A 56,856-nucleotide genomic window follows, 5' to 3' on the forward strand; every position below is an offset into this window, starting at 1 on the left:
AGGATCGCTTCCATCCTCATATTTTGAAACTTCCTTTTTGCAGGAATAACAAAGTGTAACAAGTAGTAGGTATAATAGCAGTTGTTTCATAAGCGCTGTTGATAATTTTCTTCATGAAAGATCCGCAAAGGTAAATTCCCAAAGTAGTTTTTTCCGAAAATTGGTAATCAATTCACCATTAGCTTTTAAATAATTGAGTTCTTTCACTGATCAACTGTATATATTTAGACTGCTTGTCCTTTTCCAGGAATGACTGTTTAATAATACGAGTAGCTGTAGGGAGCCAGTGCTGTAAACGCTTATAAACACTTCGTACCTGTTTGTTATTAAGGTCAAGCCCTAATCCAAAACGGTCAAAATACGCTTTATTAAAGTTTGATTTTTTGCCACCAAGATTGAGTCCTAAATCGTCCGGATCTTTAGGTGTGATCAACTTTACATTTAGCAGATCATAGGCAGGTGATAATTCCCAGTTCTCAAAAGGCATCCACATAGAAAAGTTTTTTAGGTGCATATCATTGTTGCCAATCACATAGTTAAATACTGCAAGCTCAAAGAAACGAAATTTATCCATCAATATATTGTCCGATATCTCCCTAATCTTCTTCCCAACTGCTCCATAGTTCCGGTATACTTATCATCAAGTTCCAGGATTTGCATAAAATCGATCATGTGAATCTTTTGTTCATCACCTTTACGGTCAATTCGTCGGGTAATATAACAAAGCTCTCCTGATTGGAGGCGGATCATACTGAAAGGGACAATACTCATACTGAAAGCTGAAGCAAGCATCATCGATAGATGCTCATTTTCGGGCATCTGGGGATACTTGGAATTTGGAGGCTTTAAAATATAAAATCCATCTAACGCATTGTAGATAGTTAGCCGGTTTTTTTCTGCGTCCTCTAGTACTTCTTTTAAAAACCCTAGTGATATCTTGGGTTGTACACCTGGTACTGATACAGACTTTTTAATAGCCTCTTTCGCAAGCCGGTCCATTTCACTCAAATCATAGGGGAGTTGAGGAGCTTCAGTTGCACCGAAGAACTCTTGAATGCACCATGGATGATAGTCTGTGCTTTCGCCATCGAGTGGCTGATAACAATGAATGCATTTATTCATTGGGGTCGACATTTAAATCATGAACACTCACTGCGCCTATACAGTTTTTCCCGACGGCCAGCAGTAGGCCCATCCGATCATTGGTTTTGATCCGCCAGGTTTCAGACGTGATATTTAGAAGCCAGCCTTCTGGTATCAGACCGTCAAAAAATGCGAACAATTTTTTACTTTGATAAGTAAACTTGTTTACGGGCATCTGGAAAGTAATAAACTGCTTCGGATACTTTCTGACGTAATCTTCATTATAGGTGAACATATAAATACCCTCGTCTGTTTCTTCAAGTATGCCTGCATCGATATCTCCATATTTTACGATCGCTCTTCTCATTTTTGAATCTTTAAAGGCCCAAGTGTATGGCCGAACATCAATAAAACACGATTTACCTTTGATAAACTAAGGTTATCTTTACCTTGCTCAATCTTCCTTATTACTGTAAGGGCAACACCAGATCTATCCGCAAACTCCTCCTGGGTAAGTGATAATTGCTTTCGGCGATTTTTTACAAATGTTGCGAGCTCATCCATTTTATATGCTTTTAAATACAAAATTAAGTAAAGTACCCATTTTATATGCTTTTGCATATCATTTTTTGATTTTTTTATAATTATATCTATTTGCATATAAATTTAAGCCAACCTTAGTATTATCAATGGTCTACCGAATCCCTTCAATTACGTGTTTCCCAGGATAGCTGCAGAACCATCATAATAGTAAGCATTTCCTGGAACATTCTCGTCCCGTATAATACTTATTACCGTCTCTCATGCAATTTTACCTCTCAATGGAAGACGGGATGTTGCGAACCTTTGTTAATAGAGATAATGAATTGGGAAGTCATTCTTTAGACGCAATTGAAAGATTTGATATGGCAACTGAGGAATGTGGAATTTATGTTCAATGGCTAAACCCTCTAAGGTATGAGCTTAAGTGGTCGGATTCAACATTCAAAGATGAGAGCGATTTTTAAACATCAGTTATATCTCTAGCCGCTACATTGCACCATTAATGCAGTTCGGCATAGATCCTACAAAGAAAAGATCGTTTCTTCTTTTGGGGCGGAATCGCCGTACCTGTTTCAGATTTGCGCTGACTTCAAGAGGTGTTTGGACGTGGGAACCATCGCTTAAAGAATTGAAGGTCGGACAAGTTGTGGAATCTACGACCGTATTAGAAAAGGATATTTCCTATAAATTTTCAATGAAACCAAGAGGATGGTACATTGGGATTCAATATGATTTCTAAGGATCGACTTTTTAAATATGATGCTTTTAATAAAGGTTAAACCTACGTAACCACTCTCAAGAGCTAAATTTTGTGAGACTAAAAGAGTGAGTGATAGCCAGCGGAAATAATTGAGCATTTACAAGATTGCATATTTGAGTTAAGTCATTCCTTTGCTCTGCTTACATGTGAAGTTTCAACACATTCGCTACATTTTTTCTTTGCTTAATTTACGTAGATTTGGTTAAGGCTTGTTTTAAATAGTTGCCTGTCTTCATTCGCATAATTGTGCACTTCCTTAGAGCCTATAGATTTAAACTCCCTGTACTGATGTGTGTTTTTGCAGAATATTGGAATGCTGACTGGGCAACCTAAGTGAAGTGCGTGAGCTAGGCGCGCGCAAGAGGCACTGGAGCGTTTACAAGACTGCTATCTGTTGTATATATCTTTCTATGTGGACAGTATGGATAGTCGCCTGATCGCGGAAGGGACAGGTACACCCATTCGGGAAGGCTTTACACCTGCAGAGGTCCTTAAGCTATTACAGGAGTTTGCTAAAGCAGAACAACTTATTTGCCTGGAGCTGGTAGAAGTAAATCCATTGCTTAATAAACAAGGCAATCAAACCGCCGAGATAGCCTTTTCCATATTGGAAGAAATTACGCCACTCCTTTGTGAGTAGAATAGGTGTAATAATAATGCAGCACAATCTTAGCAATGATGTGTAGGTGTGTAAAATATAAGACCAATAATCGGATTTTTTCCGATTATTGTATTCAAAAATTACATAAATTTGTAGTAAAGGTGCTTGAAGGTGCCCTTATGCAAAGATGAAGGACTTTTATGATCATATTGAAAAATACGCACAGGAACCGCTGACACGTCAACTGGTATTAGACTTGTTAAAGGACTATAAGCGGCCTAATGATAAAGTGAATGAGCTGGTGAAAAAGGTTTGCTACTAAACGTGATCAGGGGGTATACGTACCGGGTCCTGGTCTGAAGGTACAAGGCCCGGAAAAATTTTTAATCGCTAATCATCTTCGGGGGCCGAGCTATATATCTTTGGAGGCCGCGCTTTCTTACTGGAAGCTTGTGCCTGAAAGAGTGTATACGGTCACTTCTATGACGATGAAGAAGTCAAAAGAGTATGTCACACCGATTGGGAAATTTACCTTTGTCAACGCCCCTTTGCCTTATTATTCATTTGGTATCCAAAGGGTACAACTGACCTCCCGCCAGTTTGTATTAATGGCATCGCCGGAGAAAGCCTTATGTGATAAGATTATAGCCACCTCTGGCATCGTTTTTCGAAGCAAACAGCAAGTCATGGATTTCCTGACGGAAGACATGAGAATAGATATACAGCTACTCACGAATTTCAACAAAAATGCCATCGCCGGCTGGTTGGGGGATGCTCCGAAGAGGTCAAGCCTGGAGATGTTATTAAAGATACTTATTGGTTTATGATAAAAGAATGGTTAGATGAATATAAGCCCGGTAATAGGGAAGAGGCAGAAGCAGCATTGAGAGAGATAATGCAGGAAGTGGCCCTGGCTGGATTACAGAGAGCGGTTTCTTTGAAAAAGCTGCGTTCTATGGAGGTACTGCTCTAAGGATCTTTTACGGTTTGAACAGGTTTTCAGAAGACCTGGATTTTTCATTACTGGAAGTGGAACCGGACTTCTCTTTGGAGCCCTACTTTCAGGCGATCATTAACGAATTTAGTGGTGTCGGTATGCAGGTGGTGATCCGGGAGAAAGCTAAAGCGATAAAATCTAATATCGAATCTGCATTTTTGAAAACAGAGACAGTATGGAAGGAGTTAATTTTAGAAAGTGTTTTGCCTCAGGAAGGTATCAATATTGCTCCGGGCATTAAGGTCAAATTGGAGGTGGATCGTAGACCACCGCTGGGTTTTGAGACCGAAGAAAAGCTACTTTTAAAACCCTATTCATTTTATGTAAAGTGTTTGACGCTGCCGAGTTTATTTGCGGGTAAAATGCATGCGTTACTTTTTAGAAAATGGCAAAAGCGGGTGAAGGGCCGTGATTGGTACGACCTGGAGTGGTACATTAAAAAAGGGATACCACTGGATCTTCATCATTTTCTTCTCCGGGCAAAAGATACCGGGGATTGGCCAGGTGAGACCATCAATGCGGAGGAGGTTATTGACCTTTTGGATGCAAAGATCAATGCAGTTTCCTTTGATTCGATAAAAGAGGACATAGCCCGCTTCACCCCCGACGAGGCTGTACTTGATATTTGGAGTCCTGCTTATTTTAAGGATCTTCTGGCTCATCTGAAATTTAGCTAAAAACTTTAAGGATATCACCAAATGCAGTTTGACGAAAACAATGAAATAGTGAGACTTTGTGCTGAGGGCATGGAACTTGAAGGACAGGGCAAAAAAGAAGAAGCATCTAAACTTTTTAAAAATGCCTGGGACAAAGCTGCCAATGACTTCGAGAAATTCATTTCAGCACATTATGTTGCACGACACCAGGAAACTATTGAAGACAAGTTACATTGGGACAAAACATCTTTGACTTTAGCATTGAGAATAAATGACCATAATGTCAAAGGTGCATTACCATCACTTTATTTAAATATTGCAAAATGTTACGAAGACTTAAACGACCTTCACAGTGCAAAAGCAAATTATGAGGAGGCTCTTTTAAATTCAAATCTATTACCTGACGATGGTTATGGAAATATGATTACAGGCGGAATTATAAATGGAATACAGAGAGTGAAACTAAAATTGTAATGAAAGAAAAACAATGAACATCAAACAAGCTATTGCCAAAAGCGGGGATGATCGGCTGCGATTAAGCATTTATGAAAAGTTCAATTTGCGTTCTTCTATTGAAACTTTATGCTGGAAATCCCTGCCTTCAGCAACACAGAAAACCTCAGCTGACACTCTAAAAAACATAATGTCAACCAATGAACTATCAAACATTCCAACCAGGTAATAACTTAAACTCACTGGTTAAGTGTTACTGGACTTTGGAAATTCAAATAGTACATACATCTTTTTCTTTGAAGTGAATTGAGATACTTTAACCAACCACCCTCATAGGATCCCCTCGTGGCCAACCTTTCATGGGCTAGGCTAAGCATTAGCATTTGACCTGGGTAAAGATGGAGGCCTGATGAATGTTCTGATACACACAGAGACTTTGGGTCAGAAATCCGGAACCATTTCTGTGTTTTTAGCCGCGAGTACCTTTTTTCGGTATTCGGAAGGTGTTATTTTGTGTATGGCTTTAAAAAACTTATTGAAATTAGCAATGCTGTTATAGCCACATTCATAACATACATCGGATATAGAGTATATGTCGCTTTGAAGCAGTTTGGACGCATGGCCGATTCTTAACTCGTTTAGAAATTCGATGACCGATTTTTGTGTACGGCTTTTAAAATACCGGCAAAAAGCGTTGGAGGTCATATTACAAAGGCTGGCAACATCGTGTAAAGATATTTCACGCTGAAAATTCTGCATCATATACTGATATACCTTGTTAATACGATTAGTGTCTTTTTCATCATATAAATTTTTATAAGACACACTGGCCAGATAAGTATACTCTTTTGAATTCGATAAAAGATGTACAAGTTCCAGGAACGTAATAATTTTTTTAAGATCATTTTCCTTTGACAAACACCGGAGTTTATCTATAATATCTTTTTGGTGTTACCCCAAAATACGAGGCCTCTGTAAGACCGTTCTACCAGCTGCTCAATAGGACTTAGCAGCGTTAGCTCATCAGTAAGATTCAGTAAAAAATCGGGAGGAAAATATATGACAGTGGATTTAACCTGATGATCATTTGCCGCAATAAAAAAGTTTCGTCATTTTGCCAGATATGAGGGAGGTTGGGACCCATTAACACCAGGTCGTCATCCTCGAAGTTATCAACATTATCGCCTACGATCCGTTTACCAAAGCTTTTTTCAATCCAAACCAGTTCACATAAATGGTGAAAATGAAACGGCGTGCTCAGGTATTGTTGATCTATTGTTTTAACGCGAATGGTTTTTGTACCGGCAAGAGAAACGTCTATGAGTTGAGGTTTCATTCACGAAAGATTTATAAACTAAATTACCGGTTTTTTAGTGACAATGATTTTTTTTGTGCAAAAAAATATAATCTAAGAAAAATGTACGAAAGCATCTTTTCCGCTTAAAAGCAGCGGCATCACCCAGATGCAAAACAGATCAACTTTCTCCGGTTTTTTTAATAAGCCAAGTTTGATTATATAAAGTTTATTATTCCGAGTATACACTATTTTATCAAACCTGTTAAGATTGTATTAACAATTGCGTAAATGATTGTAGGCAGTGCCTGTAGTGACGGGCTATTTTCGGTGAAACAAAAATGTGTATGAGATATTTGCTTTTGCTTGTTACCTTCCTGGGTGTGTCACCTCTGTACGCCCAAAACAAAAAAATTATTACGGGGATAGTCCGGGACACCAGTAGGACTTTGTTAATAGGTGTTACTGTTCAATTAAAAAATTCGCCGATTGTTACCATCACCGATTCAACAGGCCACTTTTCGATCGAATCTCAAAACCCTGACAAAGATGTGCTGCAATTTAGTTCTATAGGTTATCAATCTATCGAACAAAAGGTAGATGCTAATACCGAAATGCAGGTTTTTATGTTGCAGGAAACCAAGTCGGGGGATGAAGTGGTGGTAGTAGCCTTTGGCACCCAAAAAAATCTACGATGGTGGGCTCAGTTACCAGTATCAGTGCTAAGGAAATAACCGGCCCAACCAGTAACCTTACCACCATGCTGGCCGGGCGCCTGGCCGGTGTCATTGCTTTTCAAAGAAGTGGTGAGCCGGGCGCAGATAATGCGAATTTCTTTGTTCGCGGATTGGGAAACTTTGGAACCGGAAAACGAGATCCATTGATTTACATCGATGGTATTGAAAGCTCTAATACTGACCTGGCAAGGCTTCAGGCTGATAACATAGAAAATTTTTCTTTGTTAAAAGATGCCAATGCTACCGCGTTATACGGTGCCAGGGGTGCCAATGGTGTAATACTGGTTACCACTAAACAAGGTAAGGCCGGTGTAACCAGGTTTAACTTAAGGGTCGACAATCGTTTATCAGGAAATACCCGGCTCTATAAGCTGGCAGATAATATTACCTACATGCGGTTAGCGAATGAGGCGGTATCTACACGTAGCGCCAATGACCCTACTCCATATGACCCTGGTAAAATAGACCGCACAGCGGCGGGTGATGATCCTATACTGTACCCGAATAATGACTGGATGAAACTTTTGGTTAAAGATTATACCAGGAATACTGCTGCCAACTTTGATATTAGTGGCGGATCCGAAAAAGCAAGGTATTATGTATCTATGACGTTTGATGATAACAATGGTTTGATGCGTGAACAGCAGTTAAATAATTTTAAGAGTAATATTAATTTACGCACTTACACGATATTATCAAATATCAACTTAAAACTTACTAATACTACAGATGCGCTTATTAGTGTCAGAGGACGATTTGATGATTATACGGGGCCTATAGGGGTGGCGCTGCAATCTTCCAGGCGGCCTCGCGGGCTAACCCGGTAGCTTACCCCGCCATTTATCCGCAAAGCTACCTGCCTTATGCCAAGCATCCTTTATTTGGTAATGCTTTTGTACCGGGTACCAATAACTTACTTTTATATGTAAATCCATATGCACAGGCAGTTTCGGGCTTTCAGGAAACCAACCAGTCAGTGCTAACACCGCAGGTTACGATCAATCAAAACCTAAAAGGCATAACCAAGGGCCTCACCGCAAGCGTAATGGCATTTACCACACGAGATGCTTTCTTTTCGGTATCGCGGCGTTATAACCCCTTCTACTACCAGGCGTTTACCGCAGGTGGACAAACTTCCTGAGTTTGCTCAATGATGTTCGTAACGGGGCGCAAATTGGATTAGCCCCAACAGAGTATTTAAACTATAGCCAGGGTGATAAATTAGTAAGCACGGTAATGCATGGACAGGGATCATTAAACTATGCGAGGATTTTTGGAGACAAGCATAGCGTTGGGGGTAGTTTCATTACCATGATACGATCTGCATTGTCCGGCAACGCGGGAAGTTTACAGGCGTCGCTACCTGCCCGCAATGTGACCTTTGCCGGGCGTGCAACTTATGGTTATGATAACCGGTACCTGTTTGAGTACAACTTTGGATATAATGCCTCAGAACGTTTTGCCAGAAAGAACAGATGGGGTTTCTTCCGTCTATAGGTGGAGGCTGGGTGGTTTCTAACGAAAAATTTTTCGAGCCATTGCTGAAGGTCATCGACAATCTCAAATTGAGATTTACATATGGTAAGTCTGGTAACGATGCGATAGGAAACGCCAACGAACGCTTCTTCTATCTTTCCGAAGTAAATTTTAATCAGGCAGGTTATGTATTCGGAGAAAACTTCAGTTTTTTCCGCAATGGGGTAAACACATTAAGGTATGCCAATGAAGAAATAACATGGGAAGAAAGTACACAATTAAATGGTGGCCTGGAAATCAATATACTCAATAACTTAAACATCGTAATTGATGCATATAACAGAAAGGTTGAAAATATTCTATTGTCCAGAAATGCTACTGTGCCTACCACTTTAGGTTTGCAGGCTGCGGTGGTAGCCAATACAGGCCGAACAGACGTAAGGGGTATTGAAACGGCTATTACCTATAATAGCAGGATTGGTTCCAACCTGGGCCTTACCTCCAGGGCTACATTTACCTATAATAAAAACAAAATTATCACCACGGAGGAGCCGCTTTATCCGGAAAACATCAGCTATGTACAAAGAAAGGGTAGTTCGGGAGACCAGATATTTGGTTTAATAGCAGAACGTTTATTTACTGATGACAGGGAAGTGGCTAACTCACCACAACAAAGTTTTGGCCAGTATATGGCTGGCGATATTAAATATCGTGACCTGAATGGTGATGGCAGGATAACCAATTTAGATGTAGCTCCAATAGGTTGGCCCAGGGTACCGGAAATCACTTATGGTTTCGGAGGTACTGTCGATTACAAAGGACTGGTTGATTTTAGTATTTTCTTCCAGGGGTCGGCCAGGTCTTCTTTTACAATCAACGCCGGATCCGGCTTAGACAATGGTGGAAATGTTGTAGGCATTTCTCCTTTTGTACTTACAGGTGGTGGGGTTAATGGGTTTGGACAAGCCGGCTTACTGGATATTATAGCACAGGATCACTGGTCTGAGGATAACCGGAACCCTTACGCATTTTGGCCAAGGTTAAGCCAAAACGTTATTGCCAATAACGCGCAAACCTCAACCTGGTGGTTACAAAACGGAAATTTTTTACGCATTAAGCAGGCTGAATTGGGGTTTAATCCAAGCGTTAAACTGCTCAAAAAAGTAGGGTTGGACTTTGCCAGGATTTACCTCAGCGGTCAGAACCTTTTCACCTTCACCAGCTTTAAGCTATGGGATATTGAAATGGGGGGAACGGATTGGGTTATCCACTGCAAAGAGTTTACAATTTGGGGGTAAGGATAGGATTTTAATTATACGGACAGGAGAACTTAAAAATAAAAACATATGAAATTTCAATATAGAATTACAAAGGGTGGCATCGTGGTGTTGTCGTGTGTAGCCATGTTAGGAACTATTTCCTGCAAAAAGTTTTTAGATATCGTGCCGGATAATGTAGCCACTATGGACAATGCCTTTACATTAAGACAGGAAGCTGAAAAATATTTGTTTACCTGTTACTCTTATTTGCCTAATGATGGCTCAACGGTATCTAATCCGGGTTTTTTAGCTGGTGATGAGATGAGTACGCCTTTAACCAGTCGCTACGGAGATTATGCCATTAACCTGCCAAGAGGAAATCAGAATGTAACCAATCCCTTTTTCAATTATTGGGATGGAAATGGTGCCCCGGCTTTGTTTAGAGGCATCAGGGATTGTAATGTGTTCATAGAGAATATGAAGGACATGAGCAAGGTGCCCGATATAGGACCCGATGAAAGAAGCAGGTGGATTGGCGAAGCCATGTTTTTAAAGGCATATTACCATTATTTATTGTTAAGAGCCTACGGACCCATCCCTATAACAGATATTAATATACCGGTTGAAGCGCCAGTTGAACAGTTCAGAGTAAAAAGGAGCCCGGTAGATGAAGTGGTTAACTACATTGCATCTGTTTATGATTCGGCTGCTGCCAGGCTTCCCGGTCTTATTGTAAACCGGGTGGATGAACTAGGCCGTGTAACAAAACCAGCTGCTCTTGCTATGAAAGCAAAAATGTTAGTGTTGGCTGCAAGCCCCTGTTTAACGGAAATAACGATTATGTTAATTTTAAAAATAAGGACGGACAACTGTTGGTGAATACTACTTTTGATGCCAATAAATGGAAGCGTGCGGCAGAAGCCTGCAAAGAGGCTATCGATGCCTGTGAGGCCGTAAACATTCGGCTTCATGTGTACCCAAGGCCGCCATACGCCCTGTCCGATACCACTTTAATTCAGTTAAGTCTACGCAATGCAGTTACGGATGACGACTGGAATGAAGAACTGATTTGGGGCTCTTCAGTGGCAAGTACCAATAACTTGCAAGCTGTAACCGTTGCACACTTTAACCTGCTTTATGGGGCCAGTAGCGCGGCGATTGCTGATCAGGGAGCAACCTATAAGACCACCCAATTTTTTTATACCAAGAATGGTGTACCTATCAATGAAGATAACAGCCTTGATTTTTCTAATCCAACCACGTTAAGAACAGGAACAGCCGCTGAGGGTTTAAATAATACTCAAAACTATGTTTCTGCCCGTATCAATTTCGACAGGGAAAACCGCTATTATGCATTTTTAGGGTTTGATGGCGGAATATGGTATATGCCAAGTTCACTGGGTGACCAAACTACTTTAAGGGTAGAGGGACGTGCGGGTGGCCGAAGTACCGGAACACCTATGCCGTTAACAGGTTTGTTTGCCAAGAAGCTCATCAATCTCAAATTTGCCTGGCTGGCGAGCAATGGTATAACCAATCAAAGATATCCCTGGCCAATAATGAGATTAGCCGATTTGTACCTCTTGTATGCCGAGGCGCTGAACGAGAGCGAAGGTCCGGTAGCCAATGTGTTTACTTATCTGGATCTTATCAGAACCAGGGCCGGCCTGAAAGGCATTAAAGAGTCATGGGATACCTACTCCAATAATCCATCAAAATATACCACCAAGGATGGTATGAGAACTATCATCAGGCAGGAACGCACTATTGAACTTTGTTTTGAAGGTAGCCGCTTTTGGGATGTTCGCCGTTGGAAAATTGCAGGTGCCGAACTCAATACGAATGTTCAGGGATGGGATGTCAATCAATCGGCTCCCGAATTATACTACCGGCTAACAACTTTTGCCGCACAAAGATTTGTTTCTCCCAGAGACTATTTATGGCCCATTGCCGAAAGTAATTTGCTGGTGAATGACAACCTCGTTCAAAACCCCGGCTGGTAAATTTTAAGCGCCTATTTATATTTTAAAAATATTATTACAATGAATACAAAATATTATTTAGTACTGTGCCTGCTGTGCTTATTGGGTTTTACCAGGTGCCAAAGAGAAGCATTGAATGTGCCGGTGGAAAAAGGTGGTAATAAGCCCGGGCCTATTACCAACATTTCAGTTGTTGAAAATCAAAATGGCCAGTCGGTTATTAGTTATACATTACCGGCAGATGAGGATCTGCTCTATGTGAGAGCCGAATACGAGATCCGGCCGGGAGTAAAAAGGGAAGTGATAAGCTCTTACTATACCAACAAGATGCTTTTAGATGGCTTTTCACAGGCAGGTGCTTATGAAGTGAAGCTCTTTGCAATAACACGTAGCCAGGTATCGTCCGACCCTGCAACTGTTACCGTTAATCCACTGGAGTCTCCGGTAAATCTTTCGTTTAAAAATCTGGCCATACAGGCCGCATTCGGAGGGCCAAATATCAAAACAAAAAATGAGGCAAAACAACCCATTGTTATTGTGCCGCTAATCGATACCACCGGCGATGGAAATTATTACAGCTTAAATAAAATATATACACAAACCGATAGTGTGAATGTTACGATAAGAGGACTGAAAGATAAGCTGACCCGGTTTGCATTTTATATTACGGATAAATACGGAAACAGGAGCGATACTTTGTATCAGGAATTAACACCGTTTGCTGAAATTCTTTTAGACAAGACCAGATTTTCAGCCTACCCATTGCCAGGTGATGCAGTATTGGCCTACCAGGGTGAGGGTGTTAGACATGCGCTTCTTTGGGATAACAATTATAGGTTAAATGGTATCTGGCCACGTTTTTATACAGTAACAACAGATCTGAATCCACAAACGGTAACCTGGAGTATAGGGGTTCAGCGAAAGCTGAGTCGAATCGTTTTTTTCTCACGTTCGGAAAACCAAGACAGGTATTATGAACAAGGGAATCTCCGCGATTTCGAAGTGTGGGGATCTGCCAATCCCAGCCCGGATGGAAGTTATGATGCCAGTTGGATCAAGCTGGCTACAAAATCACTAATAAGACCTTCCGGTCTGGCGCCGGGAAGCGCTTCTACCGCTGAAGATGCAGCCTACGCTACAGCCGGGTGGGAAGTAGAATTCGAGCCAAGCGCACCTCCTGTTCAATATTTACGTATCAGGAGCCTGAGAAACTGGCAAAATACAACATGGATAACGATCAGCCAGCTGGATGTATACGGGAGCAATAAATAATGCAAAGCATTTCTTTATAGAAAAAACACGATGAAACGAGCCATAATAATGTTGCCTGGTAAATGCAATGATTGTTACGGCGAATCGGAGTTCGATGAGGCTAAAATAACATAACAATGAAACGGAGCATAAGAAGGCGATTTTCTTGCACAGGGGCATCGGGAATACTTTCCGGATCCGGAGTTTCCTGTTGGCCAAACAGGCCGGCATCCGGCAAAAATTTAAAAACAAAAAATATACGGATGAAAAATATTTGGATTGCAGGTGTGGTATTGGCCGGTATTATTATTGGCTCATGTCAAAAAATGGATGCCTATAAGGACAGGTTTCAAAAAGGAAAAGAAATCTCCTACCCGGGTATCTTAGATTCGGTGAAGGTAATGCCGGGCGATGGCCGGGTTCAGATAACAGGTCTCTTTATATCTGATCCGAAAATAGTTAAATATCGCATTTACTGGAATGGAGGCCTGGATTCTTTGGAAAAATCTGTTACCCGCAGCTCGGGAGTAGATACCTTGCGCGAGATCATCAGTAATTTGCCCGAAGGCAACAGCAGCTTTACCATACGAACATTTGATGCCCGGGGTAACCAATCAGTACCGGTAAGCGTGAGTGGCAATGTATACGGCAGCAATTACAAAAGCGGCATCATCAACCGTGGAATGAGGTCCAAAGAATTTCCTGTTCCATCCCGGTTAATTATAGACTGGCTGGAAGCGGCTTCCAACTTGGTTTCTACTTCTGTTGTTTACGATGCACTGAACGGGACTAAGAAAACATTTTTAACCAGTAACAATGGTGCACATAAGGACACTATTTCAGATATTAAACCAGGAACCAATGCACTGGTACTTTCAAGATATCTACCCGAACCTACATCAATAGACACATTCCAGGTTTTGAAGGCAGATACAATTAAAGGCGATCCTTTTCCACCCTTTGACCGAACAGGCTGGACGATAATGGCCTTCTCCGATCAGGAAGCAACAGGGGAGGGCGCCAATAACGGACGTGTGGTGTTTGCCTTCGACAACACTACCGGTACGTTCTGGCATTCGCGATGGAGCGCACCGGAAACGCCTTATCCGCATTGGGTATCCATTGATATGGGCACCCCGAATGTGATACGCGGTGTTTATCTTTTACCCAGAACGGGCAATGCCACGGGTATTCCTAAAGATGGTAAAATAGAAATCAGCACAGATGGAACAACCTGGACGGCAGCCGGTACTTTCACTGTGCAAAATAGTAATACAGCGTATCAAAAAATTCCTTTACAGTCACCTACAGCTGCAACCCGCTACGTGAGGGTTACTTTTTAAACAGTTATACAGGGCAAAACTATTTAGGTATTGCTGAGTTGAATATGTATTAAAATAACAGCGGCAAATAGATGCATTATATAAGAGAGTGACAAGGAACTTATTCAATGAAATCATACCAGTGACATATAATCTTAGCAATACAATGGTGCACTTTTTTCCTGGTCGGATTTCCGGGAAAACCTCTTTTCTCTTTCCTGAAGGTTACTAATTTTCCTTATCCTGCCAGTTACCCGGATGCCGTAAGGCATTGCGGGTTGCTGGCGATAGGATAGGGATTCAGCTAGCTTTTTCGGGATTTAACATGCGGTCACTTTTCGAACATAAGAAATAATGATAGAAGGAACATATTTGCATACTGTCATTAAACAAAAAATAGATCAATCGCTTGTACTGGCATCTTTGGATTACAGGAACATATTGAGCGAAGTGGAAAAGGCATTCGATGCAGCAGCAGCAGGTACATCTTATTTATTGGATTATGACCTGATGAAAAAATCGGGCAAGATCATTCTCGCATGATTTGTATTAGCAGTAATGCCTGGTTTCCCAGAACAAAAATTAAAAATTATGTATTGGTTTTTAACAAAGCCAGGTCTGAAATATCGGGAGAAACCATTCCATATCTGAAGCTGCTCGATGCGTTGTTAATATTTGCAAGAATAAAAAATGATGATTGGCCGCTTTTTATAATCAGGTACCGGGATATAATCCGGGAGCTGGCATGGATTGAAAAAAGAAAGCTGGTTAAATTGTGCAGGAAATACCCACCTGGTGTAAGAGTAACACTGGCACTGATTTTAAAATCACTTTCAGAAATGAATTTACATTTTGAGATAACGAAAACAGTAGCACCCCGGGTTGTAGACCTATATAAAGAAGCCTTGAACTTTCTTCCAGCTGGCTAACCTGTGAGCATTTACATACAGCATAAGTAAACCTCGGCCGGGAAATAATATATTAAAGCTTTCCCTGAGCCGATGCTTAATTATCAACTCGAGAAAAGCACCTCAGCAGGTGTTTAAAAAATAGAGAGGGTAGGCTATGCATCATCATGATATCTTAATCCTGGTGGTATACTTCCTCCATTTCCGTCCAGATTTGTTTTTTTGCCAGGGCCTCGGGTAAGGGTATCTGTGTGGGGTCTGTTTCGCGCCACCATCTTTGCGTGGTGGTATCTGCCGCCATTTTTTTCATATCGGCATCGAAGTTTTTTCCGGTATATTCAAAATAGCTAAAGAGGTAATAACTGCTTCCTATCTGTTTTAAATAAATGGAATAATTCCGGATATTGCACTCGGTGATCATTTTTGTAACACCCGGCCAGCCATGGGCATGCAATTCTTTATAGTAAGCAATTTTTTCAGGTTTGATACCGGTAACCATACCGTAACGCTTTACCCGTTGGCTGGTGCTGTCTTTTTGCAGACTGTTATCATTGATGGCAGCATTGCCCGCTGCTTCTTGCTTTAGGGGCTGGTGGCAGGCAATAAACAGAACAGATGCCAGGGTGTATACAATATAAGTGACTTTAATGTTTTTCATTTTTATTGTTGTTGAACTTGTTGATGAGCCGCTTCCCTGTTATTTTTTACAGTTACCATTCCATAAAAAATTACATCCTGATCTAGCCTCTGATCAATAGATTTTTTGATGATGGATTCGCGGCGGTTTACTTTTTTGTTGAAAATTATTTTTTCGCCAACCCTGATTTTTACCCGCCTATTCAGGTCCAGCATTTCATCGTTTAAGTATATCAATAATTGGGTAAAAGTATTTTCAACTATAGTAATTTCGTTACCAGCTTTATTGATAACCAAAACGGCTTTATTGCCCGCTGCAGTGGTAGCATTTTCTGTACCCAGCCAGTAAAAATTTTCGTGTAGCCTGTCATCCTGTATCCACACCACTTTTTCGGGTAAAGGGTTACGTGTAAATTTTGCCATCCAGTTAATAGCAACCGTATCCTTCCTGTTCATCCAATGCCCTAAACCTTCGTACACATGCACGTTGTGTATATAAGCGCCTTTGTCGGCGTCTTGGAGACTGTCCAACATCTTGGCCCAGGTTATCGCATGTTTATTACGGTCGTAAGCGGCATCATTGGCGCCCATAAAAATAGCAAAAGGCAGGTTTCGCAGCGGCAGTGCGTTTGCATCGCCGGGATGTCCTACCATCATAGAAGCTGCGGCCCAGTGGCTTGCCATACGCGGTGCCAGTTGAAATAAGCCATCACCGCCGGCAGAATACCCCAGTAAATATATTTTATTAGGATTGACTCCTTCAAATACTATTGCGCTTTTTATAATACGGCCCAACATCTCGTCAATATGCCCTTCGTGCCAAAGATTCCAGGTATTTGTAGGCGCACGCGGTGCTACATAAAGCCCTTCGGTTGGCTTATATAGTTTTTTCTGGTTTTCCCATTGCTGGTCGTTTACTTTGACGGGAGCGTTGCCGCCGCCGTGCAATGAAATGTACAGGCTTTTCTCTCCTGATGGTGCATTTCCAAAATGGGTATAATCCAATCGCATGAGCAAACTGTCATAACGAAGCAGTTTATTGTTCCAGTCAGCCATGGCGTTTTTTTTGTATTGCTGCCGGGCAGTATTTAAATAATCGGCTGCAAATACCAATGCTTTCTGCCTGCTTATATTTTGATTGTAAGCATCTGAAAAAACAATCAGCAGGAAAAAAAGAATAAAGATTTTACTCATGTAGGTATTACTCATGTTTGTATTTATAGTACGCCGGTACATTATTTGATTACCGGTACCGCTTCAGCGCTGCCATTTAGTTCCAGCACAATAACGTAGGGTAATTGGGTATCGCGGTTTTTGGGCAGGGCAAGGGTAAGCATATCGTTGCTGTTTTTAATAATTATATTTTCACCGCTCATGGTATGCGCTTTTAGTATTTTTTACCCGGTATGTTTTTTATTGCAATGGCCGCGGTGTCTGTATTGATTACATGCAGGTAAATATTGTTGCCTTTGCGGGTAGCTGCATAGTTACTGGTGGGCATATAAGGCCCGCCCAATGTGCCATAGATGGCTGAGCCATTTTTTTGCAGCCAATCGCCTATTTCTTTTAAACGTGCCACCTGCCTTGCTTCAATGCGGCCATCGGGCATAGGTCCTACGTTCAGCAACAGGTTTCCATTTCCGCCGGCACTTTTTATCAGTATGGATAAACATTCTTTCAGGCTCTTCATTTTATCATTAGGTTTCCAGGCCCATTGGTCACAAATGGTGAAACAACTCTCCCAGGGAGTGGTCATGTTCATTTTTCCGACTGTTTGCTCAGGGGTATCATAATCACCAATCATCTTCGACGGGTCAATAGCTTTGTTTTCCATCGCGGCAAATTCTTTTCCTAAACGGTTATTGGAAATGATCGACGGTTTTAGTTGTTTGATGTAGCGGTAAATATCCGGCCCATTTCATCCGTCCAGGGTTTTTCCCATTGGCCGTCAAACCAAAGCATATAAGGATCGTAATGAGTAATTAATTCTTTCAACTGGTTTTTCATATAAGCTATATAACGGTTCATGTCCGATCGGGGATCGGGTTGAGGGTTTTTGTGGGGCGAGTGTAAGGGGTAGTCTGGGTGCCACCAATCCAAAATGCTATAGTAGATGCAGAATTTAATATTATATTTTTTGCAGGCTTTGCTTAAAGCGCCAACGACATCTTTTTTGAATGGCGTGTTCATAATATTGTAGCTGGTGTATTGAGTAGGCCAAAGACAAAAACCATCGTGGTGCCGGGCGGTAATGGTGAGGTATTTCATGCCCGCATCTTTTGCGGCTTTTACCCATGCTTCTGCATTAAATAGAACAGGGTTGAATTCCTTATACAGGCTGTCATAGTCTTCTTTAGCCACCTGGTTATCGCGGCTCCAGCCTATTTCGGTGCCACGCAGGCTTACAGGCCCCCAATGAATAAACATCCCGAAACGGTCGTGCATAAAGGACTGTAGGGAATTGATTTTTTGGGCATCGACTTTAATGAAACTAAACAGCATCAAACTGATGCAAAGGATTGTTGTTTTCATTGCTTACAATATTACAAGTGTTTAAAGCTAATTTCTTTTAAAGTAATTTGCTGAGTGAAAGGTTCTGACCCGGGGCCAGATTGATGTTCAATTTTTTGCCGAGATACCTGACTTCGCAAACACCGCTTTCGAATAAATGGAAGCTGTGCTCAGCTGGCCATTGTTCCAGCTCATATTAATAACAAAAGCACCTCTGGCTACTAAACCCTTAACCCGGCCATTCGCCCATAGTGCAGGCAGAGCCGGTAGTAATTCTATAAAACCTTCGTGGCTCTGAACCAGCATTTCGGCCATACCCGCTATTACGCCGAAGTTACCATCTATTTGAAAGGGAGGACAGGCATCGAACAAGTTGTAGTAAGTGCCTCCGCCGTCGTTGTACTTAGTGTCAATAGCAGTAGTAGGTCGTAACTGATTGTTTAAAATACGAAGAGCCCTGTTTCCATCGTGTAGGCGGGCCCATAATGCAATTTTCCAGGCATAGGTCCAGCCGACACCACCATCGCCTCTTGCCTCCAGCGATTTTTTTACGGCGGCGGCTAAATCCGGTGTTTTGTTTAAGGTGATCTCATTGCCGGGGTAGAATGCAAATAAATGCGAGAGATGCCGGTGTAGGGGTTCTGCCTCTTCAAAAGGTTCTGCCCATTCCAGTAGGCGTCCATCTGCACCTGCTTTCGGACCTGCCAGGTTGGCTTTTGCCTGTTCTACAAGTTTTATAAATGAGACATCTTTTGGGTTCAATATTGCAGCAGCTTGCAATGTGTTTTCAAAAAGATTAAATATTACCTGTTGATCATGTGAGGGGCCCATGCTGATTTGTGCTGTTGATCCGTCAGGCGCTTTAAATGTATTTTCAGGGGATGGTGAAGGGCCGGAAACCAGTTTGCCGGTTTTAGGGTCTTTTACAAGCCAGTCTAAATAAAAAGGCAGGCCTCTTTTAACTGTGGATATGCTTTAGACAGGAAAGTTTGGTCGCGGGTAAATGCATAATGTTCCCACAGGTGTTGCATAAGCCAGGCGCCGCCGCCAATATGCATGCCCCAGCTAGCACTTTCGCCAGGGGAAGTGTAACCCCAAACATTGGTAATGGGGTGCAATGCCCATCCCTTCATATTGTATTGTATACTTGCCGTTTTTTTGCCGGGTTGGGAGAGTGATGCTATTAAATCCATTAAGGGCAAATGACTTTCTGATAAATTGGCCACTTCTGCGGGCCAGTAGTTCATTTGTACATTGATGTCGGTATGGTAATCGCCATTCCAGGGCGTTTGGATTTTGTTGGCCCAAATACCCTGCAGATTGGCAGGCAGGCCACCGGCACGGGAAGAAGACAGTAAAAGATAACGGCCAAATTGAAAATATAGCGGGTATAATGCCTGCTCATTTTTCGTTTCAAAATTTTTGTTTGCCAGTTCATCAGTAGGGATATTATTGTGGGTATTGCCAAGCTGAAAATCTATTCGTTTCATAAAACTGCTGAAATCGTTGACGTGGGTTTGTTTCAATGCTGAATAAGTTTTTGCTGTTGCTTTTCGTGTGATACTTTCCAGATCGTTTTCAAAATTATTATTGATAAAATCGGGGTAATGTTGGCGATAATTTGTTTTTGCAGTAATAACAAGTGTTACAGCGCTGGCATTCTTTATTTGTAGGCTATTAGTCGTTGCACGTAACGAACCGTCTGTCAGCAACGGGGTGACATAGGTTTTATACTTCATACCATTACCTCCACGACCATTATCCAATATGCCCTGCATCATCAAACGGTTATTGCTTGTTGAGGTAGTAAATTTTTCAGGGCGATTGATGGTTACATCAAAATTTATAGCGTTAGGTTTATTAGCCGTTAATCTAATGATCAATGCTTTATCTGGATGACTTGCAAAAACTTCCCTGGTATACGTTACGCCATTTTGTGTAAACCGGCTTATTAAAATGCCGTTGATAAGATCCAGCTCCCTGTAATATTTACTGTAGGGCTTATTACTATTAAAGTTGAGCCACAGATCTCCCAAAGTTTGAAAGCAGCCAAAAGGTACGGTGGCCCCATTTCCATGGCCCGAACCCTTTCCTTTTGTGATCTGGGTTTTATTGGTAAGCTCCGTCGCTTCTTTATACTTGCCCTAAAAGCAGTGACCTGATCTGCGATAAAGATTTTGCAGCTTCAGGATTATCTCCTTCGTCCATGCTGCCGCTCCATAAAGTCATTTCATTTAACTGGATGCGCTCCTTATTCACATCGCCGAAAACCATCGCTCCTATATGCCCGTTTCCCACCGGTAAAGCTTTTAGCCATTCCGGATCATTCATCCAACCATTAGGATCGTCTTTTACCGAAGCATTGGCCGGACTAGTGTACCAGATTTTACCGGTTTTGTTGCTTTGTGCATTTACAAAGGATATCTGCACACAAATGGCAAACAGGCAGCAGGTACATATTTTTTTAATAACACTATTTTGACCGTTTTATTTGAAAATAAAATAAAGCACACCCATTACAAGCAATAACAATACGGATAGGGCTTTATAATTCCCAACCCCTTTCCAACCCTTTGCCTGCAGGGGCTCCCAAATGGATTTCCAGTACAGTTTACTGCTTTCTTCCGTGTGCTGAACAGGGTAGATGTAAGATAATGCAACCTGTATTAAAACGCAGGCACAAAAAAGGTAAAACGCCATCATCATAAAGGGAATTTGGCCCATCAATGTTTCTTTCCCCATTATCTTGTTTATCATAAAAACAAGCACTCCCAACACCGATCCCAGCCAAAGTGTAAGCTGGGCCGATTTTGCAGAGGCTTTTTTCCAGAATACACCTAGCAAAAATACACAGGTGATAGGCGGCGCAATATGCGCTATAATATCATTAAGACCTTCAAATAAACTTTGATATTGATTGAGAAGTGGCAATAATCCGATAGAAAGTACCAGGGCGATACCGGCTGTCCACCTGCCCACCGATACTAATTTTTTATCGGAGGTATCAGGCTTAAAGCGCTTGTATAAATCATAACTGGCTAAAGTGCCAATTGAATTGAGCGCTCCTGCTATCTGGCTCATTAATCCCGACAGCAAGGCTGCCACCAAAATGCCTACAACACCTTTGGGAACCAATTGTGTGATCATTAAGGTATAGATACCTTTGGAATCGGGAATGGTTTCACCATTTTGTACCAGTGTAGGAAGGCTGCTTAAATCCATAGCTCCCGTTTTATACAAAACATAGGTGAATAAACCAGGCATAACAAATATGAATACCGGTAAAATTTTAATAAACCCACAAAACAATACGCCGGCCTTGGCATGGTTCTCGTCTTTGGCGCCTAAAGCACGCTGCACGATGGTTTGATCGGCGCACCAATACCAGATTCCCAGTACCGGGTAACCCAGGAATACAGCAACCCAGCTCATGCCGCTGGCATCGCCTGCCGGGCGAATCATGCTGAGCTTGTCCATAGCATTTTCCTCCGTAAGCACATGAGTTACATTTTCCCATCCACCTACCTTGTTCCACGCAAAAATGGTAATAAGAATCGCGCCTCCAATCAGCACAATGCTTTGAATAGATTCGGTTACCACTACTGCCTTTAGCCCGCCGATAATGGTATATAAGCCGGTCAGTCCCGCAATTACAATAATGCTGTAGTACATGTTAATACCGAACAGGGTTTCGAGCACAATACCGCCCGCTAAAAAGGAAAAAGCAATATGTATGATAATTGCAGAAATGATAGAGATAAATGCCAGCCAGTCGCGACAGGCTTTGTTATACCTTTTCTCCAGGAAGTCGGGTAGGGTGGAGATACCTGAGCGGATGTAAAAGGGAATAAATAAAAGTGCCAGCAGAATAAGGGTAAAAGCAGCCATCCATTCAAAATTGCCATTCAGCAAACCGGTGTCAAAGCCACTTTGGGCAAGACTTACCAGGTGCAGGCAGGAGATATTGGTAGCAAACAATGCCAGGCCTATCATGGGCCAGCGCAACGTTTTTCCTGCCAGGAAATATTCTTTCGAAGAGGTATTGTCAGGTTTATTTTTTTGCTCCTGCTGGTCCAAAGGCCAATAGTGACAATAAGAAGGATGTAGGCAATTGCAATGATCGTATCCGGTGTAGAAACCATATGGATGCTGTTAGGGGTGAGGTATAATAAAACTAACAAGTAGTCAGGCAGTGTATATAAACAAATGTTCTGTTAATCCTCCACCAGGTCGCAGCTGCTTCCGGCTTCCTGTGGTGTTATGTATACGCCGTTGTCTATCCTGACGGGATGTATAAAGTTTTTTTGCAGATGTGGAATATGCTCTAAGAACAACGCCTCATGTCCCATGGCGATATGATTAAATAATACCAGGTGCTGATGGAGCTGGCCCATATCACCTACATGAGGAACCACCGGCACGCCAAACTTCTTACATAATAAACTTATTGTAATAAATTCACTCACACCTCCAACACGTAAAGCATCTACCTGTATAAAGCCGGCGCATCCTGTTTGCAGGTAGTTTTTAAATAAGATGCGGTTAGGCACATGCTCACCCAAAGCAATTTTAACCGGGGCTATTTCCCGGGCAAGTGCCTGATGGGCTAATACATCGTCTGGATGGGTAGGTTCTTCTATCCAATAAGGATTCATTTTTTCAGTTCCCTGCATATAGCAATAGCCTCGGGTAATGTCCATTGCTGGTTGGCATCCAGCATCACTTTTATGTTGTCACCGGCTTCTTCCCGCACTATATGCGATCGGCGTATATCCGCCGGGGATCGGCGGAGCCTACTTTTAATTTCATGGCAGTGAAGCCACGGTCAACGGCTTTTTTACAATTTTCCCTGACTTTTTCATCTTCGTAATTAAACCAACCTACCGAAGTGTCATAGCCCGGGTAGCCTTTTTGCAAAATAGGTTCTCTCTCTTTTTCGTGGAAACCTGTTCCGTAAGTATTTCAATAGCTTCCTGTTGGGTTAATACATCTTCAAGATAAGAAAGGTCAAGCGTGTTCACAATTTCCTCTGGAGACAGATCAATCAATAGCTTCCAAAGCGGTACACCACGTTGCTTTGCCCAAAGGTCGTAACAGGCATTGGTTACAGAGGCAAGGCCCAGATGTACTACACCTTTATGTGGCCCCAGCCAACGAAATTGCTGCTCGTTGGATAAGGTTTTAAAAGTGTTGCCAAAATCACTCATCAATTCTTCAATATCAAAGCACTTTAATTTTTCCGCATAAAATTTTGCTGCGCTACACACCAGATCGTTCCCGGCTCCCACGGTAAATGCCAGGCCGGTACCTATATGCCCTTTTTCATCTTTTAATTGTGTTACTGCATAAGAGTATTGCGGGTCTTTATGAATAGCATCGCTGCCGGCCCCGGCTGAAAGTTTAAATCGCTTATCACTGATCCCGATGTCTTGTATCATTTATTAATTTATTTTAATGTTCGGTATCCCAATTCGGCACCACCGCTTACCGGTAAAATATGGCCGGTTATGAACCTGGCTAAATCGCTCAACAAAAAAACACAGGCATCGGCAATCACATCTCCTTCCGGCATCTTTCCCAAAGGCTGAAGATTGTTTAGGTAGCTAATGATACTTTCAGGGTTAGGTTGCTGCTGGCTCCAGGCCTGGAGCATCGGGGTGTTGACAGCCGCCGGAGAAATGGCATTGACACGAATGCCGTAAGGTGCGTAGTCCAGCGCCATCGCTTTAGTTAAAGCGTTTACAGCTCCTTTGGTGGCAACATATGCTGCATGGTTATCCTGGCCTATTTCACCTACTAAAGAGCTGGTGTTGAGCATGCTTCCCCGTGAAGCTTTTAAATGATCGATGCCATACCTCGTGGTTAAATAAATACTCTTGAGATTTACATTCATTAATGTGTCCCACTCTGTATTGGAGGTAAGGTGCAGGGGCTTCGAAGGATGACCGGTACCGGCATTATTGTGAATCGCATCCAGCCGCCCGTATTTTTTAAGCATAGCTGAAAAAGCGCCTTCGACTTCTTCTTCCTGCGTAACATCGCAGTGCAAAAAGGAGTGTTCCTTGCCTAATGCTGATAACTTTTGGGCTCCTTCTTTATTCATATCTGCTACACATACCCATGCGCCTGCTTTCGCATAGGCTTTTACGCATTCCCAGCCAATGCCATCTGAACCTCCGGTAATCAGGATGATTTTATTTTGAAGCATGGTCAAACCAATTGTTACTAACAAAATTAGGTATCAGCCTTGCCCATAACTACTGCCTGAATGACCAAAACATAGCTTATTTTAGCAAAAATATTTTCAAAAAGTACTTTTAGTGCTAATATGAAGCCTATTCACGCAACAATATTAGAAGGAGCAGACAACGGTATTTTTTCAATAAGGATCCTGGAGCGCCCCTATTTCTCTACTGAATTTCATTTTCATACCGAATGCCAGATTACGTATATATTGGAAAGTGAGGGAAGGCGTATCGTTGGCGACAGTGTTGACTTTTTTAATAGTGGCGAACTAACTTTTCTGGGATCTGATATTCCGCATGTCTGGCATAATGATATACAGTCCCTCCCAAAAAAGCCCGTAATACGGGTGCAAAATCGCTTGCATTATTTTTCCATCCTGACAAATTAGTTCACCTGCTTTCCGAATTGGTTGATGTTCAAAAGCTAACCCTGCTTTTTAAAATTGCCCAAAGGGGTATGGTGTTTTTGGTGAAACAAAAGAAAGTTTAAAAAAGTTACTGGTAAAAATGACTGCGCAAAAAAGCCTGGCACAGTTAATTACCATGCTGGAAATATTTGAATTGCTGACGACTACCAAAGAGTATAACTTACTCGCAAGCACGGGGTATAAAAATACCTACCAGGCTAAAGATAGCGATCGAATGGATAACGTATTTAAGCATATATTCTGCAATTTTAAGAGCGATATAAAATTGGAAGAGATGGCGTCAATAGCCAACATGAATCAACAGGCTTTTTGCAGGTATTTTAAAAGTCGTACGCAAAAAACACTGGTTGAATTTGTAAATAATATACGTATCAGTCATGCATGCAAATTGATATCAGACGGCGATTATTCCATTACAGCCCTTGCCTACGAATGTGGCTTTCAGAGCTTATCGAATTTTAACCGTTTTTTTAAGGAAGTGAAAGGTTTAACTCCGAGGGAGTACAGAAAGCAGGTAACTGTATTATGATTTTACAGAGGGTGTTAGAGTACTCCCGCAAAGAAATTAAAGTGGCCCATCTGATCATTAGCGATCGTCCAAAGGCTAAGGGCGCTTGTTTAAGAACTACGGATGCGTGTTAGAGAATATTATGTCTTATGCTGGGGTTTTACATAATAAGTCTGCACGAACGAGAGAATAATTTATTTTTTAACACGACCACTCATTGCGGAGTCAACCCACTTCCTGCCAAAGCTTTCCCTGAACAAAACTTTACCACTACCTGCTGTTTCGGTGCATGAAAAGGCCGTAGGTGTTCATAAAGCCTGTTGAAAAAAGGATTACAATAAACAGATTATCTTTTGTTCCTGGAAACCGCAAGCATGACTATCCCGAAGCATATAAACAAAATTCCACAGTATGTATTAATCCCGATACCTTTTAATAAACCGTACACAAAAAGCATCAGGCCTATCAATGAAAAAAACACCCCGATCACAAAACGAAGATCAAAAAGCTTGTTCATGTTTTTTATTTAGAAGAAGATAATGTTTAATACAATGGTTGCTAAAAAAACGATAACGCCCAGCCATAGCGGGTTTTTATACCATACTTTGGCTGTATCTTTTTCTTTGGGTGTAAGACTGTAGACCAGCCCCCTCAAATCTTCCTCGGGTTTGGGATCGGTGAACAGGCTTACCAGTACAGTAACTGCCAGGCAGGCGACAAATGAGATCCAGGCGATGGTAAAAGCCTGGCTGGAACCCGAATAAAAATTGTGCACGGTGCTGATCCAGCCCCTTTGCCCTCAGCAGTGGTAATCCCATGTGTTATAGCAGCGGCGGTGGTTCCGGCAAGCAATCCCCAGAATGCACCATGCCCGGTCGTGCGTTTCCAGAACATACCCAAAGCGAAGGTTGCGAACAGGGGAGCGTTTACGAAACTGAAAACAAGCTGTAGCAGGTCCATAATGCTGTTATAACCTTTTGCCACATAGGCAGTGGCCACCGACAGCAGGATACCCGCAACAGTAGTGACTTTGCCAACGTAGAGATAGTGCGTTTCTGAGGCATCTTTTTTTATATGTGCCTGGTAAATATCAAATGTCCACACGGTATTAAAGGCGGTTACATTACCGGCCATGCCGCTCATAAAAGAAGCTATAAGGGCGGTAATCCCAACTCCCAGGATGCCGTTGGGATATAGCTGTTTTAAAAGGGTAGGGAGCACCATATTATAGTTGGTTTCGCCTGCTTCGTTAACGGGGAGCTCGAATCCGGGGAACTGCTGTTGCAATGCAAGTATCACCAGCCCGGGCAGGATCACGATCACCGGCATCAGGATTTTTGGGATGGCGGCGATGATCGGTGTGCGCTGGGCATCGTTGAGGTTACGGCTGATCATGGCTCTTTGCACTACCAGGAAGTCGGTACACCAATACCCGAATGCCAGTACAAATCCTAACCCGAATACCATGCTGATAAAATCAACGCCCATCGGGTTGTGGGAAGGATGATCCAGGCCTTTCCATACATGCAGCTTTGCATCTTCTACGTGTTGTACAACACCTTCCCATCCGCCTGCTTTATCCAATCCAATAAAAACCAGGGGCGCAATACCCAAAACAATGAGGAAGAACTGCAGCACTTCATTATAAACTGCGCTGGTTAAACCGCCCAAAAAAGTATAGACCAGTACTATTCCGGCTGCCATCCAGATAGACAGATTAAAATTCCATCCAAGTATCACCTCCATCAGCATGGCCAGGGCATACAAAGAAACACCCGAAGAAAATACAGTCATTGCGGCGAAGGTAAGCGCGTTGAAAGTGCGCGTTTTTTCATCGAAGCGTAATTTTAAATATTCGGGTACACTGCGGGCTTTGCTGCCATAATAAAAAGGCATCATATAAATTCCCAGGAAAATCATGGCCAGGGCAGCGCCCAGCCAGTAAAAATGCGCGGTATATAAACCATACTTGGCGCCGTTGGCGGCCATGCCTAATACCTCCTGTGCACCCAGGTTGGCTGATATAAAAGCCAGGCTGGTGATCCAGAGTGGGATGCTCCGGTTACTCATTAAAAAGTCATTGCCGCTTTTTATTTTTTCTTTAATAAAAAGCCAATACCAACTACAAATAAAAAATAGATGGCAATGATAAGATAATCGATTAATTCAAGCTTCATTATGGTAATACATGTTTAATGGATATTACGTGGCTGCTGTACCCGTAAAATAAAAAGGATTTGAACCGGCTATATCAACATCGGCTATAAATAAGCTGCCGCTTAATGGGAATTGGTGGAGCTCTTCAGGTGTAAGTCCCGTGCGTGCGGTAGTAATAAAAAGTTGCTGCATGCCGGTACCTCCCAGCGCACAGTTGGTTACATGCGGTACCGGTACCTGTACCACCCCAATCAATGCACCCGTATCGGGGTTATACCTGTGCACGGCACTGCCGTCCCAAATGGCTACCCAAAGCATGCCCGCTGCATCAACACACATACCATCTGCCACGCAACCTGGCAGGTCTATATGAACAATAATTCTTTCGTTTGTTATAGTTCCATATTGCAGATCAAAGTCAAATGCCCTGATGTACGGAGAATGAGAGTCTATATAATACAGCGTATCATTGTCAGGCGACCACCCGATACCATTGGATACCGATGTAGGAGTGATCATGCCTGTAAGGGTTGAGCCGTTGTATCGGTATAATGTACCCTGGTCGGGCTTTGCATGCCGGTGCATGGTGCCGATCCATAACCTGCCAGAAGCATCGCAGGCACCATCATTGCTGCGGTTGTGGGACAGGTCCGGCTCCAGGGGGATAAGCTCCTGGATTTGTTCGCTGTCGAAATCATACAAAGCCAGGCTGTCCTGTAGCGCTACCAGCAGCTTATCGCCGGTAGCAGGAAGTGCCAGACTTATATGTTTATCCATTATCCTAATTTCAGAACTGCCGGTTTTCGGATCGATACGTCCCAGTAATTTCCCTTCGATATCCACATACACAAACTGTTGCCATAAGGGATGCCAGAGCGCCCCTTCGCCTAATTGCAGGGATGCCTTTTGTAATAATATTGCGTTCCAGGTATTCATTAAAAAAATTGGGGCTTGGGTAACTCGCTTAAACTTTGGCTATGGGTTACTGGCTATCCTGCATCAGGGCGCTTCGTCCGCCATCAATGAGGTAGGTGGTGCCTGAAGCAAATGCGGCATACGTACTGGCGAGAAATACGCACCAGCCGCCTATTTCATCAACAGTTCCCAGCTTTTTTACAGGGTGTCTGTCTATAGTACGCTGCCTTTCTGCTGCAGGATTCGTGAAGCTGTCAAACCATTCCTGGTTGCCCGGGGTATCTATAAAGCCCGGCGCTATCCCTACTGTTCGGATAGCAGGCCCCCATTCAATGGCCAGGCTTCTCACCAGGCCGGTAAGCGCCGTTTTAGCAACATTATAGGGGAAGCAACCTGGTATGCTGCTGTAGGAATGGTTGGATGTCATGATGATGATCACACCACCCTGCTTTTCCAGGTAAGGTTTGCTTAATGCAGACAAATGCCAGTGTGAAGCCAGGTTTAATTGCATGTTCCGGTCCCAGTCGGCTTGCCTGCTTTCGGCTGCGCCTGTAAATACATTGCCGCCGGCATTGGAGACCAGTATGTCGATGCTACCAAAATGTGCTACTGTTCTTACAACCAGTTCTTCCAGTTCGGCGCGTATCATTACATCACAGCGTGTATATAAAGCTGTTGCTCCCAGGCCGGTTATTTCATCGTGCCATCCCGCATCGTCGGGACTACTGGCACATCCCGAAACACTGGCACCCGCCAGGGCCATTTGCCTTGCAATGCCACGCCCGATACCGCTGGTAACACCGGTAATAAGGACTGTTTTATTTTTCAGATCGATACTAAACATGCGAAAAAATAAAGCTGTTATCTTAAAATTTATATCCTAATAGTCATTGGGTGCCTACACATAAAATCCAGGGCGTGGTTGGGTAATACCAGGATGCTGCTCCATTTCTGCTTCAATCAGATCAACACCCAGTCCGGGGCGATCACTTAAATGAAGATGCCCGTCGTATACCATGTCCTTTATCGGGTGGTCAATGACGGTATCACGCCAGGGCACATCATTAAACATAAACTCCTGTCTGAAGAAATTAGGCACCGATGCGCACACATGAGCGGAGGCAAGGGTGGATAAGGGGCCATTCGGGTTGTGAGGAGCCAGTAATACATTGTAAGCTTCCATCATAGTGGCCATACGTTTCATTTCGCTGGGACCGCCGCAACGGGTAATATCCGGCATCATGATATCGCAGATATTTTTCTCCAGCACCGGGCGTATATTATGGCGGGTATAATGGCGTTCACCTACGCAAATAGACACGTTGGAAGGGATACGTTCCCGCATGGCTCTCAATGTGTCAGCGCTTTCGGGCCCGGCAGGTTCCTCATACCAGGTAATGTCAAGCGCTGATAAGCGCTGTGCCATTTTCACCGCTACGCGGTAGTTCAGCATCGCATGTGTTTCAATCATAATATCAAAATCGGGTCCCACAGCATCCCGCACTGCTTTACTTACTTCAAATGCCAGGTCCTGCTGTTCGGCCGTAAGGGTAAGGTTGGAGGAGAGGTCTTCGCCATAAAGGTAGTTGGTATGTGCAAAGGGGTCAAACTTCAACCCGGTGAAACCAGCTTCCTTTACCTTTTTTGCCTGGGCTGCATAATCTGTCGCATTATGTCCGCCTCCTGTAAACCAGTAGTTGGCATACAGCAATATATTCTTCCGGAATGCACCGCCCAATAGTTCATAGCAGGGAGCGCCATACACCTTTCCTTTCAGATCCAGCAACGCCATATCAATGCCGCTGATTGCGCACATACTGGCACCGAAGGGCCCCAGCCAGTTCAGGTCGCGGTATAATTTAGTCCATATAAAATCGGTTTTCATCGGGTCCAGGCCGATGATACGTTCACCTACATGTTTGGCAGCTTCGTATACGATGGGGCTGCCAGGCCAGTTGGTGGCTTCGCCAACGCCGGTATGTCCGGTGTCGGTGTAAATTTTTAAAAGTGTCCAGTTATACTTTACACCTTCAACCAGCCAAACTTTCACATCTGTTATTTTCATCCGTATATTTTTAAATTTATTTACAAAATTATCTGCAAATGCACACTACCTTCCATTATATCATCCTTTTTTAGAGGCTGGTCCAGTAAAGAAGCATGACTCCTGAAAAAGCCTTCCGATCCCAGGTTGCTGTAGTCTGCAACCAACATTTTGGTACGGTTCTTTTCTTTCCAGCTTCTTATATGCTGTGTGCCTTCCGACACTACTTTTACTTTTGCGGTTGAGGCCTCCAGCACTGCTTCCAGGATATTCATTTTTGTGGAACGGAAATCATTCGTGCCTAATTCATTCCGGTCCTGCGACCAGTCGCCTGAAGGCTGGTCAGCCGGTCCGGCTGCGCCTGAAACAGGTGCATTGGAAAATGCGGGTGCACTGCCAGTGAGTCTGCCGATCTGATCTTGGGGATAGTAATTCCATAATCCGTCACGCTTCCAGGACAGTTTGTTGAAACCATCGGGCAGGCTAAACACCAACCCCCATTGCCGCGGGTTGATAGGTTGTTTAAGCGTATAGCGATAGGTTACCTGTACATTTCCGTCACCGGTAAATGTAAGGGTGGTAAAGCCCTTTGCTTCATCGTATTCATCTCTAACGGTGACAGTAAATGTGCCGGCAGCTGTTTGATAAGCAATATCCTGCAAAACCCTGTTAGCGGCCGTTGCCGTAAAGGGCTCAAATACCTGAGAAGTGCCGGTCATCTGCACACCACGGCCTTGGCCGTTTAGCGGTAAAACCATCAGGCGGGGCAGGGCGTCAATAACCGTATTGTTTTTAGCATCGGTTATGCTGATGGTGCCGGTAGTTTTATTAAGAACCATTGTTGTATTTCTTCCGCTGGCTGAAAGGGTGGCTTCTTTCGAATGGTAGCTCAGCAGGAACTCCTTACCCGGAGTACTGCCTGTAAACCTGTTAATGGCGGGCACTGCGGTAAAAGCATATTGGTCGATAAGTATATCGCGCGGGTCATATACGTCTATCAAAAAGATGCGCCGGCAGGTAAGGGGCCTTTGATGGTAGCCACGCCGCGCCAGGTTTTACCGGCTGGTGCGGCTGCTTTGATAGTGCCGTTGTGGTTTCCGGCACGCCATTCAAAGCGGCATTCGCTCAGGTTGCTGAATAAATGCCTGTTCTCTATTTCAAGGCGGATGCTGTCACCAACCAGGTTACCCAGTTGCTTTATTTTTATGGGGGAGTATATTTTCTTAGTGTTCCAGTACTCCGGCTTGGGTCTGCGCCAACCGTCTATAATACCCCAGGTGCCATAACCTACGGCCGTGCTGTCTGGCATAAAAAATGAATCATCTATACCGGCCCAGATGGCGCCGCCTAAAACGGCAGGGGTTTTATACATGTTTTCCCACATGGCATAAAATCCTATGCCCCATGCATCACGTATACCGGGATCGGTTACCAGTTCAAACCGGTTATAGGCATTAATATGCACATACTCATCAAATACAATGGGCCTTTTCGAATCAGCATATTGTGAGGGTCCTCCGGGGCCGGGATAATGGTGATTGGTGATCTCCAGTTCGCCGTTATCAGCATCGGGTCCCCATTGACTGAAGATACGGGGGCGCGTAGGATCGAGCTTTTTTACCAACAGTGCGGTAGCGCTAAAATATTCCTTGTATTTCAAACTTTCGTTGCCAAGCGACCACATCAGAACCGAAGGTGCGGATTTGAAAAAGCTTACCATATCAAGCGTTTGCCTTTGAAGAATGGCTACAGAGTCTGCTGCGGTAACCACTGCTTCATGCGCCCAGCAAAACGGAGCTTCTACTTCTAAAAACATGCCCAGGCTGTCGCAGGCTGCTACCAGTTCTTCGGCTGGCGGATAATGAGAAGTGCGGATATAATTAAGATTGGCTTCCCTGAAGAGCTGCACGTCCTGTAGCCAAACATTACCTGTTATAGCGCGTCCTTGCCGGGGCATCACCTCGTGGTGGCAGGCACCCCGGAGTTTAACCGGCATATTATTTACAAAGACACGGCTACCTCTCACTTCAATTTGCCGGAAGCCGATGCGTCTTTCCACTGTTTCTGTATCGCCGTTAGCTGTTAATTCAAGTTGTAACGTATATAACCGGGGATGCTCGGGATCCCATTTTTCAGGTGCATCTACCGGCAGTTCAATTATTTTTTCATCGGCGCGCCCAGCCGGAATGTCTTTTCCCCAGGGAACATTTTTAGTGAGTACAGCTTTCCCTTCATTGTCGGTGAGGCTAATACGTAAGGTTGCATTGGAACAGGCAGTTTTCGACTCGTTGTGTAAGGTTACCTGGGTTTTTAAAATGGCATTTTTATATGCTTTATCAAATTGGGTGGCAGCGTGAAAGGAGCCTATGTTTACTTCAGGCATCGCCACCAATTGTACTTTGCGGGAAATACCTCCGAGGGGATGCACGGCATAGCGGCTGGCATTGGACGTGCTGTTGGCAATACCTTCGTTTTTTACGCGTACCGCAAGAATCGCCGGGGAACCGGCTGTTACCAGTTTAGTAATGTCCAGCTCAAAGGGGGTAAAGCCACCCAGGTGTTCGCCGGCTTTTTTCCATTTACATACACTTCGCATGCGCTATATATTGCATGGAACTTTAGTTTCACACGTTTGCCCTCCCAGCCGGCGGGAATGGCCAGTTGCCTGGCATAGCCTGCCCAGGTATTTTTTCCACCGTGAACCCCTGCATAGACCATTCCCCGGGAACCTGTATCTGCTTCCAGGAGGGGTCTACGGCTGCCTGTTTTTCAAAATCAGGTGCCGGGGCGGGGTTAAAAACCAGCTGCCGTTCAGATCCACTGAGAATGCCTGCAGGCCCGCAACCTGTACCGGGTGGGGACTAAAACGGGTGATGGCCAGGGTTGTATCAGCTGCCTTTACCTTAATTGTTGCAAAAAGAAATAAAAGCGATAAGATCTGTTTCAATTTTTTATTTTTTAGCGTCGTTATGAGGCGGTCTCAAAGGTGCGTCAGGCTCAGGCCGACAGAATATTTGAGATCGCCGCTACTGAGTTTGACAATTAATTACCCACACCTGCTTCGCTGATCATAGCATCGCCCACGGATGCCCTGATCTCCATCCTGATATACCGTGCTGTAACCGGATCGAAGGAGGCAATTTTTAAATCGGCATTCATACCCCAGCGTCCTTCTTTTATCTGGTTAAAATGTTGCCCGTCGTTGCTGCTTTGCAGCATATAAGCTGTAACAATGCCGTTGTAACCAAGGTGACGAGCCGGCAGCATATAAAATTTGCTAAACACCACAGGCTTCCCCAGATCCAGTGTGATAAACCGGGATGGCTGGTTGTCAAATTTCCAGCATGTTTGAAAAGGTGCAAAACCGCCATTGGAAGGCACTTCATCGGCACAACCATCCAGCATTACAACTGGTTGCGTTTCGTTCAGCAAAGTAGCAATGGGAGACCCTTCATTGGCGGGTGGCGCGGGGTAAACCACGGCTTTCCCGGCAGAAGCCGTAATAGAAAGCGGTGTGATAAAGCTGCTGATATTTTCCGGCTGTGGGGGCAGGGGCAGCCGGTCTTTAGCCGGCTGCCAGCGGGCACCGATTTCTTTTAACCGGTCGACCATTTCTTTATCGAAAAGACCATCGCGGTTGGGTCCTATATTGATCATAAAATTGCAATACAAGGGTTCCAGTCTTTGGAGTTTATCCAGGAAATAGCCGAGACTTTTTACCTGTTTTTCGGCGCCGGGATGCCAGAACCATCCGTTTGTGGCGGTGAGCGCCATTTGTGAGGCAAATACATTATTGCCCGGTGGGAACACCCCTTTGGGGCCTTCATAGTAAATTATGTCGGTTTTGGAAATTGCTGTTGCCGTTATGTTCAGACACAAGACAATTGGGTTGCAGCTTTTTTACATGCTCATACACTTTTTGATAGGAAATAAGCCGGTGCCCCATCTTCCAGTTCCATCCGTCAAAAATGATCATGGCTATATCGCCGTATTGGGTCAATAACTCGGTTAACTGGTTGAGCACAAATTGCTCCTCGTGGCTGCCACCGTTCTCTACACCGTTATGCCGGTCCCAGATCGAAAAATAAAAGCAGGGTTTCAGGCCGCGGCTACGGAAAGCATCTACATATTGCCGTACAATATCTTTTTTATACGGAGAACCTGCTACATCGTAGCCGGTGTATTTACTATCCCATAAGCAAAAACCATCATGATGCTTGGTGGTGAGAATACCGTAGGTCATGCCTGCTGCCTTACAGGCATCAGCCCACTGGTTGCAGTTGAGCTTTACCGGGTTGAACTGTTTAGGGTCATGCGTAGGAGCGGCCCATTCTTCGTTGGTGAAAGTACCCATATTAAAATGCATCATCACGCCGAAACGCAGATCGGCAAAATCAGTTTTTAGCTTACTTAGCCCCGTCTGGGCATTCAGTATGCCAAAGAGGTATAGCAGACCTGTGAGTAATAATGATCCTTTCATGTTATTGTTATTCGTTTGCTAAAACTCCAGTACTATACCGCCTTTCAATGTCTTGCCTTTAATATTGATCCTGCCATCGGTAAAGGGGCTGCCGTAAAAAGGTTCCGAACCATTATTGCAATAGTCTGCTATCAACCACTGTATATGCTCATCCTGCAGCCAGCTTCGGGATGCCTGTTGGCCAAAGCCCCAGGCTTTAACACCTTCGCCTGTTTTATCACTTAATTGGGCATGGTATATATTTTTTTGGTAGACCGGAAGTCATTGCTGCCCAGCTCTGTTGCGTCATCTTTCCAGTCGCTGCGTGGTATCACGCGCCAGGGTTCCACGCCTGTGGTAGGTTGGGCATTCAGAAGTGCGCTGCCTTTTTCGCGTGCAATATCGTTTTCGGGATAGGCAGTAAATTCGCCCTTCCGGTGCCAGCTTAAGCGGTCCATATACGGCGGTAACTGCAGCAGCATACCATACTGGTACGGATTCTCAAGGCTGCCTTTATAATCTATTTCGTAACTTACTTTCACCTGGTTTCTCACAAAAGTATAGGATGTATGGGCCTTGCTGCCGTCGGAGAAAGTTGCCGTTCCGGTAACCAGTATACTATCACCCGTTTGCTGTGCTTTTATATCACTGGCAAAAATGGTATAAAGCGGGTAGCCTTTTAAGGGGTAGATATTATTCTGGTAGGTTTCTCCCGCAACATTGGGCTTACCGCCATCTTCGCTGTTGCGTGGTATCACCGCGAACACCGGCCCCTGCGTTACCAGCAGCTTGCCGGCTTTTGTAATGCTGGTGATAATGCCGGTGCTTTTGCTGATCAGAAAACGAATATCTCCCTGCACCACTTGTATAGCTGCTTCATTTTCAGTAAAACTATTGATAAAATTACTGGTGGGTGACTGCGCCTGCCACAAATCCTGCTGTAGCTCATATAGCTCTTCATTGGCGATAAACCCGCGCGGATCGGTAAATCTTAATCTTAATTGCCGTGCCTCTTTTTCAGCGGGATCCTGATGGTGCCTTTACCATGGGGCGGGATAGCCGCTTTCACTTGCTGCGGTGCATGTTCGTCGAAGGCAGCCGTTATGGCTACGTCCTTTAAAGAAGTGAAATCGTACCGGTTCTCTATCTGCAGCAGCAGGTACCCATTGCCTTTTCCGGACCAGTCTGCTTGTACGATCTTTACCGGGTTATAGGCTTTTTCATGCCAAAATACTCGGGCTTTTTCTTCTCCAGGCATCTATGGGTCCCCAGGGGCCATAACCTACAATGCGGCCGTCGGGCATGTGGAAAACGTCATCGATGCCACTCCAGATAGCACCGCCCAGGCATTTCTCATAGTAGTACATAGAATCGTACATCTTTGCCAGCGGCTCCCCATAAAAAGCACGCTGCCCGGGGTCTGTAAGCAGCTCTCTGCGGTTATAGGTAGCCAGGTGCGCATATTCTCCAAAAAATACAGGCCGGCTCATCGTATCGGTAGCCCGGCCGCCATTGATACCTGGATAATGATAGTTGGCTATATCGGCTTTATTGCCATAATTATTAAAGCCACCCCAGCACTGATCATGCATCAGGGTAGGTCGTGTAGGATCTAATGCCTTTACCGCTTCATTTACTTTTGCCCAAAGCGGGCTCCAGGCGCTTTCATTGCCCAGCGACCACATGATCACCGATGGATGGTTACGATGTGCTACTACTTTTTCAAGGTTCGCCGCCATCATATAAGGTAAGAACTTCTGGTCCCGGTAATCCCATTTTTTCCAGATGGGAGAGGCATGGTGCTGTATCCAGCATAGGGAAGACTCATCCTCAACAAAAATACCCAGAGAATCGCAGGCATTCAGAAATGCTTCAGTAGGTGGGTAATGGGAAGTGCGGATAAAATTGCAATTTGCTTCTCTGAACAGCACTGCATCCAGTACATCTAGGGAAGCATCTATACTCCGCCCGGTAACAGGATGCACGGAATGGCGGTTCACGCCATGTAATTTGACAGGCATACCATTTACGTACACACGGGCGTTTTTAATTGCTACTTCCCTGAAACCTACTTTTTGCTTCAGGGTTTGAAGGGTTTTACCCTTTTGTTGTAATTCGGTTGTTAGCTCATACAGGTAAGGCTGTTCGGGATTCCAGTGGCGCACATTAAGATTCGAAATTTTAGTTCGGGGGTCTGAAGACTGCTGCTGCGCTACCAGTTTCCCTTCTTTATCGCGCAACGTAAACAGGTAGGAGGGGGAAGTAGTTGTTGCACCTACATTGAGGGACAGTGTCGCTTTCCTGTACTCTTTGTCAAACGTAGTAACAACAGCGATGCTGCTGATATGCTCCTGTGGAAGTGCCATTAGGGTTACGTCGCGCAATATTCCGCCCACGGTATGTACGGCATATTGGGAAGTACAGGCAAGAATATCGCTGATGGTGCGCGATTGTACGGCCACCTGCAAAACATTATCTGCCGGTTGCAGGGCATTGGTAATGTCTGCTTCAAACGGAACGAAGCTGCCTTCATGTTCTGTCACTTTTTTGCCATTCACTTTAACTATGGCATGAGAGCTTACGCCTTCAAAACGTATTTTGATCCGTTTACCCTTCCAGTCTGCGGGAATGGATAATGCCCTGGTGTATAGAGCAGTTTCCCCTTCATGCACGGTATAGCCCTGCATTTCCCACTCGCCGGGCACTTTTATTTTCGTGCCGGCAGACTGATTGTTCTTTGTAAAGCCCCATTCTCCGTTTAAGGATATTACCGGTTGCGCTACTCCCTCCGATGCATGAGGTAAAGGGGTAAGTGTTGGTATCGCTTGCATATCCTGGGCGGCTGTGCGCTGGGATAATAAGGACAATGCGATAACGGGTAGCGCCAGGAGTTGTTTGAGTATAGTGGAAAATTTCATTGATAATTTTTTCGGGAACTGTTGCGTACAGCGTCTTTATACTGTTTCAGAGATGCTGTTTGTTCGTAATCTCTCCGGGTGTTACATGATGCCAAACCTGTCGAAGGCATCCCTTGCGCTCATCCCTTCCTGTATTTTCTTTTGCACCATTTTTTCGCCGCGTGCCTTTTCTATAGCCTTGCTAAATACTTCCTCTTCAGCTTCCCGGGGTACTACACATACACCGTCCAGATCTCCCACAATAATATCTCCTGGGTTGACGGTAACACCATTCATTTTAAGCGGGACACGAAAATCGATCACTTTGCCCCGGGGGCCTGGTCCTGCGAATAGCGTCCGTAAGAGAAGCTTGGGAAATCCAGGTCGAGGATGCCTTTGGTATCGCGGCTGTAACCGTCTACCACGGCGCCGGCAGCGCCGAGCATTTTGGCCCGCGTGGCCATCAGTTCCCCCAGAGTGCATAAGTGGGGAGGCTCCGGTACAAACATATACTTCATTTTTTTCAGGTCATCAAGGGCTTCCAGCATCAGGCCAAAGGAGCGGTTGAGCACGGGGTTCCGGCTGCTGCTGTCGGATACCACATCGGCCTCCAGTACCGTCATGGCGCGGCCTACAACAAACATGTCTTCCCGTAGGGGCTGTATCTGGGGTGCAAGAAACTGGTGCAACAGTCCCATTTTATCCATAATATCACCAACAACAGCGGTATATAATTCCGCCTTCACAATGCTGAACAATTCGTCATCGGTTTGCCAGAGTGTGCTTACTAATTGCATATATTAAAAATTTCAAATGATAATAATTAAGCGCCAGCTTATTTTATTGAATGATGTATTTTTTAGAATAGATGATCTCCTGTCTGCACCTTACTTCAGCTGTAGCAGCACAGTGCCACTCATTTTTTTACTCCTGTTGCGCGTACCCTGGTAATTCCCCAGCTAAGCGTCCAGTAATCCCATTTATCGCTTACCAGTAATTGTTGGCTGCCATCTTTTTGCACATTCATTTTGGCGGCGTGTTTGCCGTCACTAAAAACACTGATGGCCGTTTTTCCTCCCGATACGGTATAGCTATAAATATTTTCTTTTTTAGCCCTGTATATTTCTGTAGAGGGCAGGTCTACCCGGTACAGCGCTTCTTTTCCTTTGGTTAAAATAAAATCTCTCATGGATTGTGCTACTTCAAAGCCGGGCCTTAAACCATATACTTCTTTGCTGTTGGTTCTTTTAGCTGCGCTGCCTGTCAGTGCTGAAACATGGCCTTTCGGGTAGGTACTCCAATATCCCTTACGGTTCCAGGAAATTTTATCAAAAGCCGTGGTAACTGGTATCCCTACACCTATATCCCAGGTATAAGCGGGAATACTATCAGCACTATAGGTAATGGTCATCTGTCCGTTGGGATACAGGGCAGTGGTCATAGCCACGGGGTAGGTGTCTACCAGCCCCTTTGAAGTAATGATGAATACTTCCCGGTTCTTTTCATCAAAGCTAAAACTATTGATCTTATAATCGCCGGAGAAAATGCCATCCGTATTTTTCAATACACCGGCATTCAGAGGCCGGTTTACTACCAATAGGGGATTGCCGGTTATAACAAGCTGGCCGGCTACCATGGCCTGGCTGATTGTTCCTGTTTTGGTATTAATGCTTATCAGGATATTGCCGCTTTTTAAAAGCGTCTGGTCTTCTTTATTTTCTATAGACCATAAACTATCCTTGCTTGGTACCAAAGGTTTCAGAGGCGCCGTTCTCCAGCTGATCAACTCTTCATCTATCAGGGCGCCCTTGCTGTCTTTGAACTGCACCAACACGGTCGAATCAGCACTACTGGCAGGCAGGATAATAGTACCCATGGCATGCGGCGCTACATCGGGTAAGGGCAATACCTTTTTCTGCTTGCCGGTTACAATGATGGCCTGAATGTTTCTCAGGTTGGTATGGTCAAAGCGGTTATGTATTGGTATTGTAATCATCCCTTTTTCGGGTTTGAGGTCCTGCAATTGCAGCCGAACCGGGGAGTACGCTTTTTTAGTATTCCAGAACTCTGCTTTTTCCTGCGCCAGGTATCCACAATGCCCCAGGGACCATAGCCCACGGTAGTGTCTTTCATTTCAAATGTTTCATCGATCATGCCCCAGATAGCGCCGCCGAGATAACCTTTTACATCAAAGCGGTAGGACCAAATAGAGTCTAAGCTTCTTCCCCAGAAATCCTTGACATTCGGATCATAAAAGCTAAGGTCCGTATTATAGCAGGTAACATGCGCCCATTCATCGCCGATGATAGGCAGCTCAGCTTTCATGTTTTTCTCGTATTTACCAAGGTCGCTGTGCGATCCGTTATATGCGGGATAATGCGATACCAGTATGTCGAAATTGCGTTTGCCTTTATCCAGGGCTGTAGCAGGAAATGACCATGAAACGGGGCGGGTAGCGTCAACGGATTTTACAAACTCATATTCTTTTTGAAAGTTAGTACCATACCAGCTTTCATTTCCTATCGACCACATCACTACTGCAGCATGATTCCTGTCGCGGTCGATCATTTCGCTTAGCTGCCCCAGGTAGCGGTCCGTAAATGCCGGATCATCCATAGTCTTATAATATTTTATATACGGGTCCGTGCGCCAGTCCAGCACAAAACAGATGGCGGTTTCTTCCTGCACATACACCCCATATCGATCGCAGAATTCAAGGAAATCTTCAGATGGGGGATAATGTGAGGTGCGGATAAAATTCATATTGGCTTCCTTTGTCAGCACCACATCCAGGCTATCCTGCACACGGTTGGTACTGCGGCCCAATGTAGGATGCATATCGTGGCGGCAGGCGCCCCGGAGCTTTACGGTTTTCCCGTTCACCAGCATTTCATTGTCTTTATTGATCTCTATGCTTCTGAAACCCAGTTGTTGCACGATGGTCTCCTGCAATTGTTCGTTTTGCGTTACCCTTAAGGTAAGCTTGTAGAGGTTAGGACTTTCGGCGGTCCAGGTTTTAATGCCGGGGACCACCGTACTGTCATGCCATCTGTCTCCATCCTGCTTTAAGCTTCGCGCGCTGTTCCATATTTTTTTACCGTAAGCATCTGCAAGCTCATACTCAATCATCGCTTTCCCGGGTTGTAGTAAACGGGTTTCAATGCGCAATGTTCCATCGCTGTAATTATTGGTAAGCCCGGCACTGGCATATACGTGAGTTACCGGGTTATCCGGAAGTAGGATATACTGCACCTTACGGGTTATACCACCGATAGGATGATGTGCATAGCCGGAAGCATAAGAAATATCATCAGCCCTGTCTGTTACCGATACATGCAGCCAGTTATCCTGCCCGGGTTTAACGAACTTAGTGATATCTGCATCCCAGGCAGTAAAGCCTCCAAAATGTTCACGTACCAGCTTGCCGTTACAATATACTTTGGCATGGTTATATACCCCATTAAAACGGATAACATGCCGTTTGCCGGTGGTGTTAATAATAGCAGGCAGTTTTTTACGATAGATAAAAGCCGTGTCGTGTTGTATCTTAAAGCCCTGCATCATTGCTTCGCCCGGCACTTGTATGATGCGCCACCCGGCCGAAGCGCTGTTGTCGGTCATAGCATTGGCCGCAGGATTCAGGTTAATCTCCCATTGGCCATCAAGGCTTTTTATAGGATTGACAACTCCGGTTACCTGTACCGGCCCCGGCGGCAGGTGCTCCCGATTGCCGGCCATATAGGGTTGCGCGTATGAAAAGCAGGCAAACAGAATCAACGGAACGCAGGACAGCCAATTTTTAATAACATTCATTTAGTATCATTGAATTATTGGCGAATTTAGCCCGGGATAACAGGGTTATCTATACTAAAATTATTCATTATCTACACAATTTTGCCTTTTTGGGCCAACCAAAAGGAACCCCGGTCAGAACTTATCTGCCGGGGCACTTTAACAGGTATCAGGGCGGTTTAGTAACCTTTAGATTGTTGTACAGCTTTCAAATTACTGTTGCGGTCTAGTGCTGTCTGGGGATAAGGCATCAGGTTGAATTTGTCTTGCCAAACCCTTTCCTGAACAGCGGCGTTGGATATATCGTAGGTTGTTTTCATTACTGACGGAGCTATCTTCCATCTTCTGATATCGTAGTACCGTTGCCCTTCCCCGGCCAGTTCAATACGACGTTCATTATGGATCAACTCTCTCAACTTTTCCTTTGTATTGTAAGCCGAGGTATTTATGGCAGGCATCCCGCATCTGTCGCGAATATCGTTTAGTGCGGTGTATATGGAAGCGTCAGGACCCGTAGCTTCATTTTTTGCTTCAGCATAGCTCAGTAATACTTCAGCGTAGCGGATGATCGGGAAATCTTCGGCCGCATCAAATTCAAGACTGCTTTCGAGGGATTTGATATCGAAAAGCTTCCGGAAGTTATAGCCTGTCATACTATTACTGCTGCCTCCGCCTGCCCAGTTGAATATGAAGCCGGCTTTATACTGATCCCATGTGGCGCGTGGAAAAAGAATGCTTGCATACAGGCGGGTATCGCGGTTTTTAAACTCATCCAGGTAGGCTGCATTGGGTGTACCGCCTTTATTGAAGTTAGCGGCTCTTACAGCAGCAGTTGGAGGGGTGAATGCATTGCCATTTTTATCCCAGTAAGCGTTTACAAGTTCCTGCGTGGGTGTAATAGAGCTCCATCCGCCCATTACGCCGTTGGAGAACAGCAATCGGAGCCCGTTTCCGAATGGTGCATAACTCGTGCCTTCTGTAATATTTTGTGACGCAAGGATCACTTCATCATTGGATTCATTTGCGATCCAAAACTGCTGCTGATAACTGGCCAGCCCCTTGTAGAATTTATCTTTTGCACTCTGATCAGAAAATGTTATCCATGTGCTGTAATCATCGCGCACGTCGCCTGCATCGAGCGTTGCTTTCCTGAATAATTTATAGCCTGCCCCCATTACCAGCTGTGCCGTAGCGGCAGCGTCGGCCCACATTCCGTAGTGAAGTTGTACCCGTGTAAGTATGGCCCATGCAGCTCCGCGGGTAATCCTGCCTTTTTCAACAGAAGTGCCCCCGCATAGTTTGCGGGAAGTGTAGCGGCGGCTTCTTTTAACTCTGAAATAATAAATGCCAAAACCTCAGTTTGGGGAGTTGGGGACACTGCTGTTTCCAGAGGGTCGGCATAGCCGGTTTTGAACAGCGGTACGTCGCCGAAGGTACGGATAAGATCGAAATAAGTTATAGCACGTAATACCCGGCACTCCAACTTAAACCTGGTGCTCAAAGCGTCATCCAGTTGTGCTTTATCCACATTGTCCAGGAAATAATTGTAGCGGCGGATAAACTGGTACCGGCTGTTATAGCCGGCGTCCAGGGTAGCGTTGATATCGCCGCTTGCTATGCGGGTAGCATTGCTCTCCCAGGGATATTGGCAGTAGGCATTATCGCTTGCGCCATCGTCATAAGCGTTGTTATAAGAATTGGCAAGATAACCGTAACAGCCATTTAAAGCCAGCCTTACATCGTTCTCCGACTTCCAGAAAGTAACACTGGCCAATTGATCATTAGGCTTGTAATCTAATGCACTCTTGGAACAGGCTACCGTTAACAGTGCAGAAGATATTATTAAAGTATAAAGTAGTTGTTTCATTTTTTGCTATTTGAATATTTACATCGTGGTTGGTATAACCGCTTATAAGGTTACATTTAATCCGAACGAATAAGATTTTACCGCAGGATAGGTGGAGCGTTGTGAAGCCGACTCCGGATCGAAATCCTTTAGTCGCTTGTCACCTCTGAATGTAAAGGGATTGTAGGAAGATACATATACTCTCAGGCCCTTTAAACCAGCTTTTTCCAGCACTTGCTGTGGTAGGGTGTATCCGAGGGATAATGACCTGATCCTGAAATAATCCGCATTAAATAACCAGAAATCGGAGGTTGCAAAATTTACTGTTCCAGACCTTGACAGGCGGGGGTAGGAGGCGGTCTGACTTGGATTGTCGATCGTCCACCTGTCGAGCACATAATTTTTACACCGGCACCATTGAAGAACGCCTGCGAAGCTTCAGCTTCCAGGTATACCTTAACATTTTTTACACCACTTCCGATAGCTGTAAAATCAAAATTTTTATAGCTTACATTCAGATTCAGACCGTATATGAAATAGGGTACGTCGTTACCTGCTATGATCCGGTCGTCTCCGTTAATGACACCGTCATTATTCTGGTCCACATACCTGATGTCGCCGGCTTTGGCAGCAGGATTGTATTTCTGTGCTTCTGCATCCGATTCATAAAAACCGTTGCTCTCGTACATAAAGAATGAACCTATGGCTTCTCCAACCCTGTTTACATAATATCCGCTGGGTGCGGTTTGTTCCACTTTTCCTAAATCCACCACTTTGTTCCATATCTGGCTGATGTTACCACCAATAGTGTAGGTAAGACTGTTTATTTTGCCATTATAATTGGCTATGAATTCAAATCCGGTATTTCTAACCTGGCCTATATTAATAGAAGGGTTTTGGGTGTCTGTTAAACCTCCTTCTGCAGGTATGTCGGGGTTGCTGAGCAAAATATCCTTGGTTAATTTATTAAACAGATCTACCTGCAAGTTCAGGCCTTTGAATAGTGTTGCATCAATGCCGACATTATACATGTCTACTTTTTCCCAGGTTAATAAAGGGTTGGGCAATTTGGCGGGAAATACCCCATCCTGCTTTGTTTGATCCAGAATTACCACGGTACCGGTACCAAGCCCGTCATAAAAATCATAATAGCCTACATTATTTACATTGCCCAGTTTACCGGCAGATAACCTTAGTTTAAGTTCATTTACAATGGAAACATTTTTCATGAAGTTTTCCTGCGAAATACGCCAGGCGAATGATGCAGAGGGATACCATCCTACCCGGTTGCCCGGCGCAAACTGAGAGGACGCGTCATTTCTTAAGCTGGCCTCAAAAAGATACCTGTTGTTGTATGCATAGTTTAACCTGCCGAAATAAGAGCGAAATGCTCTTTGTTGAATATTGCCTGTAGCCGTCGTATTCAGGGGATTGGCTGAACCTGCGTTGATCGCATCAAGATCATTATTGACAAAGTTTTTCCTGATTACCCTTATAAACCTGTCTTTGAAATTTTCATAAGAAGTACCACCGAGTATGTTAAAATTATGCGCGTTGAGCTGGTAACTATAGGCTGCCGTTAATTGGCCGAGAATATTGGAAGTGTTCTGCCATTGTTCATCCAGCTGGTTTACGGTTACAGCAGTCGATGTCAGCGGCTGCTTGTTAATGAAATTTACAATGGGTGTCATTGTATTGGCAAATGTACTTGTAACATAGTTCATGAAATTATAAGAAAACAGACCACTTATATCCAGTCCTTTGATAGGTGTATAAGTTCCGTTAAGGGTGCCAATAAACCTGTTGGTATTATAGGAGCTGCGCCCACCTTCTGCCAACCTGCGCAAAGTATTGCCTGAGGCCAGAGCTGCATCTACGGCCCCGGCGTTAATGCTGCCCCAGGTGCCATCGCTATGCCTGGCAACATTCAATGGTGTTAACCTGGAGAGGCCGGTGAAGTCGATATTTCCCTGATCATTGTTAAAACCATCCCTGATAAAAGAAATGTTACTTGAGGCCTTGAATTTTTCAGATAATTTGGCTTCTGTATTGGCACGAACCGAGTATCTCCGCAAATCTTTTCCTGGTATTAGTGAGTTTTGTAAAAAATACGCGCCGCTTAAATAATATTTAACCCGATCTCCTCCCGATACATTTAGCTGATGTTCCATGATGGGCGCATTTTTTCTCAAGGTCAGATCATACCAGTTATTATCAGGATAATAGTCGGGGTTTAGCTGATTCCTGATGGTGTCTAAAATTCCGTTCGAAAACCTCGGGGCTCTTCCGGCATTAGTTTCTACTTCATTATAAAGTAGCGCGTAATTTGTTGCGTCTGTAAAATCGGGAAGATATATAGCCGACTGCTTTCCATAATAGGCATTGTAATTTAAACGAAAGTTACCTCCTCCTTTTTTGTTGTAACCAATATGACACCATAAGCCGCTCTTGACCCGTAAATGGCAGATGCGGAAGCATCTTTTAGAATAGATACATTTTCAACGTCGTTGGGATTAATGCGGGCAAAATCCCCGGCTTGAACTATCACTCCATCTACGACAAATAAAGGCGAGGATGAACCGGTATTACCGCGCCCGCGTACATTAATAGCACCCAGGTCGTTCCCTACATCACCGGGTCTTGATTGTACCGCTACCCCGGGTACGGTGCCCTGTAACGCATTGGTTAACGATGTAACAGGCCGGTTGGTAAGCAGCTTTTTGTCAACTGTATTGACTGCCCCGCTCAGATTTACCTTCTTTTGGGTGCCATACCCCACCACTACCACTTCATCGAGGTTGGAGGAAGCGGGTGATAACGAGATGGACGCTGCGGCCCCCGTATTTATCTCTACTTCCTTACTCTGATAACCTACCATAGTACATAAAACGGTAACCGACCTGGTGGCGGCAGAAATAGCCAGCGTAAAGTTGCCGTTTTGATCAGTGATAGTTGCTGTTGAAGTATTTTTGAGCGTAACGGTGACTCCCGATAAGGGTGAACCCGTACTTTCATCCTTTACCGTTCCTGATATAACAGGCGTTTGGGCCGCTAACAGTTTCCCCAGGCAGAGTATACCCATTAACAGGCATAATTTTAGAAGTTTTTCCATATAAAACATTTTGGTAAATATCAGCTGTGAGTGAGCGGTTTTCTAATGTTATATTGCCTAATTGTTAGATAATTTTATCTAGTAAACCGCAAGGGCTCAACATCAATTATAGCTGTTTGGATAGCTGCTTTAATTTGATACAATAATGGTATCATAGGTATAGCGGATCAATTACACAAGCGGATATTGTTACAAATAATTTGCAGAAGTGGTATGGCGCGCTATTAAAGGGCAGCTATTTTGATGTGAAAAGCTACTACAGCAAATTGCTTATTTCGCGCATATTTAAAGGGTTATGAAAAATAATCCTGATTGCAAATTTTTCGTTCCCGGGGAAAGCAGCCGTTTATAGTGTTTGGGTTTTCTTTGAATTTTTCCGGTATTCAGAAGGCGTGGTTTTTTTAATGGATTTAAAGAACTTATTAAAGTTTGCTATGCTGTTATAACCACACTCGTAACATACATCAGAAATAGAGTAGCGCTCGTTCAGCAGTAATTTAGATGCATGCCCTATTCTTAATTCGTTCAAAAACTGGATAACGGACTTTTGTGTGCGGCTTTTAAAATACCTGCAAAATGCACTTGGCGTCATATTACAAAGATTCGCAACTTCCTGCAGGGAAATGTCATCCTGGAAGTTTTGCATCAGGTATTTATACACCATATTTATACGACCGGTGTCCTTTTCTTCGTAGAGGTTTTTATAAGAGACGCTGGCCAGGTAGCTATACTCTTCAGAAGAAGATAATAAGCGGATCAATTCGAGAAAGGAAATTATTTTGCTGAGATCATGCTCCCTGGATATGGTGGCCAGCTTGTCAATTACTTGTTGTTTTGTAGTTCCGGTGAATACAAGGCCTCTGTAAGATCTTTCAACCAGCTGTTTTATAGGATTCAGCAGCTCTATTTCATCTGTCAGATTTAGCAGGAAATCGGGGGGAAATAAATTACTGTTGATTTTACATTGGCTTCATCGGGCTCGCAAAAAAATGTTTCATCATTCTGCCATATATGAGGCAGGTTAGGGCCCATTAATACCAGGTCGCCACCCTCAAAATTGTCGACACTATCTCCAACGATTCGTTTCCCAAAACTTTTTCTATCCATACCAATTCACAAAGATGATGAAAATGAAAAGGTGTGTCCAGGAAAGCCTGTTCCACCCTTTTAATGCGAATCGTTTTGGTACCCGCCAGAGATACGTCTATAAGTTGAGGCTTCATCAATGAGAACTTTAAACTAAATTACCCTTTTTTTGATAATCGTGTCGATTATATGCAAAAATGATACTGCTGCTTTGCAGGTATTTGTGGTTGCTGTATCCGATGTATTTTTCGCAGGCCGTCGACACCGATGGGCGGTACTTTCAACGAGGACGATGTAAGTTTGATGCCTATAAAAGCATACCAATGTCGATCTGTCTGTTAAATAATTGCCTTAGCTCTTTTTTAGTATCGACCTGATCTTTTTTCATATGCATCTGCATATTTGGCCATGCCAATGTCGTTTGGATGCGTCCCATCTACAGTATCCTCTTCATCAAAACCAATTTCTTTTGCAGTAAGCTGGTAGATATTTTTATGGCCCTCTTTTTCAAGGCATAAAAACCCGGCTCAACACATCACTCGTCCATTTATAGTTATTTGATAATAAAGTATCCATACTTACATCGGGGCTACCACAGCAGTGTTCAACCAGTAAAATAGGTGTAACGGGATGTTTCGCCCGTAGAGCTGCTATTGTATGCCTGATTCTTTTATCAATTTCGGCTTCGGTGTATATTTTTTATCATACAGGTTAGGCTGACAATCCAGCACAAAAAGCCGGGCATCCAGTTCAGTTAACAGATGTGCCAATTCAGGTTCCAGTCGCCCGTTTCCTGAAAAGCCTAAATTAACCAGGGGCGCATCCAGTCTTCTTCCCAGTATGTTGGTCCATGCCAAACCAGGCCTGCTGGCACAGGCTCCCTGCATAATAGAAGTGCCGTACAATACAACAGGGGCTTTTGTATTGGCTTCTATAAACGAAAAACTAGTTTCATCGGCTACACCTACCTGTAACCATTTAAGTGAGTTGTATAAAGGTAAATACAGCCTGAATTCCTGCAGGGGAACATTTGTAACAATATTACTGAACCGGTAAGTGATCGTATCATCAAAATTAAAATTGCCTGCGGCCCAGTGCCAATGTCCATTTATATCTTTTGCATACAGATCCACACCACTAACACCGGTTGCCGCATATGATTCATTGCCCACCCATTGGTTACCTGGAAGCGTACCATGATGGTATTGGCATTACTACGGAACTTTATATAATTACCGGCACTATTTTTTGCCAGCGACCATACTTCTTTTCTAACTGTTGCTTTTGCTTTTGCGGGCAGCCGGTCGTAAAAATCAGCAAGGCCGGTTTGCCAGCCACGGCCTTCTACAACCGGATAGCCTTCCTGCTCAGGGTTGTGCCATTTTAGATGCTGCGTGTACGCATTAAAAAATGTAGTAAGCAATACAAAGAGTAAAAGCTTAGGTTTCATACAATGACCGTGTTTTGATAACAATCAAAGATACCACTAAACGGAGCTAAGTTTCTTTAAAGGAAATATTATTTCTTAAAAGAGAATGTTTTTTAGTGCTTATCAGTTACCGGTATATTCAATGTTCCTGTTTGCAGTGCGCACCTTTATCCCATAAATGTATTTCAACTTAGTTTTCTCCCGCCACGTTTCCGGCTACCGGCTTGTTGGAGGTGGTGATCCTGGTGGGTAATGGAGCCCCTGTATTGTTCATCCATTGTAGTAACTCGTTTAAAAGCTCGTTTCTTTGAGCCACATGCGAATGGGATAAATCAGTATGCTCACCTTTATCGGTCCTGATATTATATAATTCAATAGCCTTATTGTTATGAAGCCTGGCCTTTCCTCCATCCAGCAGCCATTCCTCGAGGTATAAATGAAGTTTAAAATCGCCTTTCCTGATTACAGCTACCGGCCTTGACCGAAACACCTTATCTCTCTCCCCTGATGACAGGATTGTCGAGATAGCCAGGAAAATACCAATAGATAGATTTTCTTATCGTGGTATTTTTTGACCTAACATAAGGGGCAGCAGGTTTTCACCATCACTTTTATATTGGGCATTGCCGGCCAGGGCCATAAACGTAGGATACAGGTCCAGATTGATAATTGGTGTTGAATTTACAGTACCGTTCTTTATCTGGCCGGGCCAGTACGCAATGAAAGGTTCCCGTATGCCGCCTTCGTAATAGGAACCCTTATTGCCTCTTAAAGGCTCTTGCGGGGATTGCTGGGTGGCACCATTGTCACTGGTGAATATCACCAGGGTATTTTTATCCAGGCCCGATGCTTTAAGAAAATCAAGAAGTATACCCACACTGGAGTCAAAGTCGTATGTACAGGCGGCGTATAATGCCTGTTTTTCATTAAGACCTTGTTTTCTGAACAGCGCCACGCTCTCGGCTCTCGCTTCCAGTTTGGAATGGATGGCATGATGAGATAGGTAGGCGAAAAAGGGTTTTCCTTTTTGTTTTGCCATAAATTGTATGGCGGCGTTTGTCAGCGAAAACATTCCTTTCGGATCGTCTTCTATGTTGCGCTTTTGACTTTCTACATATTCATCAAATCCCTGTGCTTCAGGCTTGGTATCCTGTGACTCACCCAGGTGCCATTTTCCAAAAATAGCTGTAGCATAACCCTGCTCCCGCAGGGCTTCGGCAATGGTGTAAAATGAGGGGTTTAAGGAGGTTGTATTGCGCACGGGAACCAGCCGCATTTGCGCTACTGGTCCGCGTGTGGTACTCCCCACGGCATAAACACCATGGCGTGGCGTATATTTACCGCTGATCATTGTAGCCCGGCTGGGTGCACAGTTGCCTGCTCCTGCGTAGGCATTGTTAAAAACCATTCCATTTTTAGACAGCGCATCTATATGAGGTGTTTTCATGATCTTACTTCCATTGAACCCGCAATCCATATAACCGAGGTCGTCAGCAAAAATCAAAAGGATATTGGGCTTTGCTGAAAGTGGCGCATTTTGCGCGACTCCATTCAAACCTGGTAACCAGGAGAGCGTAACCATCATTGAAACGGGAAAAAATATTTCACGGCGTTCTTATTTGAGACTAAGGATCTAAACATCGGAGGTTGATATGATTTATCAAATCTTACTAAAATACAAATTTTACCGGGTACAACGGGCTTCTCTTTCTTTAATATCCGGATGAGTTTGAGGACAGATTCAATTTTGTTTCCTCATTAATTTTGTTATATGGGACTGTATGGTGGTACCCCAAATACGATAACCGCCGGGTAGTAAATGTATCCCGTCTGAAGCGTATTTTAATGGGTCCAGATCGCCGTTAGTCAAAGTAAAAATGTCGTATAGCGGGAGATAGAGGTAAGGATGATGTGAACGCTTTGCTAACAGAGCATGTATCTGTTCGAATTTTTTCCGGCGTTCGTCAGTTTGCCTGAGCCCGGTGGGCAAGGGGCCTGTCAATATTAACTTTGATAAAGGCATATTATCTTTTATCCATTGAGCAATGGCCATAATTCCAGTCACGATTTCTTCGGGACTATCATTATCAATAAAATTGTTTACGCCGATCGTTACAACGATTACTTTGGGTTGAGCATATTTAAATGTGCCATTTTGCAATCGAAATAGAATATTTTGTGTACGATCTCCCGAAATACCGGCGTTTTCCCATTTATAGTTCGAAAACAAACTATCGAATATTGAAAAGCCAGGTTTATAGGTAACGTAAGTTCTGTGACCACCTGTACCTTGCGTTATTGAATTGCCAAGGAAAATAATATCAGGATTGGATGCCTGTATCAAACTATCGATATCTGATTTTTGCGCCCACCAGCCTTTCCCTTCTATCCATCCTGCACCGGAGCGATATTCCGATCCAGGTGCCGCAATGGCAGCAAAGTTTGTTTTCTGACCTGTAGCAGCCAGGATGAAATTAGTTATAGGAGTGGGATCCTGTAGGCTATGTGGATGATGGTTGACTCCCGGCTTATGAATCACGTTAATGTTTCCGCCGGCAGCTTTAACTCTTTTCTCAAATGGTTCTGTATTTTCTTTTACGGGCACTATATCATCGGCATCTCCAACTACGTGTAGCATGGGAAAGCCCAGCTTAGCTATTTGCTCTGCATGATCTAACGGACTTCCTTTGAAAAGGAGGGCTTGTTCTTCGGTAAGATGATAATCTTTTTGAAAGCTTCCCAGGGTTCCCTTGCACCCGAATTTTTTTGCCTCCCGGCCAGCTTTTTAAATCCAAAACCGGTGCGTCTGCATAGATGCAAGCTACCTTTCCCGGATTTGCCAGGGCCCAGTTATACACATACACGCCCCCGCGACTCATTGCTTCTAATGCAACTTTCTTCGATAATCCGCATCGCCTCATCAGTGAATAAAACTTATTCCAGATATTAATGGCCTCGGAATTACCGAATAGTTCTGCTACATCGCAATAAACAATATGAAATCCCCGTTCCAGCAAAGAAATATCAGCCTGAGGCTCGTGTCCCCAAAACCTGGCCCGCCAAACCCATGGGCGGCCTTTAGCAACTACTCTTGGTTTTACTACTTTGCAATCGCGCCCCGCGTACTTAAAGTCAGCGCAATCAAAACCATTAAAAGGGGAAATGGTAACCTGTTCTTTCATATTTGAAAAAAGGTTGAATTCTTTTTCAGGGGTTGATTTAACGGCCTCATAAACCCGCCTGGCGATCACTGTAGCACCAATAGAGGAGGGGTGTATTTTGTCAGTATAAAGCCCGGGCTTATCCACGAACAAGGGAAACAAATCAATCAATTCAGTTTTTTCTCCGTAAGCCACTTTTTGAATGCGGGGAATGATATTTTTTAGCAAGGACGCACTAACTATGGCATTAGCGGCTCCTGTATCGGTAATAAATGAAGCTATAGGTAATAGTAATACCACACGCGGTTTAGATGGAAGGCTTTTAAATGAGTTGATCATTTCTTTATAGTCTGCTTCAAACTGATTGTAAAAAGAAGCGTATTGCGCCTTACTGTCATTGGTGCCGAGTTTAATGAAAACAATATCCGGACGAGAGGATAGCGCCTGGAGATATTCCTTTGAATCCCAGTAGGAATTGTTGGTTCCTTTGGCCAGCGTGGCACCGCTGCGCCCAAAGTTCATTACCTCATATTTATCTCCCAGCATATTTTGCAATTGCGTGGGTAATTATTATGTTCGCGGTCTGCTGTTCCCATTCCCCAGGTAATACTGTTACCCACACAGGCAATTTTTATTTTAGATTGACATAGCGCGCTAAAACTGATTAAAAGAAAGGCAAGAGCCAGTAAATTTTTTTTCATCCGTTTTATTTTATTTTTTATTCGACGCCGCGCGGTTGGCGGCACAGTTTCAAAAGCTTTTCCTGCGGGTTTTGTACTGTGTTCTGGTTTCAAGATTAAATAAGGCAGGAATGATCAGAAAGATTTATTGAGCAAACATCAGGAAGATCATTTACCCGGCCAGGCTACATGCTCTCCTGTCTCTCTATTAACAGGCATTGATGCATTCATTTCTTTCAGTCTTGTTCCCAATAACTCCGTAAGTTCTTTTGCTTTAGCAGGTGCTGTATTGAACAGGTCTTTATGTTCGCCGATATCGTCTTTGAGGTTATAGAGTTGGGCTGTATTATTTCTTAAGTTGTACACTAATTTCCAATCGCCCTGCCTGATCGCGCTGAAATAGTTGATGCCGTACTCAAGGGTGTTTTGCCATTTATTGGGATAATGCCAGATTAAGGCCCTGGTATCATTTTTTAGGGAAGGATTTTTTAAAAAGGGTACAAAGCTGATGCCGTCTACTTTTTGTACGGTTTTATAATCCTTAATCCCCGCCAGCTCCAGTATAGTTGGAAAGAAATCTTCTATGATAACATACTGATGAGTAACTGTAGCCGGTTTTACAAGTGCCGGGTATTTAACAATCATGGGCTCACGAATCCCCCTTCGTACACCGAACCTTTCCCTGCTTTTAATGGCAGGTTCTGGGTATGAGATTTGCCGCTTCTTTCAGGGTTTATACTAAGGCCGCCATTATCGCTCATAAATAATATTACCGTGTTGTTCTCAACGCCCTTTTTCTTTAAATAATTCATGATATCTCCAAGACTTTTATCCATGCCTTCCAGCAAACTGGCATAAGCGGCTTCCGTAGAGTCAAGCCCTGCATCCAGATAGTTTTTGACAAAGCGCTTGTCGGCTGTGATCGGTGTATGAACCGCATAATGGGCCATGTTGAGGAAAAAAGGCTGCTTATTTTTAATAGGCTGCTCCAGGGTTTTTAAGGCTTCCAGGGTGAGTGCCTCGGTTAAAAAGGTATCGGTTCCAAAATATTCTTCAAGATCAGGCACTTCTCTTAGTGTAGGATGGGGCATCAGGTTTCCATAATTTTCCTGGGGCAGGTAACTTCTGGGGTGTCCGGCTGCATGCCCCGATATGTTTACCATAAAGCCCATGTTATAAGGATTGGAACCGGGGTGCCTGCGCTGGCCCAGTGAGCCTTCCCCACATGAATGGTAAAATAGCCCGCATCCTTTAGTATTTGCGGGAAGGTAGTGGCATAAGCTGTTTTAAGTATTCCGGGCACAGGGCTCAGACCATTCATATTCCAGTCGGCCGCCGAGAATTGGTCGTCGTATGCATCTGTATTTTTATTTTTCTGTACTGAAGTCCAATTGGTAATTCTTAAATGGGCCGGGCTCATACCCGATAGCATTGCTGTTCTTGAAGGCGTGCAAACAGGCGCTGCATAAGCGTTGGTGAATTTCATGCCTTCCCTGGCCAGCCTTTCCATATTAGGAGTTTTGTATCGCTTGTTAAAGTCAGTTTTTTGCGTCCAGAAGGGCTCTGAACTATCTTGCCATCCCATATCGTCTACCAGAAACACAATAATGTTGGGAGAGGGGTTTTGCCCTTTGCAGCATGTATAGATAAAAACGAAAACGAGGATTTGAAAAATCTTTTTTAATGACATACTTAAATTTTCAAAATATTGTTGAGCGCAAGTACAGGTAATATTACAAATATAAAATTAAGGTAGGGCTGACCGGGTAATTTCTTGCCTGAACTCTATTCTATCTTTACGTCCCGGCAAACTGATTACGCTTATTTTTTTGTACCGTAAGCAGATCTTAACGCTAAGGATGGGATATTGATTTTTCCTCCTGCAGGATTCAAAACAAAGACATAAAATGAAAAAAATAAGGTAAAAGCTACAACTTCAATGATGCGCGCTATTTAAGATTTAGTATACGATCCTGATTTAAAATTATTCCTTTTAATCTTCAAAAAGTCCAGTTCAGCTATTGCTAATTGATCTTCACTACCCGTTTGAATGGCTTTGATGCGTATATACCTGGCGATAACAGGCCTGTTAAAAAAATGCTTACGGGTTGAGGGATCATTAATGAGATTTCCAAATTCAAAATCGCCGGCTTTTTGCCAGCTGACGCTGTCGTCGCTTACTTCAATAATGCCTTTTGCTAACATACCTCTCCTGTACCTGGTTTGGGGTGTGTAGGCAAAAGCGTTTATATTATATTTCTTACCCAGGTCTATCGCCAGGAAATGTTTTTCGGGCGACGGCTTCGATTCCCACCAGGTTTGTTTATTTCCATCAATTGAAAACCGGGCACTGTTAGATTGCGATTCACTATCTGTGCCTATAATTTTCCAGTTTAATTTTGAAAGGCTTATCGTTTCAGAAACAATCGGACCCTGTTCCTGATTAATCACCGCAATTGCCTTTATAGTACCTTTTGACCATTCAAACGGTGTTGAATATATCTGGCTTTTGGTAGTGGGTTCCCCGCCATTGGTTGTATAAAATATTTGCATCCCTTTGTTTAGATTCTTACTGGTGTTTTCTCCATGCGGTTTCCAATTAAACTCAGATACTACTGGTTGAATCACAACTTTACCATCACTATTCCTGAAAACCTGTAATTGTGGTGGCCTGGTTTTGTACAGATAGGCCCCAATAGTTGCAATCGCAGGTTTAAGCCTGCTTTGTAACCATCTTATCCGAAATTTGGAGGAAGTCACTTCAGGAAAACGTAATATTCTTTTATATCCAACATTGGAAGCGGCTGCAATTTCTTTCCAGCTATTATCCATCCATGCATCGATTGCGTGTTTTTCTATACGTTCGCTAAGTTGATGGATCGGCTCCTGGATTAAGAGGCGGTTTATTGTAACCGCTTTGGGCAGGGTGATGATGATATCTTTATTATCGGATGTTAGAAAGGTATTAAGGTTATCGTCCCGTAATTGAGTTTTCAAATCAGACTTTTCGAAAAGATTGGCTCCATAGGTGTCGTTGATTCGCTTACCTACTTCTTTCAGCACTTTCACATCTTCAACAGAAAACTTACCATCCCTGTTAGGTGGTATATTTAATAAGAAAGTTGAATTGCCACCTACTGATCGTTCATAGATGTCAAATACGTCGTCTGCACTTCTTACTTTCTGATGGGTATCGTCTCGATAAAACCAGCCTTCACGTATAGAAGTATTGGTTTCTGCCTGTTGATAGTGTAAGAATCTGGCCCCATATAGCTGACTGCGACTACCGATATCTTCAGCGGTCATATCTGGGAAATGGGCTGCTGTGTCAGGGTTTTCCATATAGGAGATCACGTTCCATTCTGTTGCCCTGGTACTGCCCGATTCGTTGCCGCACCAACGCACATCCTCTCTGCCAAATATCACAGCTCCCGGAGCGAGCTTGTGTATTAATTCTTTCCATGCTGTATAGTTATATTGCTGACCACCTTTTGTTTTAGGGTGTGCCCCGTCAAACCAAACTTCATCTATAGGCCCGTACTCGGTTAATAATTCAAAGAGTTGATTTAGGAAGTATTCATTATAGTCATCTACAATAAATTCAAATTTGTTTTTATTGGAAAACGGG

At 43.8% G+C, this 56,856-nt stretch carries 67 protein-coding genes and 5 pseudogenes (2 of these 72 cut by a window edge); 19 read left to right on the forward strand and 53 right to left on the reverse strand.

Going from position 1 to position 56,856, the window contains the following annotated elements; all coding sequences use genetic code 11:
- The 4 genes and pseudogenes from MKP07_RS24805 to MKP07_RS24825 form a co-directional block, all read right to left on the reverse strand.
- Positions 1-90: the 5' portion of a hypothetical protein gene (locus tag MKP07_RS24805; protein WP_240849737.1), read on the reverse strand. Its footprint begins 255 nt before the window's first position; 90 of the gene's 345 nt are visible here — the first part of the coding sequence; the start codon lies at positions 88-90; its stop codon lies off the left edge, out of view.
- 88 nt (positions 91-178) lie between these two features.
- A pseudogene (locus tag MKP07_RS42925) lies at positions 179-1,134 on the reverse strand (HipA domain-containing protein).
- Positions 1,115-1,450, reverse strand: a complete 336-nt coding sequence (locus MKP07_RS24820; RefSeq protein WP_240849753.1) for a HipA N-terminal domain-containing protein — start codon at positions 1,448-1,450, stop codon at positions 1,115-1,117. The pseudogene MKP07_RS42925 and the gene MKP07_RS24820 overlap by 20 nt, the downstream one beginning before the upstream one ends.
- A complete protein-coding gene (locus MKP07_RS24825; RefSeq protein ID WP_240849755.1) occupies positions 1,447-1,743 on the reverse strand; it encodes a helix-turn-helix domain-containing protein in 297 nt (98 codons plus the stop codon). Before MKP07_RS24825 ends, MKP07_RS24820 begins: the two co-directional genes overlap by 4 nt.
- A 1,010-nt stretch (positions 1,744-2,753) precedes the next feature.
- On the opposite strand from MKP07_RS24825, the gene MKP07_RS24830 reads away from it, so the two are divergent.
- The 6 genes from MKP07_RS24830 to MKP07_RS24850 all read left to right on the forward strand — a co-directional run bounded on the left by MKP07_RS24830 (position 2,754) and on the right by MKP07_RS24850 (position 5,114).
- Positions 2,754-3,026 (forward strand): arginase family protein, encoded by a 273-nt coding sequence (locus MKP07_RS24830; RefSeq protein WP_262919913.1) that lies wholly within the window; start codon positions 2,754-2,756, stop codon positions 3,024-3,026.
- Between the two features lie 148 nt (positions 3,027-3,174).
- Complete coding sequence (locus MKP07_RS39445; RefSeq protein WP_262919458.1) at positions 3,175-3,309, forward strand: hypothetical protein; 135 nt, start codon at positions 3,175-3,177, stop codon at positions 3,307-3,309.
- Between the two features lie 166 nt (positions 3,310-3,475).
- The gene (locus tag MKP07_RS24835) at positions 3,476-3,814 is read left to right on the forward strand and encodes a hypothetical protein (protein WP_240849760.1); all 339 of its coding nucleotides are present in this window, start codon (positions 3,476-3,478) and stop codon (positions 3,812-3,814) included.
- Positions 3,811-3,960, forward strand: coding sequence for a hypothetical protein (locus MKP07_RS24840; protein WP_240849762.1), 150 nt, complete (start codon positions 3,811-3,813; stop codon positions 3,958-3,960). The genes MKP07_RS24835 and MKP07_RS24840 overlap by 4 nt, the downstream gene beginning before the upstream one ends.
- 2 nt (positions 3,961-3,962) lie before the next feature.
- Positions 3,963-4,661 (forward strand): nucleotidyl transferase AbiEii/AbiGii toxin family protein, encoded by a 699-nt coding sequence (locus MKP07_RS24845; protein ID WP_240851052.1) that lies wholly within the window; start codon positions 3,963-3,965, stop codon positions 4,659-4,661.
- Between the two features lie 21 nt (positions 4,662-4,682).
- A complete protein-coding gene (locus MKP07_RS24850) occupies positions 4,683-5,114 on the forward strand; it encodes an rRNA adenine methyltransferase (RefSeq protein ID WP_240849764.1) in 432 nt (143 codons plus the stop codon).
- A gap of 420 nt (positions 5,115-5,534) precedes the next feature.
- On the opposite strand, the gene MKP07_RS24855 is transcribed toward MKP07_RS24850, so the two are convergent.
- Both MKP07_RS24855 and MKP07_RS24860 read right to left on the reverse strand, forming a co-directional pair.
- Positions 5,535-6,011 carry a helix-turn-helix domain-containing protein gene (locus MKP07_RS24855; RefSeq protein ID WP_240849766.1) on the reverse strand — a complete coding sequence of 159 codons (477 nt, stop codon included), beginning with the start codon at positions 6,009-6,011 and terminating at the stop codon, positions 5,535-5,537.
- Positions 6,012-6,126: 115 nt separating this feature from the next.
- On the reverse strand, positions 6,127-6,429 hold the full coding sequence (locus MKP07_RS24860) for a cupin domain-containing protein (RefSeq protein ID WP_240849769.1): 303 nt from the start codon (positions 6,427-6,429) through the stop codon (positions 6,127-6,129).
- Between the two features lie 305 nt (positions 6,430-6,734).
- On the opposite strand from MKP07_RS24860, the gene MKP07_RS24865 reads away from it, so the two are divergent.
- The 11 genes from MKP07_RS24865 to MKP07_RS24915 all read left to right on the forward strand — a co-directional run bounded on the left by MKP07_RS24865 (position 6,735) and on the right by MKP07_RS24915 (position 15,343).
- Entirely contained in the window at positions 6,735-7,121 is a 387-nt protein-coding gene (locus MKP07_RS24865) for a carboxypeptidase-like regulatory domain-containing protein (protein WP_240849771.1), read from the forward strand.
- Positions 7,082-7,951 carry a TonB-dependent receptor plug domain-containing protein gene (locus tag MKP07_RS24870; RefSeq protein WP_240849773.1) on the forward strand — a complete coding sequence of 290 codons (870 nt, stop codon included), beginning with the start codon at positions 7,082-7,084 and terminating at the stop codon, positions 7,949-7,951. The genes MKP07_RS24865 and MKP07_RS24870 overlap by 40 nt, the downstream gene beginning before the upstream one ends.
- 149 nt (positions 7,952-8,100) lie before the next feature.
- Complete coding sequence (locus MKP07_RS24875) at positions 8,101-8,265, forward strand: hypothetical protein (protein WP_240849775.1); 165 nt, start codon at positions 8,101-8,103, stop codon at positions 8,263-8,265.
- Positions 8,266-8,267: 2 nt separating this feature from the next.
- Complete coding sequence (locus tag MKP07_RS24880; protein ID WP_240849777.1) at positions 8,268-8,621, forward strand: hypothetical protein; 354 nt, start codon at positions 8,268-8,270, stop codon at positions 8,619-8,621.
- Positions 8,600-9,898, forward strand: coding sequence for a TonB-dependent receptor domain-containing protein (locus MKP07_RS24885; protein ID WP_240849779.1), 1,299 nt, complete (start codon positions 8,600-8,602; stop codon positions 9,896-9,898). Before MKP07_RS24880 ends, MKP07_RS24885 begins: the two co-directional genes overlap by 22 nt.
- Positions 9,899-9,946: 48 nt before the next feature.
- Positions 9,947-10,738: a RagB/SusD family nutrient uptake outer membrane protein gene (locus tag MKP07_RS24890; protein WP_240849781.1), complete on the forward strand. Its 792-nt coding sequence runs from the start codon at positions 9,947-9,949 to the stop codon at positions 10,736-10,738.
- Entirely contained in the window at positions 10,735-11,862 is a 1,128-nt protein-coding gene (locus MKP07_RS24895) for a RagB/SusD family nutrient uptake outer membrane protein (protein WP_240851054.1), read from the forward strand. Before MKP07_RS24890 ends, MKP07_RS24895 begins: the two co-directional genes overlap by 4 nt.
- 39 nt (positions 11,863-11,901) lie before the next feature.
- Positions 11,902-13,113, forward strand: a complete 1,212-nt coding sequence (locus MKP07_RS24900; RefSeq protein ID WP_240849783.1) for a DUF5000 domain-containing lipoprotein — start codon at positions 11,902-11,904, stop codon at positions 13,111-13,113.
- A gap of 242 nt (positions 13,114-13,355) precedes the next feature.
- Positions 13,356-14,435 carry a DUF4998 domain-containing protein gene (locus MKP07_RS24905; RefSeq protein ID WP_240849785.1) on the forward strand — a complete coding sequence of 360 codons (1,080 nt, stop codon included), beginning with the start codon at positions 13,356-13,358 and terminating at the stop codon, positions 14,433-14,435.
- 333 nt (positions 14,436-14,768) lie between these two features.
- Positions 14,769-14,957: a hypothetical protein gene (locus tag MKP07_RS24910; protein WP_240849786.1), complete on the forward strand. Its 189-nt coding sequence runs from the start codon at positions 14,769-14,771 to the stop codon at positions 14,955-14,957.
- Between the two features lie 53 nt (positions 14,958-15,010).
- Positions 15,011-15,343, forward strand: coding sequence for a hypothetical protein (locus MKP07_RS24915; protein WP_240849788.1), 333 nt, complete (start codon positions 15,011-15,013; stop codon positions 15,341-15,343).
- A gap of 154 nt (positions 15,344-15,497) precedes the next feature.
- Here MKP07_RS24915 and MKP07_RS24920 read toward each other — a convergent pair whose 3' ends face one another.
- The 12 genes and pseudogenes from MKP07_RS24920 to MKP07_RS24970 all read right to left on the reverse strand — a co-directional run bounded on the left by MKP07_RS24920 (position 15,498) and on the right by MKP07_RS24970 (position 24,677).
- Entirely contained in the window at positions 15,498-15,980 is a 483-nt protein-coding gene (locus MKP07_RS24920) for an L-rhamnose mutarotase (protein ID WP_240849790.1), read from the reverse strand.
- Between the two features lie 2 nt (positions 15,981-15,982).
- Positions 15,983-17,152 (reverse strand): hypothetical protein, encoded by a 1,170-nt coding sequence (locus MKP07_RS24925; RefSeq protein WP_240849791.1) that lies wholly within the window; start codon positions 17,150-17,152, stop codon positions 15,983-15,985.
- A 41-nt stretch (positions 17,153-17,193) separates the two neighbouring features.
- A complete protein-coding gene (locus MKP07_RS24930) occupies positions 17,194-17,334 on the reverse strand; it encodes a hypothetical protein (RefSeq protein ID WP_240849793.1) in 141 nt (46 codons plus the stop codon).
- An 11-nt stretch (positions 17,335-17,345) separates the two neighbouring features.
- Complete coding sequence (locus MKP07_RS39450; protein ID WP_317236095.1) at positions 17,346-17,864, reverse strand: alpha-L-fucosidase; 519 nt, start codon at positions 17,862-17,864, stop codon at positions 17,346-17,348.
- Positions 17,840-18,490, reverse strand: a complete 651-nt coding sequence (locus MKP07_RS39455) for an alpha-L-fucosidase (protein WP_262919460.1) — start codon at positions 18,488-18,490, stop codon at positions 17,840-17,842. Before MKP07_RS39455 ends, MKP07_RS39450 begins: the two co-directional genes overlap by 25 nt.
- An 87-nt stretch (positions 18,491-18,577) precedes the next feature.
- On the reverse strand, positions 18,578-18,784 hold the full coding sequence (locus tag MKP07_RS42930) for a glycoside hydrolase family 95-like protein (protein WP_394803694.1): 207 nt from the start codon (positions 18,782-18,784) through the stop codon (positions 18,578-18,580).
- 45 nt (positions 18,785-18,829) lie between these two features.
- Positions 18,830-20,571 (reverse strand): annotated as a pseudogene (locus MKP07_RS24945) (glycosyl hydrolase family 95 catalytic domain-containing protein); the annotation flags it as partial.
- A 31-nt stretch (positions 20,572-20,602) separates the two neighbouring features.
- Complete coding sequence (locus tag MKP07_RS39460) at positions 20,603-20,899, reverse strand: glycoside hydrolase N-terminal domain-containing protein (RefSeq protein ID WP_317235888.1); 297 nt, start codon at positions 20,897-20,899, stop codon at positions 20,603-20,605.
- A 57-nt stretch (positions 20,900-20,956) separates the two neighbouring features.
- A complete protein-coding gene (locus MKP07_RS24950) occupies positions 20,957-22,546 on the reverse strand; it encodes a sodium:solute symporter (protein WP_240849796.1) in 1,590 nt (529 codons plus the stop codon).
- Between the two features lie 137 nt (positions 22,547-22,683).
- Positions 22,684-23,222 (reverse strand): annotated as a pseudogene (locus tag MKP07_RS24955) (enolase C-terminal domain-like protein).
- Between the two features lie 127 nt (positions 23,223-23,349).
- On the reverse strand, positions 23,350-23,907 hold the full coding sequence (locus tag MKP07_RS24965) for an enolase-like domain-containing protein (protein WP_240849800.1): 558 nt from the start codon (positions 23,905-23,907) through the stop codon (positions 23,350-23,352).
- Between the two features lie 8 nt (positions 23,908-23,915).
- The gene (locus MKP07_RS24970; protein WP_240849802.1) at positions 23,916-24,677 is read right to left on the reverse strand and encodes an SDR family NAD(P)-dependent oxidoreductase; all 762 of its coding nucleotides are present in this window, start codon (positions 24,675-24,677) and stop codon (positions 23,916-23,918) included.
- 120 nt (positions 24,678-24,797) lie between these two features.
- Here MKP07_RS24970 and MKP07_RS24975 point away from each other — a divergent pair, with 120 nt between their 5' ends.
- Positions 24,798-25,103 carry a cupin domain-containing protein gene (locus MKP07_RS24975; RefSeq protein WP_240849803.1) on the forward strand — a complete coding sequence of 102 codons (306 nt, stop codon included), beginning with the start codon at positions 24,798-24,800 and terminating at the stop codon, positions 25,101-25,103.
- A 118-nt stretch (positions 25,104-25,221) separates the two neighbouring features.
- The gene (locus MKP07_RS24980; RefSeq protein ID WP_240849805.1) at positions 25,222-25,671 is read left to right on the forward strand and encodes a helix-turn-helix domain-containing protein; all 450 of its coding nucleotides are present in this window, start codon (positions 25,222-25,224) and stop codon (positions 25,669-25,671) included.
- 666 nt (positions 25,672-26,337) lie between these two features.
- On the opposite strand, the gene MKP07_RS24985 is transcribed toward MKP07_RS24980, so the two are convergent.
- The 35 genes and pseudogenes from MKP07_RS24985 to MKP07_RS41410 form a co-directional block, all read right to left on the reverse strand.
- Positions 26,338-27,720, reverse strand: coding sequence for a sodium:solute symporter family protein (locus tag MKP07_RS24985; RefSeq protein WP_240849806.1), 1,383 nt, complete (start codon positions 27,718-27,720; stop codon positions 26,338-26,340).
- A 132-nt stretch (positions 27,721-27,852) separates the two neighbouring features.
- The gene (locus MKP07_RS24990; RefSeq protein ID WP_240849808.1) at positions 27,853-28,743 is read right to left on the reverse strand and encodes an SMP-30/gluconolactonase/LRE family protein; all 891 of its coding nucleotides are present in this window, start codon (positions 28,741-28,743) and stop codon (positions 27,853-27,855) included.
- 46 nt (positions 28,744-28,789) lie between these two features.
- Positions 28,790-29,566, reverse strand: a complete 777-nt coding sequence (locus MKP07_RS24995; protein WP_240849810.1) for an SDR family NAD(P)-dependent oxidoreductase — start codon at positions 29,564-29,566, stop codon at positions 28,790-28,792.
- 54 nt (positions 29,567-29,620) lie between these two features.
- Positions 29,621-30,787: a mandelate racemase/muconate lactonizing enzyme family protein gene (locus tag MKP07_RS25000; RefSeq protein WP_240849812.1), complete on the reverse strand. Its 1,167-nt coding sequence runs from the start codon at positions 30,785-30,787 to the stop codon at positions 29,621-29,623.
- 20 nt (positions 30,788-30,807) lie between these two features.
- The gene (locus MKP07_RS25005) at positions 30,808-31,767 is read right to left on the reverse strand and encodes a hypothetical protein (protein ID WP_240849814.1); all 960 of its coding nucleotides are present in this window, start codon (positions 31,765-31,767) and stop codon (positions 30,808-30,810) included.
- A complete protein-coding gene (locus MKP07_RS25010; RefSeq protein ID WP_240849816.1) occupies positions 31,764-33,362 on the reverse strand; it encodes a glycoside hydrolase family 2 protein in 1,599 nt (532 codons plus the stop codon). The genes MKP07_RS25005 and MKP07_RS25010 overlap by 4 nt, the downstream gene beginning before the upstream one ends.
- Positions 33,278-33,484, reverse strand: coding sequence for a sugar-binding domain-containing protein (locus MKP07_RS42935; RefSeq protein ID WP_394803601.1), 207 nt, complete (start codon positions 33,482-33,484; stop codon positions 33,278-33,280). The genes MKP07_RS25010 and MKP07_RS42935 overlap by 85 nt, the downstream gene beginning before the upstream one ends.
- A gap of 34 nt (positions 33,485-33,518) precedes the next feature.
- On the reverse strand, positions 33,519-33,713 hold the full coding sequence (locus tag MKP07_RS25015; RefSeq protein WP_240849818.1) for a hypothetical protein: 195 nt from the start codon (positions 33,711-33,713) through the stop codon (positions 33,519-33,521).
- Between the two features lie 95 nt (positions 33,714-33,808).
- Positions 33,809-34,576, reverse strand: a complete 768-nt coding sequence (locus tag MKP07_RS41405) for a discoidin domain-containing protein (RefSeq protein WP_240849820.1) — start codon at positions 34,574-34,576, stop codon at positions 33,809-33,811.
- 13 nt (positions 34,577-34,589) lie between these two features.
- Positions 34,590-35,246, reverse strand: coding sequence for an alpha-L-fucosidase (locus tag MKP07_RS25025; protein ID WP_240849824.1), 657 nt, complete (start codon positions 35,244-35,246; stop codon positions 34,590-34,592).
- 221 nt (positions 35,247-35,467) lie between these two features.
- Positions 35,468-36,157: a beta-galactosidase small subunit-related protein gene (locus tag MKP07_RS25030; protein ID WP_240849826.1), complete on the reverse strand. Its 690-nt coding sequence runs from the start codon at positions 36,155-36,157 to the stop codon at positions 35,468-35,470.
- Between the two features lie 65 nt (positions 36,158-36,222).
- Positions 36,223-36,483: a DUF4981 domain-containing protein gene (locus MKP07_RS25035; protein ID WP_240849829.1), complete on the reverse strand. Its 261-nt coding sequence runs from the start codon at positions 36,481-36,483 to the stop codon at positions 36,223-36,225.
- Complete coding sequence (locus tag MKP07_RS25040; protein ID WP_240849831.1) at positions 36,446-38,143, reverse strand: glycoside hydrolase family 2 protein; 1,698 nt, start codon at positions 38,141-38,143, stop codon at positions 36,446-36,448. Before MKP07_RS25040 ends, MKP07_RS25035 begins: the two co-directional genes overlap by 38 nt.
- An 81-nt stretch (positions 38,144-38,224) precedes the next feature.
- Positions 38,225-38,446, reverse strand: a complete 222-nt coding sequence (locus tag MKP07_RS39470; RefSeq protein ID WP_317235890.1) for an RraA family protein — start codon at positions 38,444-38,446, stop codon at positions 38,225-38,227.
- Positions 38,443-38,919 carry an RraA family protein gene (locus MKP07_RS39475; RefSeq protein WP_262919461.1) on the reverse strand — a complete coding sequence of 159 codons (477 nt, stop codon included), beginning with the start codon at positions 38,917-38,919 and terminating at the stop codon, positions 38,443-38,445. The genes MKP07_RS39470 and MKP07_RS39475 overlap by 4 nt, the downstream gene beginning before the upstream one ends.
- 119 nt (positions 38,920-39,038) lie before the next feature.
- Positions 39,039-40,118 carry a DUF4981 domain-containing protein gene (locus MKP07_RS25050; protein ID WP_240849833.1) on the reverse strand — a complete coding sequence of 360 codons (1,080 nt, stop codon included), beginning with the start codon at positions 40,116-40,118 and terminating at the stop codon, positions 39,039-39,041.
- Positions 40,115-41,860 carry a glycoside hydrolase family 2 protein gene (locus tag MKP07_RS25055; protein ID WP_240849835.1) on the reverse strand — a complete coding sequence of 582 codons (1,746 nt, stop codon included), beginning with the start codon at positions 41,858-41,860 and terminating at the stop codon, positions 40,115-40,117. Before MKP07_RS25055 ends, MKP07_RS25050 begins: the two co-directional genes overlap by 4 nt.
- A 233-nt stretch (positions 41,861-42,093) precedes the next feature.
- Positions 42,094-43,125 carry a RagB/SusD family nutrient uptake outer membrane protein gene (locus MKP07_RS25060; protein WP_240849837.1) on the reverse strand — a complete coding sequence of 344 codons (1,032 nt, stop codon included), beginning with the start codon at positions 43,123-43,125 and terminating at the stop codon, positions 42,094-42,096.
- Entirely contained in the window at positions 43,089-43,781 is a 693-nt protein-coding gene (locus MKP07_RS25065; protein WP_240849846.1) for a RagB/SusD family nutrient uptake outer membrane protein, read from the reverse strand. Before MKP07_RS25065 ends, MKP07_RS25060 begins: the two co-directional genes overlap by 37 nt.
- 42 nt (positions 43,782-43,823) lie before the next feature.
- Positions 43,824-43,994: a hypothetical protein gene (locus MKP07_RS25070; RefSeq protein ID WP_240849848.1), complete on the reverse strand. Its 171-nt coding sequence runs from the start codon at positions 43,992-43,994 to the stop codon at positions 43,824-43,826.
- 86 nt (positions 43,995-44,080) lie between these two features.
- A complete protein-coding gene (locus tag MKP07_RS25075) occupies positions 44,081-46,252 on the reverse strand; it encodes a SusC/RagA family TonB-linked outer membrane protein (protein WP_317236098.1) in 2,172 nt (723 codons plus the stop codon).
- Positions 46,150-46,872 (reverse strand): TonB-dependent receptor plug domain-containing protein, encoded by a 723-nt coding sequence (locus MKP07_RS25080; protein ID WP_240849850.1) that lies wholly within the window; start codon positions 46,870-46,872, stop codon positions 46,150-46,152. The genes MKP07_RS25075 and MKP07_RS25080 overlap by 103 nt, the downstream gene beginning before the upstream one ends.
- A gap of 346 nt (positions 46,873-47,218) precedes the next feature.
- Entirely contained in the window at positions 47,219-47,632 is a 414-nt protein-coding gene (locus MKP07_RS25085) for a helix-turn-helix domain-containing protein (RefSeq protein WP_240849852.1), read from the reverse strand.
- Positions 47,633-47,903: 271 nt separating this feature from the next.
- Positions 47,904-48,095: a hypothetical protein gene (locus MKP07_RS25090; protein ID WP_240849854.1), complete on the reverse strand. Its 192-nt coding sequence runs from the start codon at positions 48,093-48,095 to the stop codon at positions 47,904-47,906.
- Between the two features lie 225 nt (positions 48,096-48,320).
- Positions 48,321-48,458, reverse strand: a pseudogene (locus MKP07_RS42940) (SGNH/GDSL hydrolase family protein); the annotation flags it as partial.
- Positions 48,459-48,608: 150 nt separating this feature from the next.
- Entirely contained in the window at positions 48,609-48,863 is a 255-nt protein-coding gene (locus MKP07_RS42945; protein WP_394803695.1) for an SGNH/GDSL hydrolase family protein, read from the reverse strand.
- 96 nt (positions 48,864-48,959) lie between these two features.
- Positions 48,960-49,408 (reverse strand): annotated as a pseudogene (locus MKP07_RS25100) (SGNH/GDSL hydrolase N-terminal domain-containing protein); the annotation flags it as partial.
- Between the two features lie 169 nt (positions 49,409-49,577).
- Positions 49,578-49,877, reverse strand: a complete 300-nt coding sequence (locus MKP07_RS25105) for a hypothetical protein (protein ID WP_240849860.1) — start codon at positions 49,875-49,877, stop codon at positions 49,578-49,580.
- A 66-nt stretch (positions 49,878-49,943) separates the two neighbouring features.
- Complete coding sequence (locus MKP07_RS25110) at positions 49,944-50,972, reverse strand: sulfatase (RefSeq protein WP_240849862.1); 1,029 nt, start codon at positions 50,970-50,972, stop codon at positions 49,944-49,946.
- A gap of 156 nt (positions 50,973-51,128) precedes the next feature.
- Positions 51,129-52,025 carry a GDSL-type esterase/lipase family protein gene (locus MKP07_RS25115; protein ID WP_240849864.1) on the reverse strand — a complete coding sequence of 299 codons (897 nt, stop codon included), beginning with the start codon at positions 52,023-52,025 and terminating at the stop codon, positions 51,129-51,131.
- A 13-nt stretch (positions 52,026-52,038) separates the two neighbouring features.
- Positions 52,039-53,094: a GDSL-type esterase/lipase family protein gene (locus tag MKP07_RS25120; RefSeq protein ID WP_240849866.1), complete on the reverse strand. Its 1,056-nt coding sequence runs from the start codon at positions 53,092-53,094 to the stop codon at positions 52,039-52,041.
- 302 nt (positions 53,095-53,396) lie between these two features.
- Complete coding sequence (locus MKP07_RS25125) at positions 53,397-53,873, reverse strand: sulfatase/phosphatase domain-containing protein (RefSeq protein WP_240849868.1); 477 nt, start codon at positions 53,871-53,873, stop codon at positions 53,397-53,399.
- Positions 53,870-54,391 carry a sulfatase-like hydrolase/transferase gene (locus MKP07_RS25130; protein ID WP_240849869.1) on the reverse strand — a complete coding sequence of 174 codons (522 nt, stop codon included), beginning with the start codon at positions 54,389-54,391 and terminating at the stop codon, positions 53,870-53,872. The genes MKP07_RS25125 and MKP07_RS25130 overlap by 4 nt, the downstream gene beginning before the upstream one ends.
- Positions 54,385-54,918, reverse strand: a complete 534-nt coding sequence (locus MKP07_RS25135) for a sulfatase-like hydrolase/transferase (RefSeq protein ID WP_240849871.1) — start codon at positions 54,916-54,918, stop codon at positions 54,385-54,387. Before MKP07_RS25135 ends, MKP07_RS25130 begins: the two co-directional genes overlap by 7 nt.
- A gap of 263 nt (positions 54,919-55,181) precedes the next feature.
- A protein-coding gene (locus tag MKP07_RS41410; protein ID WP_317236099.1) for a discoidin domain-containing protein crosses the window boundary here: on the reverse strand, positions 55,182-56,856 show its 3' portion. The gene runs 38 nt beyond the window's last position; 1,675 of the gene's 1,713 nt are visible here — the last part of the coding sequence; the start codon falls outside the window, past its right edge; its stop codon occupies positions 55,182-55,184.

Source organism: Paraniabella hibiscisoli, from assembly GCF_022512515.1.
GTDB lineage: Bacteria > Bacteroidota > Bacteroidia > Chitinophagales > Chitinophagaceae > Niabella > Niabella hibiscisoli.

Bases quoted from the DNA above. Each gene is read 5' to 3' on its own strand.
- MKP07_RS24900 (WP_240849783.1), top strand. From the start codon at position 11,902: ATGAATACAAAATATTATTTAGTACTGTGCCTGCTGTGCTTATTGGGT.
- MKP07_RS25065 (WP_240849846.1), bottom strand. From the start codon at position 43,781: ATGAAACAACTACTTTATACTTTAATAATATCTTCTGCACTGTTAACG.
- MKP07_RS42935 (WP_394803601.1), bottom strand. From the start codon at position 33,484: ATGGTCTATGCAGGGGTTCACGGTGGAAAAAATACCTGGGCAGGCTAT.
- MKP07_RS25055 (WP_240849835.1), bottom strand. From the start codon at position 41,860: ATGGCCGGCAATCGGGAGCACCTGCCGCCGGGGCCGGTACAGGTAACC.
- MKP07_RS24995 (WP_240849810.1), bottom strand. From the start codon at position 29,566: ATGTTTAGTATCGATCTGAAAAATAAAACAGTCCTTATTACCGGTGTT.
- MKP07_RS24840 (WP_240849762.1), top strand. From the start codon at position 3,811: ATGATAAAAGAATGGTTAGATGAATATAAGCCCGGTAATAGGGAAGAG.
- MKP07_RS24930 (WP_240849793.1), bottom strand. From the start codon at position 17,334: ATGAGCGGTGAAAATATAATTATTAAAAACAGCAACGATATGCTTACC.
- MKP07_RS24990 (WP_240849808.1), bottom strand. From the start codon at position 28,743: ATGAATACCTGGAACGCAATATTATTACAAAAGGCATCCCTGCAATTA.
- MKP07_RS25035 (WP_240849829.1), bottom strand. From the start codon at position 36,483: ATGCCTGGAGAAGAAAAAGCCCGAGTATTTTGGCATGAAAAAGCCTAT.
- MKP07_RS24970 (WP_240849802.1), bottom strand. From the start codon at position 24,677: ATGCTTCAAAATAAAATCATCCTGATTACCGGAGGTTCAGATGGCATT.
- MKP07_RS25115 (WP_240849864.1), bottom strand. From the start codon at position 52,025: ATGCTACACGTAGTTGGAGATGCCGATGATATAGTGCCCGTAAAAGAA.
- MKP07_RS24870 (WP_240849773.1), top strand. From the start codon at position 7,082: ATGGTGGGCTCAGTTACCAGTATCAGTGCTAAGGAAATAACCGGCCCA.
- MKP07_RS24865 (WP_240849771.1), top strand. From the start codon at position 6,735: ATGAGATATTTGCTTTTGCTTGTTACCTTCCTGGGTGTGTCACCTCTG.
- MKP07_RS39475 (WP_262919461.1), bottom strand. From the start codon at position 38,919: ATGCAATTAGTAAGCACACTCTGGCAAACCGATGACGAATTGTTCAGC.
- MKP07_RS25000 (WP_240849812.1), bottom strand. From the start codon at position 30,787: ATGAAAATAACAGATGTGAAAGTTTGGCTGGTTGAAGGTGTAAAGTAT.
- MKP07_RS39445 (WP_262919458.1), top strand. From the start codon at position 3,175: ATGAAGGACTTTTATGATCATATTGAAAAATACGCACAGGAACCGCTG.
- MKP07_RS25010 (WP_240849816.1), bottom strand. From the start codon at position 33,362: ATGCGAAGTGTATGTAAATGGAAAAAAGCCGGCGAACACCTGGGTGGC.
- MKP07_RS25130 (WP_240849869.1), bottom strand. From the start codon at position 54,391: ATGGTAAACATATCGGGGCATGCAGCCGGACACCCCAGAAGTTACCTG.
- MKP07_RS24975 (WP_240849803.1), top strand. From the start codon at position 24,798: ATGAAGCCTATTCACGCAACAATATTAGAAGGAGCAGACAACGGTATT.
- MKP07_RS25040 (WP_240849831.1), bottom strand. From the start codon at position 38,143: ATGAAATTTTCCACTATACTCAAACAACTCCTGGCGCTACCCGTTATC.
- MKP07_RS39455 (WP_262919460.1), bottom strand. From the start codon at position 18,490: ATGAAAACAACAATCCTTTGCATCAGTTTGATGCTGTTTAGTTTCATT.
- MKP07_RS24985 (WP_240849806.1), bottom strand. From the start codon at position 27,720: ATGAGTAACCGGAGCATCCCACTCTGGATCACCAGCCTGGCTTTTATA.
- MKP07_RS24925 (WP_240849791.1), bottom strand. From the start codon at position 17,152: ATGAGTAAAATCTTTATTCTTTTTTTCCTGCTGATTGTTTTTTCAGAT.
- MKP07_RS25025 (WP_240849824.1), bottom strand. From the start codon at position 35,246: ATGAAAGGATCATTATTACTCACAGGTCTGCTATACCTCTTTGGCATA.
- MKP07_RS24965 (WP_240849800.1), bottom strand. From the start codon at position 23,907: ATGATACAAGACATCGGGATCAGTGATAAGCGATTTAAACTTTCAGCC.
- MKP07_RS24920 (WP_240849790.1), bottom strand. From the start codon at position 15,980: ATGAAAAACATTAAAGTCACTTATATTGTATACACCCTGGCATCTGTT.
- MKP07_RS25125 (WP_240849868.1), bottom strand. From the start codon at position 53,873: ATGATTGTTAAATACCCGGCACTTGTAAAACCGGCTACAGTTACTCAT.
- MKP07_RS25120 (WP_240849866.1), bottom strand. From the start codon at position 53,094: ATGCTGGGAGATAAATATGAGGTAATGAACTTTGGGCGCAGCGGTGCC.
- MKP07_RS24860 (WP_240849769.1), bottom strand. From the start codon at position 6,429: ATGAAACCTCAACTCATAGACGTTTCTCTTGCCGGTACAAAAACCATT.
- MKP07_RS24905 (WP_240849785.1), top strand. From the start codon at position 13,356: ATGAAAAATATTTGGATTGCAGGTGTGGTATTGGCCGGTATTATTATT.
- MKP07_RS24835 (WP_240849760.1), top strand. From the start codon at position 3,476: ATGAAGAAGTCAAAAGAGTATGTCACACCGATTGGGAAATTTACCTTT.
- MKP07_RS24885 (WP_240849779.1), top strand. From the start codon at position 8,600: ATGGGGTTTCTTCCGTCTATAGGTGGAGGCTGGGTGGTTTCTAACGAA.
- MKP07_RS25080 (WP_240849850.1), bottom strand. From the start codon at position 46,872: ATGGAAAAACTTCTAAAATTATGCCTGTTAATGGGTATACTCTGCCTG.
- MKP07_RS25060 (WP_240849837.1), bottom strand. From the start codon at position 43,125: ATGTGGGCCGACGCTGCCGCTACGGCACAGCTGGTAATGGGGGCAGGC.
- MKP07_RS24825 (WP_240849755.1), bottom strand. From the start codon at position 1,743: ATGCAAATAGATATAATTATAAAAAAATCAAAAAATGATATGCAAAAG.
- MKP07_RS25135 (WP_240849871.1), bottom strand. From the start codon at position 54,918: ATGTCATTAAAAAAGATTTTTCAAATCCTCGTTTTCGTTTTTATCTAT.
- MKP07_RS24890 (WP_240849781.1), top strand. From the start codon at position 9,947: ATGAAATTTCAATATAGAATTACAAAGGGTGGCATCGTGGTGTTGTCG.
- MKP07_RS24980 (WP_240849805.1), top strand. From the start codon at position 25,222: ATGACTGCGCAAAAAAGCCTGGCACAGTTAATTACCATGCTGGAAATA.
- MKP07_RS24820 (WP_240849753.1), bottom strand. From the start codon at position 1,450: ATGAGAAGAGCGATCGTAAAATATGGAGATATCGATGCAGGCATACTT.
- MKP07_RS25110 (WP_240849862.1), bottom strand. From the start codon at position 50,972: ATGATGGTTACGCTCTCCTGGTTACCAGGTTTGAATGGAGTCGCGCAA.
- MKP07_RS24850 (WP_240849764.1), top strand. From the start codon at position 4,683: ATGCAGTTTGACGAAAACAATGAAATAGTGAGACTTTGTGCTGAGGGC.
- MKP07_RS25090 (WP_240849854.1), bottom strand. From the start codon at position 48,095: ATGAAGCCTCAACTTATAGACGTATCTCTGGCGGGTACCAAAACGATT.
- MKP07_RS42930 (WP_394803694.1), bottom strand. From the start codon at position 18,784: ATGGCCGAAATGCTGGTTCAGAGCCACGAAGGTTTTATAGAATTACTA.
- MKP07_RS25050 (WP_240849833.1), bottom strand. From the start codon at position 40,118: ATGATTACAATACCAATACATAACCGCTTTGACCATACCAACCTGAGA.
- MKP07_RS24910 (WP_240849786.1), top strand. From the start codon at position 14,769: ATGATAGAAGGAACATATTTGCATACTGTCATTAAACAAAAAATAGAT.